Origin of the sequence: Psychrobacter sp. I-STPA10 (assembly GCF_021012795.1) — a bacterium.
Taxonomy (GTDB): Bacteria; Pseudomonadota; Gammaproteobacteria; order Pseudomonadales; family Moraxellaceae; genus Psychrobacter.
The window spans coordinates 1-57,671 of record NZ_VFYU01000012.1; the positions used below are offsets into that span (position 1 = coordinate 1).

The 57,671-nt window shown below is 36.8% G+C and carries 38 protein-coding genes, 2 tRNA genes and 1 pseudogene (1 of these 41 running past the window's edge); 16 read left to right on the forward strand and 25 right to left on the reverse strand.

The window, feature by feature from the left end:
- The first annotated feature begins 173 nt into the window (after positions 1–173).
- Positions 174–2,597, forward strand: coding sequence for a WG repeat-containing protein (locus tag FHK89_RS04980; protein WP_230657482.1), 2,424 nt, complete (start codon positions 174–176; stop codon positions 2,595–2,597).
- A 214-nt stretch (positions 2,598–2,811) separates the two neighbouring features.
- On the opposite strand, the gene FHK89_RS04985 is transcribed toward FHK89_RS04980, so the two are convergent.
- The 5 genes from FHK89_RS04985 to ispF all read right to left on the reverse strand — a co-directional run bounded on the left by FHK89_RS04985 (position 2,812) and on the right by ispF (position 8,493).
- On the reverse strand, positions 2,812–4,407 hold the full coding sequence (locus tag FHK89_RS04985) for a DEAD/DEAH box helicase (RefSeq protein WP_230657485.1): 1,596 nt from the start codon (positions 4,405–4,407) through the stop codon (positions 2,812–2,814).
- Positions 4,408–5,086: 679 nt separating this feature from the next.
- Positions 5,087–6,187 carry a fasciclin domain-containing protein gene (locus FHK89_RS04990; RefSeq protein WP_230657488.1) on the reverse strand — a complete coding sequence of 367 codons (1,101 nt, stop codon included), beginning with the start codon at positions 6,185–6,187 and terminating at the stop codon, positions 5,087–5,089.
- Between the two features lie 383 nt (positions 6,188–6,570).
- The gene (locus FHK89_RS04995) at positions 6,571–7,089 is read right to left on the reverse strand and encodes a hypothetical protein (protein ID WP_230657491.1); all 519 of its coding nucleotides are present in this window, start codon (positions 7,087–7,089) and stop codon (positions 6,571–6,573) included.
- A 228-nt stretch (positions 7,090–7,317) separates the two neighbouring features.
- Positions 7,318–7,665 (reverse strand): Grx4 family monothiol glutaredoxin, encoded by a 348-nt coding sequence (grxD, locus tag FHK89_RS05000; RefSeq protein ID WP_230657494.1) that lies wholly within the window; start codon positions 7,663–7,665, stop codon positions 7,318–7,320.
- A 309-nt stretch (positions 7,666–7,974) separates the two neighbouring features.
- Positions 7,975–8,493 (reverse strand): 2-C-methyl-D-erythritol 2,4-cyclodiphosphate synthase, encoded by a 519-nt coding sequence (ispF, locus tag FHK89_RS05005; protein WP_442966561.1) that lies wholly within the window; start codon positions 8,491–8,493, stop codon positions 7,975–7,977.
- A gap of 88 nt (positions 8,494–8,581) precedes the next feature.
- Here ispF and mnmA point away from each other — a divergent pair, with 88 nt between their 5' ends.
- Positions 8,582–9,787, forward strand: coding sequence for a tRNA 2-thiouridine(34) synthase MnmA (gene mnmA / locus FHK89_RS05010; protein WP_268992926.1), 1,206 nt, complete (start codon positions 8,582–8,584; stop codon positions 9,785–9,787).
- Positions 9,788–9,798: 11 nt separating this feature from the next.
- Here mnmA and FHK89_RS05015 read toward each other — a convergent pair whose 3' ends face one another.
- Positions 9,799–10,629 carry an ion transporter gene (locus FHK89_RS05015; protein WP_230657499.1) on the reverse strand — a complete coding sequence of 277 codons (831 nt, stop codon included), beginning with the start codon at positions 10,627–10,629 and terminating at the stop codon, positions 9,799–9,801.
- A 567-nt stretch (positions 10,630–11,196) separates the two neighbouring features.
- Here FHK89_RS05015 and FHK89_RS05020 point away from each other — a divergent pair.
- Positions 11,197–11,949 (forward strand): YebC/PmpR family DNA-binding transcriptional regulator, encoded by a 753-nt coding sequence (locus tag FHK89_RS05020; protein WP_230657501.1) that lies wholly within the window; start codon positions 11,197–11,199, stop codon positions 11,947–11,949.
- Positions 11,950–12,013: 64 nt separating this feature from the next.
- Here FHK89_RS05020 and FHK89_RS05025 read toward each other — a convergent pair whose 3' ends face one another.
- Positions 12,014–12,670: a hypothetical protein gene (locus FHK89_RS05025; RefSeq protein ID WP_230657503.1), complete on the reverse strand. Its 657-nt coding sequence runs from the start codon at positions 12,668–12,670 to the stop codon at positions 12,014–12,016.
- A gap of 65 nt (positions 12,671–12,735) precedes the next feature.
- Positions 12,736–13,644: a signal recognition particle-docking protein FtsY gene (gene ftsY, locus FHK89_RS05030; RefSeq protein ID WP_230657814.1), complete on the reverse strand. Its 909-nt coding sequence runs from the start codon at positions 13,642–13,644 to the stop codon at positions 12,736–12,738.
- Between the two features lie 598 nt (positions 13,645–14,242).
- On the opposite strand from ftsY, the gene FHK89_RS05035 reads away from it, so the two are divergent.
- From FHK89_RS05035 to FHK89_RS05065, 7 genes are all read left to right on the forward strand, one after another.
- Positions 14,243–14,318, forward strand: a tRNA-Val gene (locus tag FHK89_RS05035).
- Positions 14,319–14,362: 44 nt separating this feature from the next.
- Positions 14,363–14,439 (forward strand) — tRNA-Asp (locus FHK89_RS05040).
- A gap of 287 nt (positions 14,440–14,726) precedes the next feature.
- Positions 14,727–14,954, forward strand: coding sequence for a hypothetical protein (locus tag FHK89_RS05045; RefSeq protein WP_230657506.1), 228 nt, complete (start codon positions 14,727–14,729; stop codon positions 14,952–14,954).
- A gap of 5 nt (positions 14,955–14,959) precedes the next feature.
- Entirely contained in the window at positions 14,960–15,517 is a 558-nt protein-coding gene (locus tag FHK89_RS05050) for a hypothetical protein (RefSeq protein WP_230657510.1), read from the forward strand.
- A gap of 30 nt (positions 15,518–15,547) precedes the next feature.
- Positions 15,548–15,994 carry a hypothetical protein gene (locus FHK89_RS05055; protein ID WP_230657513.1) on the forward strand — a complete coding sequence of 149 codons (447 nt, stop codon included), beginning with the start codon at positions 15,548–15,550 and terminating at the stop codon, positions 15,992–15,994.
- A 76-nt stretch (positions 15,995–16,070) separates the two neighbouring features.
- The gene (locus FHK89_RS05060; protein WP_230657519.1) at positions 16,071–17,075 is read left to right on the forward strand and encodes an SMI1/KNR4 family protein; all 1,005 of its coding nucleotides are present in this window, start codon (positions 16,071–16,073) and stop codon (positions 17,073–17,075) included.
- Between the two features lie 107 nt (positions 17,076–17,182).
- Complete coding sequence (locus tag FHK89_RS05065; protein ID WP_230657523.1) at positions 17,183–17,425, forward strand: helix-turn-helix domain-containing protein; 243 nt, start codon at positions 17,183–17,185, stop codon at positions 17,423–17,425.
- A gap of 173 nt (positions 17,426–17,598) precedes the next feature.
- On the opposite strand, the gene FHK89_RS05070 is transcribed toward FHK89_RS05065, so the two are convergent.
- The 12 genes from FHK89_RS05070 to FHK89_RS05125 form a co-directional block, all read right to left on the reverse strand.
- The gene (locus FHK89_RS05070) at positions 17,599–18,333 is read right to left on the reverse strand and encodes a M48 family metallopeptidase (RefSeq protein WP_230657526.1); all 735 of its coding nucleotides are present in this window, start codon (positions 18,331–18,333) and stop codon (positions 17,599–17,601) included.
- Positions 18,330–21,497 carry a type I restriction endonuclease subunit R gene (locus tag FHK89_RS05075; RefSeq protein ID WP_230657529.1) on the reverse strand — a complete coding sequence of 1,056 codons (3,168 nt, stop codon included), beginning with the start codon at positions 21,495–21,497 and terminating at the stop codon, positions 18,330–18,332. The genes FHK89_RS05070 and FHK89_RS05075 overlap by 4 nt, the downstream gene beginning before the upstream one ends.
- Positions 21,490–23,310, reverse strand: a complete 1,821-nt coding sequence (locus tag FHK89_RS05080; RefSeq protein ID WP_230657531.1) for a GmrSD restriction endonuclease domain-containing protein — start codon at positions 23,308–23,310, stop codon at positions 21,490–21,492. The genes FHK89_RS05075 and FHK89_RS05080 overlap by 8 nt, the downstream gene beginning before the upstream one ends.
- A gap of 51 nt (positions 23,311–23,361) precedes the next feature.
- Positions 23,362–24,636 carry a restriction endonuclease subunit S gene (locus tag FHK89_RS05085; protein ID WP_230657535.1) on the reverse strand — a complete coding sequence of 425 codons (1,275 nt, stop codon included), beginning with the start codon at positions 24,634–24,636 and terminating at the stop codon, positions 23,362–23,364.
- A complete protein-coding gene (locus FHK89_RS05090) occupies positions 24,636–27,245 on the reverse strand; it encodes a type I restriction-modification system subunit M (protein WP_230657538.1) in 2,610 nt (869 codons plus the stop codon). Before FHK89_RS05090 ends, FHK89_RS05085 begins: the two co-directional genes overlap by 1 nt.
- 504 nt (positions 27,246–27,749) lie before the next feature.
- Complete coding sequence (locus FHK89_RS05095; RefSeq protein WP_230657541.1) at positions 27,750–29,561, reverse strand: ATP-binding protein; 1,812 nt, start codon at positions 29,559–29,561, stop codon at positions 27,750–27,752.
- An 11-nt stretch (positions 29,562–29,572) separates the two neighbouring features.
- The gene (locus FHK89_RS05100) at positions 29,573–34,819 is read right to left on the reverse strand and encodes an ATP-binding protein (RefSeq protein ID WP_230657544.1); all 5,247 of its coding nucleotides are present in this window, start codon (positions 34,817–34,819) and stop codon (positions 29,573–29,575) included.
- A 106-nt stretch (positions 34,820–34,925) separates the two neighbouring features.
- A complete protein-coding gene (locus FHK89_RS05105) occupies positions 34,926–36,512 on the reverse strand; it encodes a hypothetical protein (protein WP_230657547.1) in 1,587 nt (528 codons plus the stop codon).
- 2 nt (positions 36,513–36,514) lie between these two features.
- Positions 36,515–38,242 carry a hypothetical protein gene (locus tag FHK89_RS05110; RefSeq protein WP_230657550.1) on the reverse strand — a complete coding sequence of 576 codons (1,728 nt, stop codon included), beginning with the start codon at positions 38,240–38,242 and terminating at the stop codon, positions 36,515–36,517.
- 376 nt (positions 38,243–38,618) lie between these two features.
- Positions 38,619–39,557 (reverse strand): acetamidase/formamidase family protein, encoded by a 939-nt coding sequence (locus FHK89_RS05115; RefSeq protein WP_230657554.1) that lies wholly within the window; start codon positions 39,555–39,557, stop codon positions 38,619–38,621.
- Between the two features lies 1 nt (position 39,558).
- Positions 39,559–40,905, reverse strand: a complete 1,347-nt coding sequence (locus FHK89_RS05120) for an APC family permease (RefSeq protein WP_230657556.1) — start codon at positions 40,903–40,905, stop codon at positions 39,559–39,561.
- Positions 40,906–40,991: 86 nt separating this feature from the next.
- Positions 40,992–41,999, reverse strand: a complete 1,008-nt coding sequence (locus FHK89_RS05125; protein WP_230657559.1) for a WG repeat-containing protein — start codon at positions 41,997–41,999, stop codon at positions 40,992–40,994.
- 277 nt (positions 42,000–42,276) lie between these two features.
- Between FHK89_RS05125 and moaA the strand changes: the two genes are divergently transcribed.
- From moaA to FHK89_RS05150, 5 genes are read left to right on the forward strand one after another with little or no spacing between them, the layout of a single operon-like run.
- On the forward strand, positions 42,277–43,257 hold the full coding sequence (moaA, locus tag FHK89_RS05130) for a GTP 3',8-cyclase MoaA (protein WP_442966559.1): 981 nt from the start codon (positions 42,277–42,279) through the stop codon (positions 43,255–43,257).
- Positions 43,258–43,299: 42 nt separating this feature from the next.
- Positions 43,300–43,827, forward strand: a complete 528-nt coding sequence (moaB, locus tag FHK89_RS05135) for a molybdenum cofactor biosynthesis protein B (RefSeq protein ID WP_230657565.1) — start codon at positions 43,300–43,302, stop codon at positions 43,825–43,827.
- 59 nt (positions 43,828–43,886) lie between these two features.
- Positions 43,887–44,399: a cyclic pyranopterin monophosphate synthase MoaC gene (moaC, locus tag FHK89_RS05140; RefSeq protein WP_230657568.1), complete on the forward strand. Its 513-nt coding sequence runs from the start codon at positions 43,887–43,889 to the stop codon at positions 44,397–44,399.
- Positions 44,396–44,650 carry a molybdopterin converting factor subunit 1 gene (gene moaD / locus FHK89_RS05145; protein WP_230657571.1) on the forward strand — a complete coding sequence of 85 codons (255 nt, stop codon included), beginning with the start codon at positions 44,396–44,398 and terminating at the stop codon, positions 44,648–44,650. The genes moaC and moaD overlap by 4 nt, the downstream gene beginning before the upstream one ends.
- Positions 44,651–44,652: 2 nt before the next feature.
- On the forward strand, positions 44,653–45,165 hold the full coding sequence (locus FHK89_RS05150) for a molybdenum cofactor biosynthesis protein MoaE (protein ID WP_230657574.1): 513 nt from the start codon (positions 44,653–44,655) through the stop codon (positions 45,163–45,165).
- 161 nt (positions 45,166–45,326) lie between these two features.
- Here FHK89_RS05150 and FHK89_RS05155 read toward each other — a convergent pair whose 3' ends face one another.
- Positions 45,327–46,493 (reverse strand): LD-carboxypeptidase, encoded by a 1,167-nt coding sequence (locus tag FHK89_RS05155; RefSeq protein WP_230657577.1) that lies wholly within the window; start codon positions 46,491–46,493, stop codon positions 45,327–45,329.
- A gap of 295 nt (positions 46,494–46,788) precedes the next feature.
- Between FHK89_RS05155 and FHK89_RS05160 the strand changes: the two are divergent.
- Positions 46,789–46,983 (forward strand): annotated as a pseudogene (locus tag FHK89_RS05160) (IS3 family transposase); the annotation flags it as partial.
- Between the two features lie 87 nt (positions 46,984–47,070).
- Here FHK89_RS05160 and FHK89_RS05165 read toward each other — a convergent pair.
- The 4 genes from FHK89_RS05165 to FHK89_RS05180 form a co-directional block, all read right to left on the reverse strand.
- Positions 47,071–47,430 (reverse strand): hypothetical protein, encoded by a 360-nt coding sequence (locus tag FHK89_RS05165; RefSeq protein WP_230657580.1) that lies wholly within the window; start codon positions 47,428–47,430, stop codon positions 47,071–47,073.
- A 21-nt stretch (positions 47,431–47,451) separates the two neighbouring features.
- The gene (locus tag FHK89_RS05170) at positions 47,452–49,317 is read right to left on the reverse strand and encodes a hypothetical protein (protein ID WP_230657583.1); all 1,866 of its coding nucleotides are present in this window, start codon (positions 49,315–49,317) and stop codon (positions 47,452–47,454) included.
- Positions 49,318–49,404: 87 nt separating this feature from the next.
- Positions 49,405–53,682: a hypothetical protein gene (locus tag FHK89_RS05175; protein ID WP_230657585.1), complete on the reverse strand. Its 4,278-nt coding sequence runs from the start codon at positions 53,680–53,682 to the stop codon at positions 49,405–49,407.
- 11 nt (positions 53,683–53,693) lie between these two features.
- Positions 53,694–57,671 carry the 3' portion of a hypothetical protein gene (locus FHK89_RS05180; RefSeq protein ID WP_230657588.1) on the reverse strand. 489 nt of this gene lie beyond the right edge of the window, so 3,978 of the gene's 4,467 nt are visible here — the last part of the coding sequence; the start codon falls outside the window, past its right edge — the gene reads right to left on this strand; the stop codon is at positions 53,694–53,696.

The window sequence follows — 57,671 nt, forward strand, 5'->3', positions numbered from 1 at the left end:
GGCTAGGGAGGGCTGAAGCTATGGTAATTTATTAAAAATATCCACAGCATACTTTTTGAAACACCACCAAAAATAATAATTAAACTAAAATGTAAATATAAATAATTAGCAGATATACTATTCAAACAATAAATCTTACTCACCAACCTTACCATTCACATCAAAGATTGATTATGTTTATTACCATTCCACGCCCATCTTTTCGACATATCTTAACTCATTACCTGCTATCTTTGATTATCATCTTAACAGCAATAACCACTATTGCCCTTATACCTACAAGCAGTTATGCAAGCATTGATGATCATACACTGCAAACTATAACCATTAATGATATGAATGCATCTCACCCCAACCAACTTCAATTACAACCTGATCAAAGCTATTATCAATTAATAGATACCAATGGAAATATTCTACAAGATGAGTTATATAAAGTTTTAGCTTTCCCTGATGGACGTATCCTTGCCAAACGTGATGGATATTGGGGTGTGATTGATACAACTGGTAAGCTTATTTTTGATTTCAATTATGATGATATTACTCTATTTGCTAACGACACATACTTACTTGGCAAATATGAGGGTGCAATCTATCAAACTGCTGTGGTAAAAGACAATGATAATTGGATTTATCCAAATACTAAAAATTTTGCAGTTGATACCACCATTTCACATCTACACAGTGACCAAACCCACCATATTGGCTATTTTGTTATCAACAAAAATGATAAGACTGGATTAATCAGCGATCAAAAACAAATGTTACTTCCCCCTGTCTATGATGAGCTTACATTGCTGAATGTAGATGCAAATGAACGCTTATTTCTACGGGTTAAACAAGGAGACAAAATAGGACTAATAGATCAAAATCAGACGATTATAGTACCTTTTGCAAAACTACAGTCTATTGATAAATTTAATTTTAAAGATGATGAAACTATTTTCAAGATAGAAAAATACGCCCATTTCTTCAATGTGGATGGTTATCTTCCTGATGATATTTGTGATAAACATAATGAATTTTCTGAAACATTAATCAATGCAAATGGTCAGACTCTACTTGTCTCCAGCACACCAACTAAAAGTTTAAATGGTAATTTATTCCAATACTCAAAACTTAGTGATCAGAAAAATAACGAATATAATAAATTTGGCATTATAAATTCTAAGGCAGAAGTAGTATTGCCAGCCAAATATGAGCAAATTCAGAGTTTTTCGGGCTCAGCTCTGCTGGCTTTATCCAATCAAAAAATAGGCATTATTACTCTAACAGCATCTGGTGAATTAAGCATTGCAACATATTATGACAGCTTAAAGCCCCTACCTATTATTGACCCAACATTGACACAGCAGCTTGTGCACAATCAATCACAAAACCGTAATAATTTTCATCCCCTGCTAACCAGCACCCGTTACTTAGACACTCCTATTACCCACCAAATTGAATATCCTCATGATTATCAGCTATTTATTGCTCAGATTGAAGATAAATATGGGTTAGTTGATTCTCAAAATAATGTTTTGATACCTTTTATCTATGACTCTATCAGCCATACCGAAGGCGACTTATTATTGGTTGAACAGCAACAAAAATATGGTTTATTAACCCCCCAAAATAAGGCTATCACCGATATTGTTTATGATGATATTGCTGTGTTAAACCTGTACCAAAAAGGCAGTTATTATTTACTGACCAAAGGCAAACAACAAGGCATTATCAATGCAGAAGGTAAACAGCTTTTTCCACTTTCTGACTTACGCTTTATCAAACCACCAATGAATCATATATTTGATTTAGCCATCATCGAAAAGCAAGGCAAATATGGTTGGTTAAATGAAGAGATGACCGCCATTGCTGTTGCACCTATTTATGAAGACATTATCGAACCTATGGAGATTGAATCCATGGATGAGGGCTTATATAAAGTACAAAAAGATGGAGAGATAATGTTGATTACCGCATCTGGTAACATAACACATCGTCATTTAGAGCAGTATGCCGCAGTGGTAGGAATATATAAATCAGATAACCTACGCATATTTGATAAAAATGACAATCAAGGCATATTAGGGGCAGATAATACCATCATTATACCAATGCTTTATGAGGATATTTATCCCATCTACTATGAAAACACAGCAGATGACCTTTTAGACAATAATTCTAATAAAAGTATCAAACCAATTAAGTTTTATATGGTGACAAAGCAAGGTAAATATGGTCTTCTCAATGAAGCTGGACAAACGCTTATTGCGCCACTCTATGCCAAAATGAAGCCATATAATGATGCGACAAGATTTATTGTCGCTCAACCCACAGCAACCATATTATCAACACCACCCAACTCAGATCAGCCCACAGCAGGAATACAAAATATAGACACCACCCTAAAATACGGGGTAATAGATGCAACGGGTAAAGTTCTCTTAGATTTTGAATATGAAAAAATCTTTTATAATACCGTTCAGTCAAATAATCAGTTATATCTTTTTAAGCCTGATAATGATCGTATTGATGTAATCAACAAAGACCTAAAAATTATTGATTCTATAAGTCATAAAGAATTTGCAGAACAATTTAGTGATTACTTATAACAGTATGTATGTGATTTTTAACAATCAACCTATAAAACAACAAGCCAAGCAGATTTGATACAGATAGGTCATTTTAGAAAATAGTATGATGACTACTGGAGTATTACAACCACAAAAAAACCAGATAGCAACATTCACTATCTGGCACTATCTGGTTTTTTATAATTAACAACAAAAACTGGTTAAAACTTATTAACCATGCTGCCTACAATTGCTAGCCACGGCGTGGCGCACGGTTACCATCGTTTGAACGAGATGCTGCACTGCGACGCTGACCTGTCGGCTTACCTGAGTAACGCTTACCGCCACCATTATTGCCATTTGCTTCACCACCACTACGCTGTGAACGACCTTGCCCACCGCCATTACTACTACCAGCAGACTTACCACGGTAGCCGCCACGTTTCTCGCCTTGTTTTTCACCACTGCCTTCGCCAAAGCGTCCACGTCCACCACCATTGCCAGCAGATTTGCCACGGCTATCTGAGCGACCTTCAGAGCTACGACCACGATAACCGCCACCGCCGTTACTATTACTACGTCCTCTTCCGTTGGCATTACCACCACGACCTCGGTTGCCACCACGTCCACGCTTGCTACCACTACCCACTCTTAAATCTTTGGTATTTTTCTTTGGCTCCATACCTTCCACTTCAGCAACCATCATATGTCGTTTTAGATAGCGATTAATGGCATCTAATTGTGGACGATCATCAATGCTACATAGGTTAATGGCAATACCTGTACGACCAGCTCGACCACTACGACCAATGCGATGCACATAATCTTCTACTTGACGGGGCAAGTCATAGTTAAATACATGGGTAATACCACTGACATCAATACCACGTGCCGCCACATCGGTAGCAACCAAAATATTAATCTTACCCGCTTTGACATCATTAATAATGCGAGTACGTTTGTTTTGTGGCAAATCGCCATGTAAAAAGCGTGCTTTATGACCTGCTTCTACCAAACTTTTTGCCAGCGTTTCACAGCTACGTTTGGTCGCTGCAAACACAATGGCTTGATTGACTTCAGGATCACTTAATAAGTTATCAAGTAGTCTGTTTTTATGATTAAAATCATCACAATAATAAGCCGTTTCATCAATATGTGCAGATTCTACTTTAATCGCAATACGCTCAGGATTTTTGGTAAAGCTCTCTGCGATTTTGCCAACAGGACCATCCCAAGTTGCTGAAGACATAATCGTCTGACGACTATCAGGCGCGGCTTTCATGATTTTTTCAATATCATCAGCAAAACCCATATCCAGCATACGGTCAGCTTCATCAAGGATTAAAATATCCAGCTCTGATAAATCAATACGCTCTGATTTCATGTGGTCAATAAAACGACCGGGTGTAGCAATAATAATCTGCACCCCTTTTTTAAGCGCACGTATCTGTCCACCATAAGGTGCGCCGCCCACTAAAGGTACACTAAAAATATTGCGAGTTTTTGAGCTGTATTGGCGCACGCTATCGCTCACCTGATTGGCAAGCTCACGAGTTGGCGTTAAAATCACCGTATGAATGACTTTATTGCTAGACTTATCACGAATGATTTTATCTAATACAGGTAATACAAATGCTGCGGTTTTACCACTACCTGTTTGTGCTGATAATAATAAATCGCGCCCTGCCAATGCTGGTGGGATAGCTTGTGCTTGAATGGGGGTTGGTGAATCATAGCCACTGGCAGTAAGGGCATCTAGTAATTCAGTAGACAATTCAAGGTCAACAAAGCTTAAATCTTCATCAGCTTTAATAATAGGGGCATTGTTTGTGGTGGTGTTATCTGTCATGGGTTGTCCTTTGGAAAAATATAGACATATAAAATCATACGCTGCTGGCACGCAGTTTTGATATGTCAGTAGTTTTAAGAAATAATTAATGATTTAATTAAAGGCACAACACAGATAAGCGGCTGGCTATCACACATCCTATGTGAAGGGCGGAGCCGTATTTTGGTGGTTGTTACCGTGAGTCGCTGGCAGCAAAAAAGTCATTTTAGGCTGTCTCAGCTCAAAATCATCGGCAACAATTTGAATAGGTGTCTACTCCAGACGTCAATTGCAGGCGATGTTATCAATCAGCAAGGTGGCGGATTATAACACAAGTAACAAAAATAACCTAATTGTATTTCTTTTGGGGATACAACTACTTTATTACTTTCATGTAAAAATTGGCAAAATTTGCCTAATGAAGCGTCTATAAACTGGTTAATATCCCACCTTGATAAATAAGCTACCAGCGTTTATTGTCTTGACTCAGTCACTGTTTATTAAAATCAGTATCGCAATTTTTCCTATGAAGATAAATATTCAACAGATCCTAAAATACTTTTACTCACTCAGCGGCACAATGCTATCTTTTTATCAAAATCGCAACTATTTAACTAACACTTTGTATAAAAAAACTCCAAGTTTTCAAGGCTTGGAGTTCTCTGTAACATTATTGTCTCAGAATTACAATCTATTCAAACTAAAATTTATTAGTTATCTGAATTACACCATCTTTAGCAATAATATTTGGTGCAACGATTATATCTTGTATATCAGTTAATTGTCCCGAGAATTTAGCATCAGCTTGAATTACAGGCTGGATAAGTTTAGGTAAGCTTCCTAGTACTAATGGCAATGAATAAGCTTCTTTATTACAGCTACCATCTTTGTATAATGGTTTAGTAAGGAAAGTGCTATATTGTTCTTGAAGTGCTTTGCATTTTGCATTGGTAGCAGTATTATTAGGAATTAGATAAGTGTAACCATTATCGGATTTAGTTTCCGCAAAATCACTGAGTGATTTTTTATTAGCATCTGCTTCTATTCCAGCTTTACTGATGGCATCAAACTCACTTACTTGTGGTATCTTCGCTAATACTTCATCTGCTGTCATTGTTGGTGGAATCAATGCCTGATCAATCACATGCACATAACCATTTTTGATTTCTAGATCAAGTTTAGACATATCCACTTTTGCTTGAGTCTCAGAATCTGCTTTTGCCATATTCGCCAACTGAATCGCCTGACTTGGAACAATATAATCATTACCTGATTTAGTAACAAATAATGGTGCACCATTTAAGGTTTTCAAGTTGGTATCTAGTTTATTAACCACATCAGCAGAACCAAGTTTTTCTGTCAATACATGGTATTTTAATAGTGAGCCAAGTAGTTCTTTATTAGCCACTAGATCATATGCATCTACTTTGCCACTCTTATCCAGGTCTGTCAGTAGACCGAGTTTATCTAAAATAGCTACTGTTTTATTAATAGCTTCATCAGTAGGTGCCAGCACAGTGACTGAAGGCATGGCTTCAATCTCTTGTAGTAAGTCTTGCTTATCTGTACCTGCAACAACTTGTAAACCTTGTGAGAATAAGGTAAGTTGCTGGTCTTGTAATACCGCAGTCAATGCCTTAGCATCTTTATTAGGCTCTTCTTTATCTTTATCTTTGTCTTGATCAGTATGAGTATTATTGTCCTGAGTAACTGTATAGTGTTTGTCATCATCATCATGACAAGCTGTTAGTAGTAAAGTGGCTGAGATTGCTAATGCCAATGCTTTCAACTGAATTTTCATAGTTTTACTCCATTAAAATTAAAACTTGCGACGGTGTGATAGTCCATTCAAGCCATATAAAACCATCAATAGAATAATATCTAAACCACCATAAACATTATGGTATGGTGTTGGTTTATCTTCATCCTATAGATTTTAATTAGGTCTTAATGACTTAAAGAAACATTCAACTAAAAATGTAACGGCGTTAAAATTAACATACTTTTCTTATAAAAGCCAAGTAATTGATAATGAAAATTCATATCATTTATATTTAGTAAATAAAATTAGCATTTTTAAACAGTAAATTAAAAATAATTCTATTGAAATTTATTCTATTAGTAAGTTTTTTTAATTATCCTCTATTAAAATTTAAACTAATAATCGGATCATCACAAACACTTTTACTCACTCAGTGGCACAATTCTATCTTTTTGCCCACCTACTACACTGGCATTGATGTGGCTGCCATAACCTTCAGGGTTATCTTGCAAATAGGCTGTCATTGCTTGTAACACCTGTGTATCACCACTAGCAATAATGCGTTGCTTTATCACCTCTACTGGTGGTAGTGGTAAGTTTTTAAGCAATGCCAAACATTGCCTAGCGTCACCATGCTCGACCACCAAAGCTATCAGACGGCGGGCATCTATCGGCAAATCAGCAGTGCTTTGTGCCATCAGTACCAAATGATATGCAGCCGTGGCATCGTTATCTTCTCTGATGCGCTGCTCGATGGCTTTGTAAGTTGCTGCCGTTGCGCCACCTGCCACATTGACTAGATGAATACACCTTAAAGCGGAATTGGGCTGATTATTGGCAATCGTGAGAATCTCAGTAGATTGTTGTAATAAATACTGACGTTTTTTCTCTACATTCTCTGTTATAGACACAGGTTGTTGTCTGCTTTCTACATTATTCATAAACATTCACTTATATTAATTGACGATCATCTGTTGCAAATATTGCAAAAAGAAAGATTGGCGCACAATAAATGAGCACCTTTAAGAATAAGACCAATAAAAAAAATCACTAAAAAAACTAAGCAATAAAAAATCCAAGTAATGGCACATTACTTGGATTCGAAATTTGAATTCAAAAGATATAACAATATAAATAATGCCACACCATCACTCAAACAGCTATTGCTATTAAGGTGCAGGACTAAATTCTTCAACCAATGGTTTTAGCTCACCAGATTGGTACATTTGTAGAATAATATCTGAACCACCCATCAGCTCGCCATTAATCCAAAGCTGTGGAAACGTAGGCCAGTTGGCAATTTTTGGTAGGGTTGCACGAATCTCAGGATTTTCTAAGATATTGACAAAAGCAAATGGACGACCTATTTGGGTTAACACTTCGATTGCCTTAGCAGAAAAACCACATTGTGGAAATTGTGGGGTGCCTTTCATATATAGCAATACTTTGTTTTCTTCGATTTGCTGGCGGATAAGTTGCTCGATGTCATTGCTGGTGTTGTTGTCTTGCTCGCTCATAGTGACTCCTTAAAATTAATCTATCTATTTTTATAATCTATGGGGGAAGGCTTAAAAAAAACAACCCCCATCAACTAAATTATTTAGTCGCTCTTTGCCTAAATCTTAGAACCTGTATTCATAATCCAAAATCAGGGGAATTTTAAACTAAAATTGCGTAATACAAGGCAAATTTGGGGGCAAATAGTCACTCTATTTACCCCAAAATTTAACGCCGTAGTACGTCTATTTTAGGCAAAAAGCCACCACACCATTATGGGTTGTGAATACAGGTTCTTAGCACACGTTTGTTCTCTCATTAAATACCACTTAATGAGTATTTGTATCATTGCTCTTATCATCATGACGTAGCAATAGCACCACGGCCGTTGCCATGATGCCCTCTTTGCGACCTGTAAAACCTAATTTTTCACTGGTGGTCGCTTTAATGCTAATGTTGCTGACCTCTGTTTGTAAGTCTGCGGCAATATTCTCACACATGGCCAAACTATAAGGGGTAATTTTGGGACGCTCGCACATCACCGTAATATCTACATTACCAAGCTTATAGCCAGCCTGTGTAACCAGTGAATAAACGTGACGTAATAAGATACGTGAATCTATGCCTGCATTGGCATCATCGCTATCAGGAAAATGCTGACCAATATCCCCCATTGCCAATGCACCAAGCAGCGCATCACACAATGCATGTATCACCACATCACCATCTGAATGTGCCAATAAACTATGGGTGTGCTCAATTGGCACACCTGCCAAGACAACAAACTGCTGTGCCTCTCCATTATTATGAAAAGCATGCACATCTATACCTTGTCCAATCTTAATCATGCCAGCTTTTATCATTTTATCTCCATCAATGTTATAATAAGGGTAATGATTTACCCTAAATTCTACCACAGCCAATAGCCAATTATTTATGTCTAATTTACAAATCTGTAACCACCCTACCCTCTCTCTTGCCAATGTTACCAATCCTAGTCACAAACGTGTCATTGTCGGCATGTCTGGTGGTGTTGACTCTTCTGTATCTGCGGTTTTATTACAGCAGGCGGGCTTTGCAGTTGAAGGCTTGTTTATGAAAAACTGGGAAGAAGATGATGGTACAGAATACTGTACTGCAATGGAAGATTTAGCTGATGCGCAAGCGGTGTGTGACAAAATTGGCATTAAACTACATACCGCTAATTTTGCCATGGAATATTGGGATAGAGTATTTGAACATTTTTTGGCTGAATATAAAGCAGGTCGTACCCCAAACCCTGATATCTTATGCAATAAAGAAATCAAATTTAAAGCATTTTTGGATTATGCCATCACACTAGGAGCCGATTTTATCGCCACAGGGCATTATACTCGCCGCAGTGTCAGCTATAATAATGATGAAGGCAGGCAGGTTGCGCAGCTACTACGTGGGCTTGATAACAACAAAGACCAAAGCTACTTTTTACATGCGGTGGGCGGTGATAAAATTGCCAAAACTTTATTCCCTGTTGGTGAGCTAGAAAAGCCTGAAGTCCGTCGTATTGCTGAACAACATAAGCTAGCTACCGCCAAAAAGAAAGACTCTACTGGTATTTGCTTTATTGGTGAGCGTCGTTTTAAAGACTTTTTGCAACAATACCTGCCAGCCCAAAAAGGCGATATCTATACTGATGATGGCATAAAAATTGGCACGCATGATGGCTTGATGTACTACACACTTGGTCAGCGTGGTGGTATTGGCATTGGTGGGGTAAAAGATCGCCCCGAAGAACCTTGGTTTGTATTGGCAAAAGACCTTGAGAATAATCGCCTGATTGTCGGACAAGGGCACGAGCATCCAATGATGATGAGCCAGACACTAACCGCCGAACAGTGTGACTGGGTAGAAAACATTGCCCCCAATGCCATATTTAGCAATGAGGGACTAATCTGTACTGCCAAAACTCGCTATCGTCAACCTGATCAAACTTGTAAAGTCTTTGCCACTAATGACAGTGGCAGTGAAATTCAAGTTATCTTTGATGCACCGCAGCGCGCAGTGACACCAGGACAATCTGCTGTCTTTTATATTAATGAAGTATGTCTTGGTGGTGGGGTGATAGCAACGATGAACGATGGATCAATAATACCCAGTCACTAAAACAGCCTATTTTAAAGATGCAAATCATGCCCGCAGCGATCACAAAAACTGGCAGCAGCAGCATGTCCAAACTTACCACACTTAGGGCAAGTGATTGGGTGTAATTGTGGGCGCATATTCTTAGCAAGCTCAGCAGTAAAAATACCTGTGGGCACAGCAATGATAGAATAACCTGTGATCATCACCATACTTGCAATGGCTTGTCCAAGTGGGGTTTTAGGAGACATATCCCCATAACCAACCGTCGTTAATGTCACAATTGCCCAATAAATGGATAATGGGATACTGGTAAAACCGTTTTCTGGTCCTTCTACCACATACAGTACTGAGCCAAATATGGTCACCAACAGCAGCACAGATAAGAAAAACACAGTGATTTTTTGTTGACTGGTCTTAAGTGCTGCTGCCAAAAATCCTGCCTGCTGCATATATGCCTTGAGCTTAAGCACACGGAAGACTCGCAATGTCCGCAGTACTCGCACCACGATCAGATATTGCACCCCACCAAATAGCAGGCTTAAATAGCTGGGTAATACCGATAATAAATCAACAATACCAAAAAAACTAAACATATAACGCAAGCGATTGGGTGCTGAAAATAAGCGTAATATGTATTCAATAGTAAATAATATGGTGAAAAACCATTCCGCATAAAAAAACAGTGTACCAAACTGCAAGCGCATATACAGCACACTGTCTAACATTACCACTGCCACACTCAGTACAATTGCAATCAGAAGTACAATATCAAATAACTTACCTAAAGGCGTGTCTGTACCTTCAACAATAATATGAATACGATTGCGCAAATTATTGATGGCATCAGTGGTGGTTGATTTCATATAATGACCGAAACTCTGTAGATAAATTTAAGCACAAACAAGGCAAATACAATGAATAAACAAAATTATTATGGTATCTGACGCTGATTTCTACTGATAGGACTATAGCCAGTTTGTCTGTGTAAGTATAGTGTTTGCTAATGACACAGTAGTACAGACAACAAGGTTTGACTATAATAGGGACTTATCTTTTAACCATTTGCTACTGTCTCAATTTTAACCGTGTTACTTTTTTAATAACATTAATTTTAAATAAAATTTAAAAAATAGTTTTTAAAGGTTAAATAAACAAACTCATTATAGTCAATCTAATATAATTACACCATAAGGCAACCGAGTAAAGATAGTACACAAAGTACATTAAGCAAGGTTAACACCGTGGTGAATTTATAGTAGGCTGACTATATAAGCTTATGGTTGCTAACGGTCATTATACGATAAACTGACGCACACAACCATTTAACCTAACTTAAAAACTGCTAATCAATATGACATGATATATTGATGGATCACCCGCGTTAACCATTTTACTCAACTGTAATCAACTGACTTAATTAAGGAAATTATATGGCAGGTCATTCTAAATGGGCAAATATTAAGCACCGTAAAGCACGCCAAGATGCCGCCAAAGGCAAAATTTTTACCAAGATCATTCGTGAGATTGTCTCTGCTGCCAAACAAGGCGATCCTGAGCCAGATAAAAACCCTCGCCTACGTGCCGCAGTAGAAAAGGCATTATCGGTTAATATGACCAAAGATACCATCAAACGTGCCATCGAACGTGGTGCTGGTGGTGGTGATAATGACAATATGGAAGAGATTAGCTATGAAGGCTATGGTATTGGTGGTGTGGCAGTATTGGTTGAAACCATGACCGACAACGTGAATCGTACCGTCAGTGAAGTGCGTCATGCCTTTACCAAGCACGATGGCAACTTAGGCACATCTGGATCAGTCGCCTATCTATTTAATAAACGTGGTGAGATTAGTTTTGATGATGTGTCTTTAGAAGAAGAAGTCATGCTCACTGCACTCGACGCAGGCGCAATTGATATTGAAAATGATGGTGAGACTTTGATTGTCATTACCGAGCCTGAAAAATTTGGGGTGGTCAAAGATGCGCTTAATGCCGCAGGTTTGGTCTCTAATAATGCCGAAGTCACCATGTCACCATCAACAACCGCTGACATCACTGATATTGAGGATGCACAAAAAGTGATGAAAATGATTGAAATGTTAGAAGATTTGGACGATGTGCAAGAGGTTTATAGCAATGTGAACTTTTCTGATGAAGTCATGGCACAACTTGAAGCGGAATAATCTATTATAAAACTATCTGTTATAAAGTTATCTTCTATCAAACAATCTTTTTGAGCAAATCTAATCACTTATCAGAAGTAGATTTGCTCACATCAATCAGCTTATGACTGGGATAACGAGTAATATGCACCCGATTAAAACCACTGTGATGCGTCAATTTTAGTTGCTTGGATTTAGACGTTTGCACCGTAGTTTTGGGAACAGTTAATATACTTGTTGGCTGATATTTATCAGTATGTATCAACAACCAAAGCTCATCAAGAGTGCGCCGAATTTGATAATTGGGCACTTTATGAGCTTTTTTATCCATAACAGCATTGACATCTTTTTGGGTAATCGCTGAATGGGGCAGATACTGCAAACGCTGCTCAAAGATTGTCGCAGGCATATATAAAGTCGTAATGGGTAGCTGAAAATATTGCTGCTCATCTAAAGCTGCTTGATGCTTTGCCATAATCTGTAGACTCTGCCAATACCAACGTTTACTAATAAGCCCTTTATCACCCATCTGATCACGCAATCTTGGCAAGGTGGTCAACTCCACACCAACATAATAAAAACGCTGTTGCCAATAAAAAACCAAAGTAAAATCTGGCTCTTGTCCATCATCTTGTCCCGAGATAATATGCACAGGATCAAGACCCGTAATGGCAAGATAATGGCATAAATATACCCATTCTCGTTGGCGTTTACTTTGATTTTGGTGGCTGGTCACGCTCATACTTCCATATAATACCTATAATTAAGCTAAAAAATTAAGCTAAAATATCCATACCAAGCATTAGACTACTTTTCGTCGGTCTCAAATAATGCCGCTACAAACTGCTTAGGGCTAAAAGCCCGTAAGTCATCAATTGACTCCCCTACGCCAATATAACGTATGGGAATATTGGTTGTTTCAGCAATATTAAACACCACCCCACCTTTTGCAGTACCATCAAGCTTAGTCACCGTAATCCCTGTTAATGGCACCGCTTGATTGAATATCTCAACCTGACTGATGGCATTTTGTCCTGTACCTGCATCAAGTACAATCATACCCTCATGCGGTGCTTCTGGATCTGCTTTACGCATCACCCGCACTACTTTTTCAAGCTCTGCCATCAGATGGGTTTTATTTTGTAGTCGCCCTGCGGTATCAGCAATCAGTACATCAATATTTTTTGCTTTGGCAGATTGCATCGCATCAAAAATAACCGATGCGCTGTCTGAGCCATGACCTTGTGCAATAACTGGAATATTATTACGCTCACCCCATACTTGTAATTGCTCTGTCGCTGCTGCACGGAAGGTATCGCCAGCAGCCAACATCACTGACTTACCCTCAGCTTGCAGACGCTTAGCCAATTTGCCAATGGTAGTGGTTTTACCCACCCCATTGACTCCAACCATTAAGATAACAAATGGCTTTTTGCTGGTGTCTATCACTAATGGCGCAACTTTTGGCTCTAAAATCTCCACCAATTCTTTTTGCAGTGCTTTATATAGCGCATGAGAGTAGATCAAATCGCCTCTATCCGTCTGCTCGGTTAGACTTTTGATAATACGATTGGTTGCATTAACACCAATATCTGCCACCAACAACTGATCTTCCACCTCTTCTAGCAGTTCATCGTCAATTTCTTTACCACCAATTAAGATATTGACCATACCTTCTGCTAAGTTTTTACGAGACTTAGATAGACCAGATTTCATTCGATTAAACCAACTGCCTTTTTTACTCTGTTCTTCATGAGTATCAGAATCTGTTGTCGTCGCTACGTTAGATGTTGTTGCTACTTTAGTGTGTACACCTAATGCAGATGTCTGAGTGTTAGAAATATCATCTGTGGCAGCAGCTATATTATTGGCTGCTTTGTTTGTCTCTATATTAGTTGAGGATAATTGAGGCTGTTGAGCAATCGGGACTTGCTGTATGGGCATACTGGGCAGAGTAATATCATCATCATCTAAATCACCATCTAAATCAATGACAATACGATTGGGGTTATTGCTATTATTCATATATCTACTCTTCTAGCTAAACGATAATTATGTTAATGAAATATAATGGGGTTAGTTTAGCATATTGCACCTCATCAAGTAGACACTTAGCATTACCTCACGCTCATCGAAACCTCAAAGTTTTATAAACTTATAAAAAACATTTGACATGCAAATTCAAATCTATATAATACACACCCACAGCAAGACACCTTAATCAATTAATTGAATAAGGTTTTTAAGAAATTTGTCTTTAAGTAAATTTCTCTTGCAAAGCTAAAAAAGCAGTGCTTTTTTTATACGCTTCTTAGGGTGATTAGCTCAGTTGGTAGAGCGTCTGCCTTACACGCAGAATGTCGGCGGTTCGAATCCGTCATCACCCACCACTTCTTATATAGCGAGTGGATAAATAAGCTAGATAGCGACCTAAGCAGCGGTAGTTCAGTTGGTTAGAATACCGGCCTGTCACGCCGGGGGTCGCGGGTTCGAGTCCCGTCCGCTGCGCCATATTTTAAAACTAGATATTAAACTTATTGTTTAAACAAGTTTCGCCTCAAGTATCCCCTTACTTGAGGTTTTTTTATGTCTGTAGGTTTTTGGTTTACTAATAATTATATATAGGACTTACGCAATTTTATAGATTATCAGCCGTTGATAGTTATTGTTTTTTATAAAACTAACTGACTATATGTAGCTCCAGAGACTTCATAAACAAGGGAATTGTAGTGTGCGTTTTACGCACCGTTAGATAAAGGTGCATAGAATGCACCCTACGCACTAAAGATAGAGGTATTATGGATAATCGAAGCCATACAGAAAAAAAATTAATGGACTATATAAATGATAGCCTAAATAAAGATTCTAATTTTAATGTTGTAATCAATATCCAAAACTCAAGTAGTCAAAATCCTGGTGCGTGTTTTGGTTGTGGTGGTAAAGATGGTTATGGTGGTAGCATTGAAGATTTTGCAAAAAACAATCCAAACTTAAATATTAGTATTCAACATGGTGCTAAGGATTAACTTATATGAGCAATTTAATTAAAGATCTAAGTGTAATTCGCAATAAAGAAAATAAATTTATTGAACGTCCAGAACTAATTAAAGGATATAGTAATAATGAAATTTTAGAAATCGAACAAAGGTATAATATCACTATTAGTGGACAACTAAAAGAGTGGTTGGTAACGCTAGGTAAAAACTCAGGAGGATTATTATTAGGTGGTAATATGACAATTTATAGATCAACTGCTAAGCCAACTAGCGAATATTTTGGCAAAAAAATGCAAGAGGCTTGGCAAAATGAAAAGGATTGTGCAGAGTTTTTACGGCTTATTAATCATATTAATTTAGTTGAGAAACAATTTTTATTACTTGCTGATGATGACCAGGTATACTTTTATTTTATGCTCACAGCTGATAAAGATGATTTAGTGTATCTATATTATGATGAAGAACCTGAAACTATAAAAATTCTTGGCACTGTTTTTGATTTTCTAAAAAGTTATCGTAAATACGAAGTTTGTTGTGTTACTGGAGAAGATGATGAAACTTATTATAAGCTAACTACAGGTCGATTATTATAGAGCCTTAATTATCACAACAGGATAAAAGTAATGTCACAAGACCTAAGTGTACCATTACCTAGACCGTTACTTGACAAAAATGATTTAGAGAAGATTTTGTATGATGGCTTTCAAGATTTTGGAAAAGAAATTCCACAAATAGATTTAACATTAAATAAGGGTGCAGATATTAATGGATATGTATGTTTATATTATATGAATACACAATTATTTTGTAATTACTTAATTTCTAGATTCGACGTATCAGTTACAGAGCATGAAAGCTATGAATATTTATGTATGTTAACCTGTAGAGGTAATTGGCTGTTAACTTATATGACAGCTTATTGTTTTATTAAAAAGTTTAATTCGTTCGCTATTGATGATAATGGTGCTATCCCTGATGATAAAGGGTGTCATAAATATACACTTGCTGAAATTAAGAAAGTTATTTTTGATTGCAATTTAGATACTCTACCAAGTACTAATAATAACTAGGTGAAATTGATTTAGCTAAAGAGTTTTCAAACACAAAAGTTAATATTTATCATGGAAGTACTGGAGAAAACCGCTAATGAATTATAGTTATATAGAAGAAGTCGCCCAAGGCAAATGGTATCGACCTCATCTGGTAAAAGGCTATAGTGAAGATGAAATCAAACAGATAGAAGCACTTTATAGCATTTGTATTCAAGGAGAGTTTAAACAGTTTATGCGCTGTATGGGACGCTCTTCGGGTGGGCTATTAGCAGAAGATAGTATAATGCTATATAACTTTCAGCCTACAATACATATGATTCTTTATAAATCCTATAATGATGAGCTTTTATATTCTAGTGGTTATGACTTTTCCTATAAAAACTCTTTTTTCTTTGCTTGTCTTTCAGAGACCCATCTATATTTTTTAAAAACAACTTCTGATAATCCTGATAGAGTCTATCATCATGTAGAAGGTTCAAAAGATATATCAGATACAGGTCAAAATTTTACTGAATTTTTAAAAGGGGTGGTGATAAATTTTGGTGATGATACCCCACAAGACTTGCAATACCGTTATACTGGAGAGCTATTACCACAATCAACCCATATTGGTGCAGAATATGTGGACGATTATCTAAACAAACAACAGGCTTATATTAATGAATTAATCAAAATTCATCCTAACCGCCACTATGATATCACCCAAATCAAAGGTTATAGCTTAAGTGAAATATCAGCATTTGAACATGTTTATAAAATTCAGATTACTGGACAGCTTAAAGACTTTATGCACTATATGGGGCGGTCATCTGGTGGGTTACTAAGTGATGATTTTATTTTTTATAATAAAATGAGTTTAATAGAAAAAGTATATTATATTGACAGCGTTTTAGAAAATAGATGGAGAGACCCAGATAATTATAATCAAGAGGATAAATATTTTATATTTATGACTTATAAACGAGATAATCACTTCTTTTTAGCGACCAATCGTAAAGATGCAGATATGGTGCATCATTATAATAGCTATGACCTAATTTTCGCCAAAACAGGTAAAACCTTTTTAGAGTTTATCAAAGAAGTGATTAAATATAGTTAGATGCTAGGACTAGCTTATAAAGTGGTGCAATCTGTCAACAAATAAATTGCTTGACTATAAAAAAGCAATTAATATGTTGCTTATCTTCTATTATATCCAGCCATATCATGACTTCAATACATACTCAACTAAAACAACAACGCACCACACTCGGACTCAAACAAAGTGATATGCTGATGCGTGTGGGTATCTCACGCCAACAGTATCAGCAAATAGAGTCTAAAGGTAATCCTCGCCTCAATACCTTAGAGCTTATCGCTAAAGGGTTAAATTGCCAACTTATGCTGATTCCCAAAGATAAACTTTTGCAAGTACAAGCCATTTTGGCAAAATTTACATCCAGACTTTAGGGTTTAAGAAAAAAATAGACCCAAATAGGTAAGATGATAAAATCATAAGGCATAAAATTTATGCTTTTTGAGCATATTGAATGTATAAATTTTATGCTTAGTCAGTGACCAAAATATGGTTTTGACTTTATAAATGCCATTAAAAACCCCATTAATGGCAATGAAAGCTATAGTCAGCAAAAATTGTCTATTTTCCAACTTTCTTGTTTTAATGGCATTTGTTTAAGTAACTCTCGTCGAGCTCTCCAATCCGGCATATAGCTATCTAAAAGTGCTTTAAATCTATCGTTATGTTGGCGCTCTTTAAAATGAATTAATTCATGCACAATGATATACTCTAAGCAAGGTAAGGGCTTTTTTGCGAGCTCAAGATTTAATAAAATACGCTTTTCTTCAATATTACAACTCCCCCATTTGGTTTTCATTTTTTGAATATGCCATGAGCCGCAGTCAGTGCCAGTAATTTGTGCCCATTTTTGTAATATATCAGGTACTTTGGCTTTTAGTCGCGAGCGATAATATTCATCTAACAGCTGAACCTTGCTGTTGGTGGAAGCGCTAGGAGTAACGGATAAAACCAATCTACCTCGATGTAGCTTAACCGATTGAGCAGATTTTAAATCAGTTGCTAACTCATTGACCAATAGCCGATAACGCCTGCCCCAAAGATAATGCGACTCACCTGTGACCATTTCACGCGCACTTTGACGTCGCTGTTTAGCAAACTTCGCTTGCTGACGTCTTATCCAAGGTATGCGATGGATTACCGCCATACGAATGGTAGTTTGTGTCATGGCATTAGGAGCGGATACTCTCACTTGTCCATCTGGCGGCATGACACTAATATGTAAGTTTTTTATATCTTTGCGTAGCAGATGAATGTCTAATTCACCAATTTTCAAAATCACTTATATTCCTGTTGTGCCTTCACCAGATTAATCAAGGTATCCATATCAACATCAACTTGATACTGAGAAACAGTCTCATGCACAGCATTTTTGACCTTACGCTCTTTGATTAGATGTCCTTGCCAGTCAGCCTGTTTGTTGAGTCGAATCGCTGCGTCTATCTTATCGGCTAACTCTTCATTTTGATCTAAATTATCATATAACGCACGCTTGGCAGGTGTATTGATAGTTTCAGGATAGTGGTTGCCTTGTGCCGTACCAGTGGGATGGATGACTTTGGTAGCAAGATTGCGAATTTGTTGTAAATACTCTGCGTATTCGATGGCTTTTTTGCGGCGTTGCTCGATGATTTCATCAAGCAAGACAGACATATACTCATAGTATTTGGGGTTGATTGGATTTTCATCAACGATGGTTTTGCGCACATTATTTTCAATGGTTTCTGCGACGTTTTCTGGGTTACTAGCAATGTCTTTAGGTATGGCTTTAATAAATGCATCTGTGCCTTCGTTGACAATTAACTCGATAAGACCTAACTCTTCAAAGTCCATGACGGTTTCACTGGGTGAAGCATAGATATAAGTATCTAGCATCCGGCGCATGGTGGGCTCATAGATTTTCATATCAACGTGATCAGCACTGATAAACTTGATGCTGTGACGGACAGCCTCAAAATGCTTGACATCCTCTTTAATGCGGGCTATTTCATCATCTTTATATCCCGCCTCGGTCATTTCATTGGCGATATTACTGTAGGCTCTGATAAGCTTTGAGACGCTTTTATAAAAAGTGAGTCGTAGCTGTTCTTTTTCTAGCTTTATGTCTTCAGACATGCCCTGACTCGGACAAAAGTAATGGGCATAATCTTCTGTGTTTCTAGGATATTTCACCGGTTCACACAGTCCGCGTACCATCTCTAAGGCATCATCGAGGTTTTGTTTGCCATGAGTTAAACGATCCTTTAGTAAGCCTTTTACATCTTCGTCATCATAGTTTGCAAACGCCCCTTGCGTATAGTTGGTAATGGTTGTTTGTAATGATTGGAATAAGTCTTGATAATCGACGATATACCCATATTCTTTATCTTCACCATCAAGGCGGTTCACCCGACAAATCGCCTGAAACAAGTTGTGATCCGCCATTTTTTTATCAATATACAGATAGGTGGCAGAAGGCGCATCAAAGCCGGTTAATAGCTTATCTACCACTATCAATAGCCGCATTTGCCCGGGTTCTTCTTTAAAGCGTTTTTTTACTGCTTTTTCAAATTCTGGCGCTTTTAAGCTGGCTTCTTTTTCACTGATGTCATAGTAGTCGGCAATCATTTTGCGGTAGGTGCGATATTTAAATAGCTTTTCGGTCATGCCTTCGCCCGTTTCTTCACCCTTGATGCTATCAGCGGTGGGTAAGTAGCTGGTGACAATGGCTACTTTTGATTTGAGAAACGATTTTTCAAAAGCCTCATAAGACTTGCAAGCTTGATAAATACTGCTACATACAAGCATCGCATTACCATGTCCTTCCATAAGCCTTGGCTTGATTTGCATATCCAGTAAAATATCGTTGACGATGCACTCTATACGAGACTGGCTAGAGAGCACTCGCTGCATAGTGCCCCATTTTTGTTTGAGTTGGGTTTTTGCAATGTTACTTAGATTTTTGGTATGAGCATCAAACCAGGCATCTACTTTTTTGGATGAGGTGAGCTGTTGATCAATATCGCGCGCTTCGTAGCGTAAGTCTAATACCACTCCGTCAGATACGGCTTCATCAAATTTATAAGTATGGATAAAAGGGCCAAATACTTCGATGGATTTCTTTTTATCCTTTTTAAGCAGCGGTGTGCCAGTAAAGCCTATAAACATGGCATCTGGCAGTAATGCCTTCATCGCACTGTGTAATTTGCCCGATTGTGTACGGTGGCACTCATCCACAAAGACATAAATATCACCCTTGGGGCTAAAGTCTGAGGGTAGATTTGCTTGAATCTCTTTAATAAAGGCATCTGTGTCTTTGGAGGTGTCGTCATCATCGGTATGATTGCCAAACTTATGAATTAAAGAACACAATAGCCAAGGGTTTGATTGATTGAGATGTTTAATGAGATCCGCGCCACTTTTGGTACGATAGATCTCTTCATTGACACCAAAAAATACTTTTTCGATTTGCTCATCTAGCTCGGTACGGTCGGTAATAATGAGCACGCGGCTATTAGTGATGTTCTCTCGTATCCATTTGGCAAGCCAGACCATGGTTAAGCTTTTGCCAGAGCCTTGAGTGTGCCAAATGATGCCATCTTTATGTGCTTTCAGATTTTGCTTCGCCGCTTGCAAACCAAAAAATTGATTGTGACGACAGGTTTTTTTGACCCCAGCATCAAATACAATAAAGTTATGAATAATATCTAATAATCGGGGTTTATTACACAGATTATATACATCAAAATCCAGCTTTTTATCGGTAAAATTGGCATCTGCCAAAGTGAGATGAGTGGGGACGCTGATATCTGATTGAGGTGTATGATTGGGATTGGCTTCTTTCCATTCTAGGTAGTATTTTTCGGGTGTTTCGATGGTGCCATAGCGCAGTCCTTGACTGTCATTGCCTGCCATTACTAGCTGAATGGTACTAAAAAAGTTACGGATAAATTCTTTGCTTTGATTATCAAGGTTTTGGCGGATGCCTTCGGATACGTTAATGGTGGAGCGTTTTAATTCAATCACCCCAAGCGCAATGCCATTGACATAGATAACGATGTCCGGTCGTTTTTTATGCTCACCGGCGATGGATACTTCTTCTGCGATGGCAAAATCATTGGCTTCTGGGTTATCCCAATCAATGAGGTTAATGGTTTCATAATGCTCGCCAGCGCCTTCTTTTTCTTTTATGCCATAGCGCAGTAGTCCATATACCTCTTTGTTGGCATCGTACAGCTTAATGCCACTACCAAGTGCGGCGGCTTTTTGTAGGCTATGAATGGCACGGCGTCTTAAGGTGGGACTGACGTTACGGCTGGCAAGCCACTGCTCTAATATGTCGGTTTCAATATTACGGTTATTTGCTCTGTCTTTAAAGTCCCCAAGATAGCGATATCCGAGCGTATCAACAAAAAATTGTATGATACGATTTTGGGTGAGTCTTTCAATATCGTTGACGTTACTCATATTCCATTGTTTCCTCTGTCTCTATAGCTTTCCCCATTGCTTTAGTGATAAGACCAATTAATTGCTCTCGTCTGTTAATAATAAAGTCTTCAAAATTATCAGCACGCAATAACGATGGAGATAGGGAATGGGTAGCTAATAATAAATCCATTTCTTCATCACTTAAACTTACTTGTTTTTCATTTTGAATTTTTTGTAAATATATAGAAGGTGCATCACCGCCTATTTTACGGTTGGCTTTATAAGAGATGCTGGTCTTATTCAAGATACAATTATAGACTTTGCTATCTAAGTTACGTTCATCACACCATTTACGAGGGAATATATGATGAATATCGAGGGCAAGCTCTTGCTGTGCATCCAACTCTTGAATCGTTGCATTCCAGAACCAATCTTTCGCGCCTTCTCGTAATATTAAAATATTGATGGCTTTATAAGCTGCACTATTACGAGAGTATAGACTATAAAGTCGCTCGGGTTGGAAGAAGGCATCGATGACAGTACGAGGTATCTTGCTATCATCATCAAACCATTCTAGCAACTCCTCAAAATCATTGGCGATACGCGTTTCAACTGCTCCACCATACAGCTCACCTAGGACACCACACCAAAACCATCGGGCTAATTTTTCATAAATTTTTGGTTCTAGCCAGCGATTATCTAGTTTGGACATAACAGCGGCCAAAGGAATAATTTGGGTGCGATAAGGCAGTTCACTACGTGCATAAAAAAACTCTTTTCGCAAAAATTGTGCTGCTTGTTTAAATCCTTGTTCGATGTTATCAGCATATTGCAACCAAGCAGAAAGTGGTAGCTTTAGCATATCGGTACGTTTTGCACTTACTGGGCGAATTTGCTTACCAGATTTACCCGCTGCGATATCTTTTTTTCGTAAGTCATAGGTATATAAAATAGTCACTGCTTGCAGTACTTCTGTTGCTTCTGTGCCCTGTAACAGAGGGTTTGCTGTTATACGATCTTTACGCGAGTTTACATCACGAGTATCTGAGCCAAGCCAGTCGTCTCGTAAGTTATAACCTTCGGCTGCATAGCTGGCAGTAATTAATTCAAACACTGACAACTGTACGCCACCTGTATTTACTTTTTCAAAAACCAAACAAACTGCTTCTTTGGAAGATTCTTTTTTTAATTCAATGACAGGCAGTTGATAAGTAGTAAAAGGCTGCACAACTTTACTGATAAATTGAGTAAAAACTGATAAATCATTAGGATCTGTGTGATTTTTGCTTAACTCAATGAGCCATTCATTAGAGTTGAACAATTGATCACAAGGAAACATCATATACTCACATTCTTTTTCTACACTGGATAAATCTAGCTCAATATCACGACCAAAATTACTTTTAATTTGTTTATTTTCATCTACAGCAATGATAGCATCTTCAATATATTCTTCTGATTCAATGGCTTTGCGTATATCAAAATAGTAATGACGTTGTATGGCTTTGCCTTTATTTGTACGCGTTTGAACGGGCGTAGTTAGCCCTATGGCTTGTGTTAATGTGGTTAGGCGCTGTTGTCCATCTAGGATGAGTTTTTGGGGTTCAATATTGGGCTCTATTATTTTTTCCACCCCTTCAACAGGACGTGTTTGAAATTTCACTTCACCACCCGTTTCTAAAAGCATCACTGCACCAACTGGAAAAGAGCGTGCAATACTGACTAACAAGTCTTTGATATGATCATCATCCCATACCCAACCACGCTGGAAATCTGGTAATTGTACTTTGCCTGATTTTATATTTTTTAGTAGCTCGCCTAATAATATTTTGGTGGAGTCAAAGTTTGTCATTTTAAATAATTCCATAAGTATTGATATAACTGATAATAATAATCAGGTAATTTAGTTGGCGTCGCTAGTTTTTGGATTAATCAAACGCACCCGACCTGTAAGCAATTGCTGCATCATACCTTGTTTAATGTTATAAGTTTTATCAAGTCTATCTTGTAATGCCTGAATTTCTGCATCCATATCAGAGAGAATGGTGGCGATGGCGGTTTGTTCATTAGGATTACTAGGTAAACTAACCTTTAAGTAATGAAATTCACTTATCCAATGACGCTTGTGATCGCCAACCTCAAAATTAATACTAGAAAGTAATAAATATAGTAATTTTATTGGTATACAAGCCTGTTTAGGCTTTAGAATCTTTATTGCAGAAGATTTAACTTTAAATTTAAAATCTACAAACTGAGTAGCAGTTGTAAAGTCATCAAATATAATTACTGGGGTGTTGGTATAAATACCATCTATTTCTTCTGTATATCCTAAAATAAAAGATTTTCCAGCTGTTAAAATAGGTGTGGTACCACTTTCATGAAATATATTATCTTTAATAATATACTTTGTAGGTTGTTCATATGAGAGTAGATGACCTAACTCTACAGCATCCCAATCCTCAGGAATCAATCCTAGTTCAGTCTTTTTATAGCCTTTAGGGCTACCATCTTTACGAATAGCAAATTGTGGCAAGCGGGTTTTACCAGTGAGTAGCTGTTGCATGGTACCCATTTTAATGGCTTGTTTTTTAGCAATTAGTTTTTTAAGAGAAGTAATTAATTCATCAATATCTGATAGGGCAGTAGCGATGGCGGTTTGTTCGGATTCAGAGGGTTTAAGCACTATAAGCCTACGAAGCACTTGCATTCCTACAGATGAGCGAGTTGAGCCACTCATGATTTGTCTAAATTGACTATTTACATAATCAGACTTTAAGAAATGTACAAGGTATTCACGCTGAATATTGTTAGGCTTTATCAAACCTAGTGTGGGAGAAATGGTGATGTCTTTTTGTAATTTATTAAATTTAACTACTTTACCAATGGATGCTACGCGACCTAGACCTATTAATCCATCTTTAAAATCATAGCGTTGAGCATGTTCATGTAGAACATATTTACCAACTCTTCTAACTTCACCTTTTATAGTCTCCCCTTTTTCGTCTAGATCACCAATACCTAAAAATGGGATACCATTCTTTAATTCAGGTGGTGCTCTATGGCTTGGGTGTGGGTCGATAACATCTGCAACTGTTTCGAGTTTATACTGTTTCCAATCATCAGGAACATAACCAAAGTCAGTTAGAACAAAGTTTTGATTCTTTTTCTTTATTACCATTACGCCACTCCCATTGCTTTTAGGTGCGCTTGTACCTTTTGGCTTAATGCCTCCACCTCATCCACAATTTGTGGCAGCGGCTCAGCATAACGTTCATCAAGCAGCTTAATACGGTTGGCAAGCTGAGCGGTGATGCGCTCTATCTCAGCTTCAATACGGGCTTGTAGGGTGGCATGCCATTTATCACTGACCAATAACGTCTTAATATCCTCAATGCTCAAAGTATGGTAGACATTGACGGCAGTTTCATCGGATGCTCTAGCCTTTAAAATAGAGTCCTGATAAAGCATAACATCATCCAATGATTTAACCTTTAAAATAGCGTCCTGATTGCAATCAACATCCTTTGATTCCTCTTCCTCCGTCTCAGGCTTAGGCTTAGGCTTAGGCTTAGGGAGTAGAATAAAGTAGTGTTTCAATACTGCTTCGTCTAATGCTTCTTGTGCCTCTTTTAGCAATTTTTTAGCAGTTGCTTCTGCATCAAAGTATGTCAATAACTGCTTTAACGCGGCGATTTCTTCGCTATCATCGGTTTGTTTTAAACGCGCATTGACACTGCTTTTATTAAATGTTCCCTTATCATTGCTTGCCTCAGCCAGCAAGCCTTCTTCATCGCCATGCTCTTCTATATAATCCGCAATGGCGCTAGAAGCAGTATCTAATTCAGCTTGTAGCGCATCAATATGTGATTGCTCATCGCTATAAAAGTGGTTAATAATTAATGCAGGTGATATCAGCTCAGCCTTATACTTTGTTTTTTTGATAGTAATATCAGGTGTTTCTTTAAGCTTTTCACCTTTATCAACCACCAGCGTACGTATCTGTGCACCCACTTGCCAACCTTCTTGAGTAATGGCATAAATATCGTCTTGCATGGTCTCGGCCCAGTAGTCCATCAAAATTTGATAAATATCATATTTATCTAGCAAAGGTACATCAGCATAGCGCGCCAGCAAGTCTTCACTAATACGATGGATGATGGCTTTGGGTCGCTCATCTTGTTGAATACTGGTAAGGTCGATAGATTGCCACCAGTCGTTAAAGGGCTTGAGGCTTTGCTCGGCAAACGCTACAAACTCAGGGTGCGATAGAATGGTGGCTTTGACTTCACTGGCAGGTACTAAGCATTTTTTATAACCTTTGTGAGCATTGTCCATATCTGCAAACAGGCTGGCACGTAGGTTTGGTAGTACCTGCCAATAGTTTTGTAGTGCATCAATATCAGTAATAGGGATACCGCCATGTAAATGAGCGGTTAAATCATGCTGATCTTCATCAATACTGGTATCAATGTAACGCGGGATATTTAAGTTATGGTCATTTTCAATGATTTCATCTAGGCTCACCATGCGGCTATAACCATCAAGCGGCTGCTGGTGGTTAAACACATCGACGATTTTATGAATGTCTTGGCTACGTAGGCGGTTTTTATTGCCATCTTTCATAAAGCCACGACTGGCATCGATCATAAATAGCCCAGACTCGCCACGAGCTCGGCTAGCGGCCGTGTTTTTGTCAATGACAATAATACAAGCAGGAATACCCGTACCATAAAATAGGTTGGCAGGCAGTCCGATGATGCCTTTGATATAACCTTGCTTAATTAGGTTTCGGCGGATACTAGCTTCTGCATTGCCTCTAAACAGTACACCATGCGGTAAAATCACCGCAGCGACACCAGTGCTTTTTAGACTTTTGATGATATGTAGTAAGAAAGCATAATCACCATTTTTTTCAGGGGGCGTGCCCCACGTAAAGCGATCAAATATATCCGCTTCTGGTTTTAAGCCACTGGTCCAATTTTTATTGCTAAATGGCGGATTGGCAACAACAAAATCAAATGTCTTGAGTGTATTACCTTCTGCAAACTGTGGTGAAGCTAGAGTATTGCCACGACGAATGTCGCTACCTGTGGCACCGTGCAAAATCATATTCATTTTTGATAAGGCTGTGGTGGCAAAATCTATTTCTTGACCAAATATACTCAGACCACGCGGTGCTTCATCACTGACTTTGAGCAGTAGCGAGCCTGAGCCGCAAGTGGGATCATATACAGTCGCATCTTGCGGTGTGTTGTCATCGACGCCGATAATTTGCGCCAAAATCCGCGATACTTCAGATGGGGTGTAAAATTGACCTTTTGACTTGCCAGACTCGGTAGCAAAGTGACGCATTAAGTATTCATAAGCGTCACCAAGTAGATCATCACCATCAGCACGATTGCCTGATAAATCTAAACCCTCAAAAACTCCGATAAGTTTAGTTAAGCGGTCCGTCAGCTCTTTGCCTTTACCCAGCTTTTCTTCATCATTAAAGTCGGCAACGTCAATAACACCCATTAAATCATTTGCTTCTGCCAGTTTGGCAATGATTTTATCAAGCTCTTCACCAATGTTTTTATTCCCCTTTAGGGCGATCATGTCATCAAAGCTGCCACCATCAGGTACTACAATCTCACCATAAGAACTGTCTTTATATACATCAGAGACGTATTTCATAAATAGCATGGTTAATACGTAGTCTTTATATTGGCTGGCGTCCATACCGCCACGTAATTCATCACAACTTGCCCAAAGGGTTGAATAAATCTCGTTTTTTTTAAGTGCCATAGGGTGTCATCTTATATTTACAAGTGAATGTTATTTATAGGATATTGATTAAATAATAGCAGCATATCGGTTGAGATATACGCTGTTAGTAAATCAAAGCAGTGTTTAAATGTTGCGGTCTGGTTATAACCATTACCATTTGATAATTATGATGCAAGCGGTTAGATTTTGATAGTAATCGGCGACATTATTTGTCGCTTACTGTTGTGCAATCATGCTAACACGCTGATAAATAGGCAATAATAAGCTAAAACTACTGAGTAGGTAAATCAAAAGTTAAATTTTATGCACTGACAAAATATCAAGCCCTAAATAGCCTACAAAAGCAATTAATATTCAGCAAATAAAGTCTAAAGGTCATCCTCGCCTTAATACCTTAGAGCTTATCGCTGAAGGGTTAAATTGCCAACTTATGCTGATTTATAAAGACAAACTTTTGCCAGTACAAGCCATTTTGACAAAATTTACCTCCAGACTTTAAGATGTAAGAAAAGATAAACCAAGTTACTCCTCAATAGCTAAGTATTCAGATAAATAAATCCCCCAATTTTGACGAGTCATTTTAAATTTATCCTTTCTACTCTCTAAAGTAGTATCCGCTTCCATTTGACCCCAAGCGGCTAAACTAAGCTTCAATAACTCTTGTTCTGTGTCTGATGACTGTGCGATGAAGTTCTTGTAAAAATTATGCTCAGTATTAATCTCTATAATTGTAAACCCTTCACTAGAGGTCACATTAAAAAACTGTTCATGAGGCAAAAAAGTATCCACAAATTTAACGCGCAAATCATTATTCATGGCTTCATCGACAAGGCTAGGTATCTGCTCTGAAGCAATGGTGCCTTTTATCGCAAGTTCATTGAAACTCTCTTCTACCGTCTCTCTTGTAGGCTTTGGTGGTTGTTCATAACCAAGCTTTTCAGTACTTTTTTCTTGACGTTCAGTAGCTCTGATATTAATAGGATCAATTACCCTATTTTGTGAGCTGTCTGTTATACCTGTTCCCTGTAAATTTAAGTTTTTTACTTTTTCAAATGCACACGTAAAATAACTATTAATGAAATTAAGACATTTTATAAGCTGGGTATCCTCTGATGTGGTATTGTTATCTTTTAATAATTCAACAGCTTCATCTTTAGTATCTACACCTAGCCTTCTAAGAACATCTGCATCACTCATCTCAACAGGCTTTATTTTATTAGCAGATTGTTTATTATTAGTCACACCAAAAAACTCATCAAGAATGGGATCAAATTCGATTTCAACGCCGATCCAACGATCTCTACGTTTGTCATCAAATAACTTATAGTTTTCGATAAGATCTAATTCACGACCAGCACGCATGATTGATAGACCAATATTATTTTTTAAACTTTTACCTATCGTTGTAGAGCCAACGTATGAAGTGGTAGTTTTTCTTAATGAGGCTAATAGGTCTTCTGAAACTATGGATGAGCGAATCGTTACTGTGCCAATATTTCCATTATCTAATACAACTTCAATACTTTTTTCATCGACGAGTGTAAAGGCAGGTTTATCGATTAAGTCTACTGGGTAGTCTTTGATTTTCTTTAAAGTGGTATTTTTTATTAATTGCAACGGGTCATTGGCAATAAATGGAATATCATCAACTTTTTCATAATCCGCTCCAAATAAGGTACTTTCGGGCAAAATATATGACTTAAAAATAACCCGTACTGAACCTGTACTTATCATCCGACGATACATCCTACCAATAATATCTTCAGTATTCCTAAGTAAAGCTGTGGATGTTTTCCAATGAAGTCTGTCTAGATTATCCCAAACCACAGCAGTACCCGAAGCTGGTATAACACCTTCAAATACACTAGCAATCTCTTTTGGTAAGGCAGTTTGTATAGGGATAGGTATATATTCTTGCTTATGATGTTTGATTTGATCAATATCTAAAACGGTAAAGTAAGGCTGTTGACCATCTTGCCAGCTATATACGGTTGTATGTTTACATTGTGAAATACTTGAATTGGGCAAACCCATACCAAACTTACCCATTCCTTTAATATCTTTTCGATTTTCAGATGCCCCAAACTCCAAAGCAGCGTGTAGCAGCTCTGGTGACATACCTGAACCATTGTCTATAATCGCTATTTTATCTATTTGATTGCGTCCTGCCGTTTCTTTTTCAAAAACAGCTAAGTAAACATCCGTTGCTTCTGCTTGAATGCTATTATCAATGAGTTCTGCAAGTGCATAAGCTGTATTCTTATAGCCATTGTCTCTCATTGATTCAATAACAACCGAAGGGCTAATAAATAATTTTTCATTATCATGTATCATACTAATTTCCTTTAATTATTGTGGGTCAAACCACGTTGTTCTAATGCCGTAATATCCAGTTTTTTAACGACTTCTGTAAATTGCCCTCGATTATTTTCTATAGAGCCAATAAAAAAACATTGTCCCTTTTTTAAGCTATTAAGTTCGGTAATCCAATCATTTTTAGTAAGTCCATTTTGTACTTTTGCTAGTAAATCAGCAAAGCTGTCTACTTCGGTGGTAGCAGGTTTAAAAAATAATTTTGTAGAGGCTTGAAACAGTCTACTTTTTTGTTCTTTATCAAAGTTACTGATCGTTTGAGTTGCTAAAATCAAACTCACACCAAACTTACGTCCCTCTCTTAAAAGTTTATCAATTGTAGAGTTAGGCTTATGATCTAAATTTTGCATTTCATCAAGTACGATAGAAATGGGATGATGTTTACTGCCATTTTTTTGTACATACGCCCATAAATCCCAAAGGATAAACTCTGTGATAATTCGTTGTAAGTCTTTATCAATACGGGTAAGCTGAATGACTTGCACAGGATGCTTTTGCCGTGTGGCACTCTCATATAAGTTATCGGTTGAGTTAGAGTCAAAACAATGGCGTCTGACTAAGGTTCTAATTTTTGTTGCAACCGATACCGCTCGATTATCTGCATCGCTTTCAAGATCCTCAAGAAACTGCTGTAAACTATAATCTGGATGATTGTCTATCCCCTCTTCCAATACTTTATCAATAATCGCAACCTGCTGTTCACCAAATTGGTAAACAGAATTTAAAATGCCTCTGACTCTATTGGCAATATCTATCGGTCTATCTGATACATAATTATCTGGCGATATCTCTGAGCTATATTGCTTAAATGGGTTGATAGGTAGTGGCTTTTGAATCACAAAATATTCTTCAGGTTGACAAACTTGCTGATACACCGCTTCAGACTGATGCGTTAGAAAACCATCAGTATAATCGATAATAAAAGAAGATATACCAGCAGTAGCCAATTCGGCTAACAAACACTGAATAGCATACGTTTTCCCAGATCCAGATGCTCCAAAAATCAATAGATGACGATTGGCCAATCCTTTATGATGATATTCCCAATGTACTGCTATCTGCTCTTTACCCACGGTGCCAATCATAATTTTTTTATCTAAGTTAGCGATAGACTCTGTCTCAGTAGTAGGCTCTTCTTCAAGATGGGCTAATGTTGTTGGTTGTTGTGTCTGCTGAGGCAATATCGGCTGATCTGACTGGTTAACTAAAGGCTCAGGTATTATTGATGGTGACGTTAAATTGACACTGCTCTTTGGTGTCTCATTGGTTTGGACCTTTATTTGAGGATTATCTATTGTTGTTGATTCATTTTTATCAGTGGCTATAGTAGTTGGTGGGGTTATTATAGGCTCTGGTATATCAATAAGTTCTGCCTGATTCAATAAAATCTTCTCAAAGCTTTTTTCTGAAAATTGCCAAATTCGATAATGTTTTGCCTCTGACCCGAGTGTATTATATTCATCAGTATAAGCTTTATGAATGATCGTATTATCTACACTATTATCCTCCGTATGGCAAATAACAATGCTTGATGTCCAATGTATCTCAAAGTCCCCTTCACTTAGATGCTCAAGGGCAATAGTTAATATTTGTGCCTGATTTTGATTGACGCATGAACGAAGTACTAAAGCACGATGAAGCTGCCCCCACCAATACCGCTGATTATAACCTTGACTATGGTTACTACTCTTTGGGACAAAAATTTGACTTAAGTGACGCAGGCTCGTTTCAGTTTGTAATTCAGCCTTACTCATCAATTCAGAATAACCAACTTTTGCCTCCACAATATGAGCCATTAATATGGGTTTATGTTGCTCGTTTACAGTTAAAGATAGCTGTAGTAGATCCGCTCTATTTGCAATATCTTGTGATTTAAACCAATGCTGGCACGAATCTAGAGGAATCCACTGACTTAATAAGCTATTTTCTGGTGGTGTTATGGTTTTTATAACGAGTGCATATCCATATAAATTTCTAATTTCTTCATTATCACCTAAAACTGCCTTAATATTAGCCACTCCAGAAAGAGATTCATTCAGAGCTAAGATTTCATCGACTAATTGAGGCAATGTTTCTTTACCTAGATAGTGCATGATGCCCGATAAGTGATTAAGCACACTATTTTTTAGCTTTTGCGGCGCATGATGAGCTGTTGACAAGGTTACATTTAGTTCACCATAGTGACCATAACCTGAACTAAAACTGATTACTTTATGTTTATCATTATCACCTTTTTTTAATAAGTTATAATCAAAATACTCATCAATATTAACCACCCATTGCGATAGCTGATGCAAAGTCTCAATAATATTAATATCTTCTTGCCCATAATCCATCTTTGACACCACAAAATACTGCTCCTCATTACCACGGTTTGAGACTTCTAGATTTGCAGTTAAGTTGGCGTGCTTAGATTGAATATTAATTTGCCGTTGGCTTAGACGTAATTCACGTAAGTTATCTTGTTGCTCAATAATAAGTTTGGGGTAATAAATAATTGGAAAAATTAAGTTGTTATCATCAGATTGCAATTCTATCGCTGGTGCAGGATCCGTCTTTCCATGAGTCTTAGAGCTTAAAAAATTAAAATTAAAAGCAATGTCAAAACGACCAAGCTTAGTTTGCTTTTGTGTGTCTAATCCTGTATTAGGAGCAAGCTCCCCATCAATCTTTTTAGCATCAGCAATAAAATGGCTGATTTTTAATTGTAAAATCTTATCTTTTTTAGTAAAGCCATCGGTAAGATCCCCTTGCCACTGCTTAAGGGTATTTACCGCACTGAGTTTGGATAGACCCACAGTATATACACAGATATGTAAAGCGTAATGTGTACAGTTTTTATCCTTTATTAGTGAGTCTTGACAATATTTTGTCAGCCCAGTTAGCAGTGATGATAAGTTGGTCACATTGATTGCTAAGATACGTAAGCCATCTTTGGCATGGTCATAGACTTTTTGGTAATCATTAAGCGTGTTATATACAATGGTCTTTTCTGGTGCCACAGCATAAATCTCTTGGGTATCTTCTTCTTCATCTGTTTCTTGCAGTAAAGCTTGCACAGCCAAGTCAATATTTTCATCAAGTGGTTTGCCAATATAATGTAGCCAACCAAAAGCCTTTGTATGGGTGCTAATACCCTGCTTTTGCTTAAGAGCAAGCACTGGACTTTCAATTTCAGACTGAACAAAGATGTCATCAAGCCCATTTTTATGAAAGTTATAATTGGATTTGTTATAAGTGTCAGAAACAGCAAAGATAATAAAATCAATCTGTGCTGCAATTAATTCAAAAACGGCCGGATGATATCCATTTAGTAAGATACTCTCTACAGTATCTAAGCTACTATGCCCTGTATGCTCCGCCATAAAAAAGGCGTAATAAAACCTATTTTGGATATCTTTGATAATATACGCATCAGAGCTACTAATAAGATCAAAGGCAGCACTATAAGCGTCTAATAGATTATGGGCTTGTTTTCTAGCAACGTACAAGCCTTCATGAACCACACAAACTAATAAAGAGCGATAAGCGTCACTTAGCTGCTGCAATACAGACTTAATGTCTTGATTGTCCCCAAAATCATAGTTTGCAAAAATATCAGCAATTTCGATATCATTTAATCCAAGCCCAAGTAGTCGGCACGCTTCTTCCTGATTAGAAGCATGATAGATTGCTTGGTAAATTTGCTTTGGCATATATAAGATAGGTAATAAACACTTTGGAGAATCTAAAAGCTTTTGTAGTAAAGTTTTTGCAAGCTGCACATGTAGCCGTTCAGTTTGAAACTCAGATAACTTCCATTTAAAAGGGAAAGTCTCAGTGGTTTCACCAAATATTTTTACTTCAAATACCACATGTGGATTAGAGGTTGCAGAGCGGTAAGTGGTACTCTCATTGACTGGTAGAAATACCAAATCATAATCTGCAATAGCATCGTTTAAGTCATTAAAATAATCCTCAATACCTCCTAAAACTCCATGTAATACGGACCTTGCTAACACATCCTTTTGTTGATCATTGTTTTGCGCATCTTTATTACTAAAGTCATGCTGGAAGTGCTTAACACTAATACAAATTTCTGCCATGCTACTTAACAAAGATTCATTGCCATATTTATTAATTGCCTGGTTTAAACCTTTGCAAATGGCTTCAAAGCTAGCACAATTGTAAACAGGTATACTAGCACGAGACGTTGTCTCTTCTTTATCTTCCTTTAGCTTGAGCGCTTTTAATACAGGCAAAATATCAATGTCAATCAGCTTATCTTTAGAGGTATTATCAGCATTCAAAATAAAATTTTCGATATCTATCAGATAGTCATCAATGGTTATCAAATTATCTGACATATCCAAAATTTTAGTTTCAGGGTAATCTGTCAAATATTTTTTGATCTTATTTAGGTCTTTAGTTTTGCGATTACCCTGATTATATAGACGATGAGAGATAAACTGATGCGCACTTTTTAAATACTGTCGCCCTTTTGCACCCTTAAAGCTTTTGATATCATCATTAGTATCAATGCGTAAATAGGGTATGCCTAGGTCTGTTAAACTTGTAAACAAACTAATCAGTAACCCATCATAATCTTTGGTATATTTATTATCTGTTTTATAATTTACTAGCCATTTTTCAAGTAGCATTGCTTTTTGGCTAAGTGTTAATGGGACAAGATTTGCAATAATTGTTAAATAGTCATTGAGCTCATCAATTTGCTTTTCCCCTAAAATCAACCCCTCATCAGATGCAATTTTTGTTAACCAATCTTGATAGCTATTTCCTAGTGAGTGCCACACTTTATTGTCTTTACAAACAAAAAAATCTGCCAGACCACCTTTGTCGGTTGTATGGTCTAAACCCACCAATAGAATCAAAAGCTTTTGTACACCTTCATCGACAGCAGTTTTATTACGATACCAAGTCAGCTTATCTTCTTCATCTAACCACAAATGTTCTCTTAGTTGATTAACGGCGTGTTTTTCATCACTATTTAGATTCAAAGTATCCCAATGTTGCACCAAACCATGTGCCACTCGCATATATGACCTGCATTGACTGACCAGATTTGTCGCTGTCAACTGCTCAAAAATTGCCAGTACATGAGTAGGCATCAAACTTTGGGTTATGATTCTAATTTCATTGGTATCAATAAATGATTTATCAATAATACTTTGTAAATAGTCGCTATAGGCTGATATAAATAAATCGTTTGCAATGTTCATGTTTGACTCTTTTAAATTTTTTATAATTACATCATGCTATTAAGTCGCTATCTTATTAAGATAAGTAATATAGGATGAAGATACATTTATTGCGCGTATTACACATTTAGGGATTTTGAACAATTGAAATCGCATCTGATAACTCTATTAATAACCCAGACTGCTTTAATCCTTCCTCTACCCAGCTTACATCAACATTCATGACTGAGTCATCATCACGTTCAAGTTGCCAAGCAATGGCTTCTTGAAGTTGTTGACCTTCTATAGCAATACCAAAATGAGTATAAATTCTACTTAGAAAGTCATTTAGCTTTATTCTTGTGCCATTTTTTATTAATGTATACACAAATAAACGTATCAAACTAGGCGTCAACACAAATCGTTGCCCTGAACCTTTTTGAGGTATGACCAAACCAATATTCTTTGATTGACGTCTAAAAACATTGCAACTATGCTTATCAACCTTTGCATAATCCGATTGCTTTAAGCCATTTGCTTTACCGACAAAACGCATGACCCGATAAATAATTTCTTCTGATTTACTAAAAGAGGCTTCTGCAAGCTTTCTAATATCATTTTTAGTTGTTGCATTCGGATTACATACTATCCAACTATAGTTAGCATGATAATTAGTGGTTTTATGACTATTAGTATTAGCATTAATATCGATCTGAACAGAACGAGCCATGATAGAGCGTAATACTTGTAGTACACACAACTGTTGCAATAATTCAATTTTTTCAAGTTTACTAATTTTAGAATTGAGCAAACTGAGCATTTCATTTGCAAATAAAAATCCTTCGACAACATAGCTTTTTGGTATGCTTGCTAACTTTGCTGAACGTATATCGCTATCTTCACTACTAATATCATAACGACTTAAAGTAGTCTCTATAAACTCACAAACCTCTTCTAATTGTTGGGTTTCATCCTGTAATAACTTTTGTAATGAACTCTCAAGCTTCTGTTTTAAATTTGCTAAATTAAACTCTAGATGTTGATAAGAAGGGTTATGACAAATGCCTGCTAATGCTGATTGAATAAGACTGTCTTCGGTAAATAAAAAGGCAATTTGTAAAAATAATACTTCTCCGCCCCGAGCCATAAAGTTATGACGATCAACGTCAAACTTATCAGTACTTTTTTCCCAACTAGCATATTCTTCAGATGAGTGTGACCAAGTGACTTCTCGACCAAGAAAGCTTGGTGTAATCGGCATAAAACCGTAAGTACACCAAGTTCTATTATTAGCCACACCCACAAAGCCAGATAAGAGCGTCTGTAATGTCTGTACTAAATTGTGTTTTTCTGACTCTGATAATCCTCGTTGAGTGTGCATACCTAACTCATCTAAGGCATCTAAGAACGCTTTTTGGTGTATGGGATGACGGGTTTCTAATTTAGATTGACTAAAAAAACTAAAAAACTTTAATGGCAGGCGAGATTTTGGAAAATAATACTGAGTTTCTTCTGATAGACAAAATGAATGATCAGTAGCATTATTTTTTAGTGCTTCTGCATTTTGTTTTGTCTCACTTTTTTTTGAATGAAATAACAATAAAAATTCTGCAAGATATTCTATTGGCGTTTGGTCAGCTAAAAACCGTCTACCATAAACCTGAATAGCCACATTGGATTTTTCTTTTGTTATATAATTGGCTCTTGGAAACTGCACTGCATTAATGTCAGTCATAGCTAACCTTCTACTTTTAATATCATCTTGTCACTGTCATTTTTTTCGAAATAAATTTCTGATTTTTTCAAATCACCATTTGCTTGAATCCTCACTAAGGTGATTTCCTCATTATCGACATCTTGTTCACTTTCAATAAGACTGAGCTTAAATCTTTCTAGTTGGGTTTTATAAATTGGATTTAAAGATTCGCTAATATCACCACTGACAATATTTTCAATGTAATCAAGCAACGGTAAGCTTAAATCTAGACGTATATTTTTATTGGATTTTAAATATAAAAAAGGCAGTTTCTTTTGGTTATCATAATCAACACGCAATGCAGACTTAGGAATACTACATATCATCAGTTGGGCAATTTGGAAAATCGATGAATCAGAACGTTTTAGGGTAATATTAATATATTTAGGGTCTTCTGAGCCTGAATAAAATAAGTTCAATGCTTTGTCACACGCTCTTTTAAGATGCTTCTTTTCCGCATTAAAGCTTGAAGGATCTAATTGCCATTTATTAAATTTATGAATACTCGATGAGCCAAGAAATAAAGACTTAGCACTCTCAAATCCCTGAGTATTTATACCATAGATAAATAATATTCTACGCAATAAGGTTTTTTCTTTATGAAACTCGCTTAAGTTATCCTTATCTATATAGCTGTATATAATCCCTTTTAATGGCTCTGACACACAGGCAAAGTTTTCTTTATCGGCAATTAAATTTTCAATCTCTAAGCTAGTGTAACCGCCAGCATGAATTTTAGATATTAGACTCATCACCTTAGTATCTTTGGCTTCGTGCCAAATTTCATCACCAATATAACCAAAAAAAGTATCACTAAATAATAAAGGACGATCAGGCTGTGCTTTACCCAATAAACTATTATCCACCTCAGATAGGTTTTTACCTGCCGTTATAGAAGCACTAAGATGTGCTAACATTTGGCGTAATGTCATTCTCTTTTCGTAGTTAAGTAGATATAAATAAGTTAAACGAATGCTCTCTTCGACTTGCTCGTAATTATGTTTGATAGTAAGGTAGTTGAGGGTAATAGGATCATTAGGATAGGATTTAATTATTTTATCCCATTCAGAATGACCAATAATTTTCTTAAAAATCTTGATAGCGATATCAATATTGTCTAGTTTAGCAATATTAACAATATATAAATCTTTCCCATTAGCACTGGGCAATTTCAAGTTACTCAAATCATAATCTTGAGCAATATCCGTATCTAAATATCCCAAAATTTTTGATTCAATCTCATGTTCTTGAAAGTCAGCACTCCAGTTAGTATCTTTTAAAGCATCAGCAATTGAGGTCAGTAAAGGACCTGTATTACTCACAATAACCCAATTACCAGTTGATCCAAATGCTTTATCTAGCCATTGCTTCCTATCTTCTAAACTTAGCTCACTCATATCTTTGAGCACATGAAGATCATGTGTTTCAAGATATTCATATTTTTTAAATTGGTAATTTTGTGAATAGCGACCCTCACCTAACTCACGTAGTAACTCAAAGGCTATTGTAGACTTACCATCGCCTGCATGTCCTGTCAGGATAATAATAGTATTATTATTAGCACCAATCAGTGTCTGCAACGACGCCACTATAGGAAAGGGATGATATATATCTTTAAAATAGGCAGAATTAATTTGAGACTCAGCTAAGGTATTTGTACCTGATGCATTAATATTATGTAATGAGTTAATATAATTGATGAGTTGCATAATGGTCACTTTTTTTAAAAAATTATCTTAATATTAATCGGACTTACGCAGTTTTCTAGATTAATCAGCGACTGGTAATCATTACTTTTTATCAAAGCAGCTGGCTGTATATAGTTTCAAAGGCTCAACATAATTCCCAACCTCTTTATAAGTCAAATATCATATTTTTGTGTAAGTCGGGGTGAATATTCAACAGACCCTTGTAATTCTGATCCCCGTGAATGCGGGGATTAACCGAAACTGCTTGAGAAGCAGAAGTATGTGATGTGCTGATCCCCGTAAATGCGGGGATTAATCATTTGAGAAATTTAGAAGTATCGCATCAGGCAGATGAGTAAAAATCTCTAGCGCTCACAACATAATCATATTTACTTTACTAAATAGCTTTTAGACTACGAGACTTAAAAATGGCTTTGGGAATATAAAATGAGACCACCCAATTTGGTTGATCCACAATCTCACTGATTCTAAGTTGTCCCGCCACGCTACACAGCGCATAAGCCAACTGCTCATCCATATTTGCCTTTTTACTTAAGCGATCAATCATAAAGCGTACCGCATCTTTTGCTCCTGCCATCAAATCAGAACCAATACCTGTGGTCACAATATAGCCTTCATTCTGACTGTCACTGGCAACCACTGGCACATCAAACATCGGTGCAGGAATACTATCTCCTTTATGTAATCTAATGGTCGCTGTGGCTGCCATGCTTGTTTCAATGGCAGAGCCACATACTTCTCCATCACCCTGACAGGCATGAGTATCACCAATACTAAACAAACCTCCTGCCACTTGTACAGGTAAATAAAGTTTTGCCCCTGTCACTAGGTCACGAATATCCATGTTTCCGCCACAGATACGGGGTGGAAGAATAGAATGTGCCCCAGATTCTGCAGGTGCTAACCCAATCGTGCCAGCAAAGGGACGAAACGGAATAATAATATCGTCATCAAAGTACACTGACTCACTATCATACTCAGAAAACTTTAACCATGGCTCTTTAAAATCCTCAGCCAATAACCCAAACTCTGGTAATATACCTGTCCAGCCCCAACCACCTGGCTCAAAGTCTATAAATTCCACTTCAATGACATCACCTGGCTCGGCATCAGCAATAAATAAAGGACCACAGACAGGATTTAAAACATCGTGCGGCAGTCTGGTCAAAATTTCTGCTTGGTTATCACGAGTAATCAGACCACCACTGGCATCGAGAATATCAAATCGCCGAGTATCACCAGAGCTGATGGTTTCTAAAGGGGCGATGCTATTGTCAAAACAATGATGAACGTCGTGTATTGTCTTAAATGTCATATTAAATCTCCATATTAACTTGATGACCACGCTTCTGCGCTATGTAATAAATACCCAAACCTATCATAGCCCAAACCGCACCAATAAGAATAGTATAGGTTTCAAAACCACTCCAAATGTATCCCACAACTGCCAATCCAATCAATGGACTTAAGATATGCACAAAAATATTATAAGATTTCTTCTTATATACAAAATAATATATGGTGCTAAGGTTTAATATCATAAATGCGGTCAATGCCCCAATAGTCACAATCGAAGTCAATAACGCAAGATGATTCATAAAACCAACCCCAACCACAATAGAGACCATCGCCACAAGCAATGTACTGATATAGGGAGTTTTATAACGAGCATGTACCCGAGAAAGCGCATTGGGCAGCAGTCTATCACGCCCCATACTATAAAGAATACGTGCAGTGGCAATCTGTGCTACCAATGAATCTGCAACACCCCATGCAATGGCAGTGATAGCAGCGGTTAATACTGCCAACCAATCACCACCTGCAATGCGTGCCGTTTCATAAAAGGCGGTATCAAGGTTAGCAAATTCTTCTGGATTAGGTTGGATTAACGCTGCCACCCACGTTTGCACAATAAACAACCCACCAATAATAAACAATACCAAAAAAATTGCTTTACTCACTGCCCGACCGCCTCCTTTTGCTTCTTCTGCCAAGGTGGAGATACCATCAAAACCAAGAAAGCTTAATACCGCTACAGGTACAGCAGAGACAATCAGTGCCAATGAAAATTTATCAGCATCATAAACAGGAGCTATCGAAAATACCGCACCATTAACATGATTACTAATGGCAATGACACCAACAACCAAAAATATGGCAAGCACAATCAGTTCAACGACCAACATCCAACGATTAAACACCGCTGTAAAGCTAATACCTCGAATATTGATATAAGTATTAAAAATGACAAAGGCAATGATTAATAATAACGGGGAAAGTGCAGGGAAAATATCATGAATGGCAAGGGCACCGACCACATAAAGTAAGGCGGGAATAAGAATATAATCTAACAACATAATCCAGCCAGCAACAAAGCCAATAAAGCTATTCGTGCCTTTAGAAACATAGGAATATACAGAGCCTGCAATGGGAAACTCTTTTGCCATCTGTGAATAACTAATGGCCGTAAACAACATACCTATCAGCCCAATAAGATAAGCGGTGACAATCATACCACCACTGGCATCCATCACATGCCCAAAGATACCAAATGGGGCAATAGGAACGATAAAGATAAAGCCATAAATGACCAAATCTTTTAGCTCTAGCGTTCGTGAAAGCTCTTGCTGATAGCCAAAGCTTTCTAGGGTGTTGCCACTCATCAGTGACCTCCTTGTGTTTTCTTTTTATTAATGATTTTTATCATTTGTGTGGCAAAATTTTGCTACTACCCTTTTTCTACTGAGTGTTATTGATCATACTCAGGATAACGCTCTTTCTCTACCGCATCCCAATCAGCAAAGTCTTTTTGCTCAATCACTTGTCCTTGGCGATTTAGGACATAACGGGTAATACTACCATACTCCATATACTGATCTGCCCCTTTTTTATTTAGGTTATACACTTCTAGCTTGCCATCTTGATAGCGTCCACCATCGACTTCTATCATATCCCCCATTGGCTCAATATAAGCCATATCATATTTAGGTGTGACAATAAACTTGCCAGTTTGATCTATCACACCCCATTTGCCTGTTTCATAATCTCCAACTTTGACTGCGGCTCGTCCTTCCGAAAACTCCATCGCTTCATCCCATATTGGCTTGATGACAGTCTTGCCTGTTTTATCTACAAAGCCAAATTTCACCGTATCATCATATCCCCATGAGCCGACTCGATACAAAGCTAAGCCGTCAGAATAATCACCCAGCCAATCAAATTTGTATGGCACAACCAGTTTGCCTTGTTGGTTAATTACCCCATATTTGTCATCTTGACTGACCACGGCAACATCCTCATGAAAATCACTCGCAGACTCATATTGATAAGGAATGGTAAGCTTGCCAGTTTTATCCATATAGCCATATTTACCATCTTTATAAACGACAACCATTCCTTGATGAAAATCTCGATAATCAATAAAAACACCATCAAATATTGGTGCTTCATATTTAATGGGAATCACCAACTTACCTGATTCATTGATATACCCTTGCCAATAACTCAAGTCTTGATACCCATTAATAATCACTGGTTTGGTCAAGACTACCCGTGCCAACCCATCAGAAAAATCGCCACAAGAATAATATTTGGCAGGTACGATGACTTGACCTTTCTCATTTTTATAACCACATTGATACCCATCATTGCTATCTTCATCAAATACTTGTAGCTTTGCCAATGCAGACATTGGACTTAACAAACCAATAAAACTTACAGCGAATACTAATGATAATATCGTATTATTAGCTTTCATATTTGCTCCTAAAAAACCATCCATAATTTATATCCACTAGCCCAACCGAACACTCTCTCAAGAAATATAGACTAGTACAACGCACTTAATCTATAAAACTGCGTAAGTCCTAATCTATAGTTTTGACTAACAAAGGCAGTTTGTTGCTCGAGACTTACTAAGATAAGATGTTATACTATTTTTTATGATAGTGTTTAAAGTAATATATCACCTCTCAACTTATCATATCCAAAGCACCTCACTCATCTATATCAAATTATACAACGGTACTGGTACGATGACTTCCACTTTAACCGATGGCTTTTCTCGGCATTTGACTTATTTACGCTTATCAGTGACAGATTTTTGTAATTTTCGTTGTCAGTATTGCCTACCCAATGGTTATCAAGGTCGCCGTCCTGATGATGAGCTAACCCTAGCAGAAATAGCAACATTAATAACCGCTTTTGCCAAGCTTGGCACAAAAAAAATCCGCCTAACAGGGGGCGAGCCGTCTATTCGTAAAGACATTAGCGACATCATCGCTACCGCCAAACACACACAAGGCATCGACACCGTTGCCATCACCAGTAATGGCTACAAACTTGGCAAACATATCCAAAACTGGCAACAAGCAGGACTTGACCAGCTTAATCTAAGCATCGATAGCTTTACCCCAGATGTTTTTAAGAAAATCACAGGATTTGATATTTTGCCTCAGCTTTTACAAGATGTGGATAGGCTATTAACCAACACCGACATTCGCTTAAAAATGAATGCCATTTTAATGGCCCAAACTGCTTATGATACGCTGATTTCAGCACTCGACTATATCAAACAGCGTCCGATTAGCTTTCGCTTTATTGAATTTATGCAGACCAGTGATAATGCCGATTTGTTTTTTGCCCAACATGCCCAAACACCACTAATCAGTCAGCATCTCATTAAAAATGGCTGGCAAGCGATACAGCGTGGCATCACTGATGGTCCTGCTATTGAATATTGTCACCCTGATTACGCAGGTCGCATTGGTATTATCGCACCGTATGCCCCGCAGTTTTGCGATAGTTGCAACCGCCTACGGGTCAGTAGTCAAGGTAAAATTCATCTATGTTTGTTTGACAATGCCAGTTATGACATTCGCCCTTATTTGCAAAATGATGACGTTGAGGGACTAATTGATGCCTTACAAACACTGATGCCAATTAAGCCTGAACACCATCACCTACAACAGCAAGACAGTGGGCTGATGCACAATTTATCGCTGATTGGTGGCTAGACACTTCTAAAAATAGCAAAACTTATATAATAGGATAACCTTATGACAAAAAAACCAGCCGAATTTATTCCACTTAATATTGCTGTGCTTACCGTTTCTGATACCCGTAGTCTAGAGGAGGACAGCTCAGGTAATTATCTGGCAGAACAAATTACCCAAGCAGGACACCACCTTGCCGAGCGCAAGCTGATTACTGATGATATTTATCATATTCGAGCAGTGGTTAGCGACTGGATTGCCAATCCTGATATTCATGCCATCATCACCACTGGTGGTACAGGATTTTATATTCGTGACAGCATACCTGAGGCGGTAAGCGTGTTATTTGATAAACACATTGCAGGCTTTGGTGAAATGTTTCGCCTAATTTCCAAAGATGACATCGGTATGGCAACCATGCAATCACGAGCCATTGCTGGTATGGCAAATGCCACTGGTATTTTTTGTCTACCGGGGTCAACTGGAGCATGTCGCTGTGGTTGGGAGGGTATCTTAAAACAGCAATTAGACAACCGCACCCGTCCTTGTAACTTTGTCGCCCACTTTTTAGGCAACAATCCAACGCATTAACTCATATATTTCATTGGCAATACAAGCAATATAAACAGACAATATAACCAAGGAACAGCATGTCTACTCCTGAGCCAAACGTACCCCACGTACTGCACCAAACCTTATCGCATATTGATGACAAAGGCGATGTGCACATGGTAGACGTTAGCCAAAAAACAGCCAGCCAGCGTCAAGCCACTGCACAAGGTCGGGTGATTTTCCCGCAAGCCGTTTATCAACAAATCAAAGACAATGACGGCATGAGCAAAAAAGGCAGTATCATACAGACTGCTCATATTGCAGGAATTATGGCAGGCAAACGTACCCATGAATTGATTCCATTATGCCACCCCCTACCCCTTGACGGCATTAACCTCACCTTTGCCTATCAAGACGATAGCCATAGTATACAAGTGACTGCCACCGTCAAAGTTACCCATAAAACAGGGGTAGAAATGGAGGCATTGACCGCCGTATCTGTAGCATGTCTTACCTTGTATGACATGACCAAAGCCCTATCGCATGACATCATCATTAGCGACATTCAGTTACTACAAAAAACAGGCGGTAAGTCGGATTATCAATTATGAACACCCTAAAACCCATTACCCTACTATACTTTGCCAGTCTTGCTGAGCAAGCAGGTTGTGACAGCGAAACGCTAAATATCGATGCAAACACCAGTCTAACTGAGCTATATACCACCCTTAAAGCCAAACATAACTTTAAACAGTCACCATCACAGCTACGCATCGCCATTAATGATAACTTTTGTGATTGGCAAAGCGAGATTCAAGCAGGTGATAGTATTGCCTTTATTCCACCTGTAGCAGGGGGTTAATCATGGCTAATCAGTGCAAAGCTCTAAAACCACACCCACACCAACAAGCCCTACACATTGCTAGAAGCCATGATGAAGCGTATCAGACTGCCATTAATAATGGCTTTGCTTTATTAGATACAGATATTGACGAAGTACGCTTAAAAAAGGCATTAAATAATGACACATGTGGGGCATTAGCCACCTTTGAAGGTTGGGTACGCAATCACAATAATGCTCAGCCCGTCAGCCATCTCACCTATTATGGCTACGAGCAACTGGCACTAAATCAAGGCAAACTACTTATTAAAGAGGCAAAACAACGCTTTGATATTGAACACGCCATTGCCATTCATCGTATTGGTGAGCTTAACATTGGAGATATGGCGGTTTGGATTGGCGTGACTGCCAGTCATCGTTATCCTGCGTTTGATGCCTGTCGTTGGTTATTAGATGCCATCAAAGCAGACATTCCGATTTGGAAGCAAGAGTTTTACCCTAATCAAGAAAGCAAATGGTTAAGCAATAATGGTTAAGCAATAATGATTGAATTGACTATAATCAATTCAAAATCATACTATTACAAGGAATACGAGCAATGGTGTAACTGTTCCGATAAAAATAGGTACTGCAAGTGAATTTAACTTTGTGCCAGTTTTGGTGCTAGTTTTGTATTGAGCCGACTATATATCATATATCATTCCCACAATGCTTCTGTATTAATGGCACTGCTATCAAGGGTTGGGTAATTTGCAAAATCTAACCTAAATCCTGCATTATCCAATCGTGTCAAAGTACACCTTGCCCCTAGTGGAAAACTAAATTTATTAGCAACATGACCAAAAGGTAAATCCATAAATACAGGCAGATTGGTCACCTTTTGCAACTGCGCTACCACTTCTAGCAAATCATAACGTTTGTCATAGCCATCTGTACCCATAGAGCTAAATGCCCCGAGCACAATGGCTTGCTGCCGCTTAAATGCGCCTGATAAATACAAGGAATACAGCATACGCTCAATACGATAGGGCTGCTCACCCACATCTTCCAAAAATACAATACCACCATCAGGCTGAGGTAAATAAGGGCTGCCTACCAATGCAGATACCACACTAAGATTACCGCCCCATATTGTTCCTGTCATCACTGATGGATTATTAGTTGCTGTTGGCAGTAGTATTCTACTTGGTTGCACACGAATAGATAAATTAGGCACAGTTAATGCCTGCACAAAATATTGACAGCTTTGCCGATTTGCCTCACTCAAATGCTCTTTGCCAAATTCACCATATAGCATCGGAGCAGACAAACTACTCATCTCCCCTTGTGCCAATAACGCACACTGCACTGCCGTTACATCACTAAAGCCCGCCAATATCGTACCATGCTCGTGCATAACCCGACCCAAACTTGCCCAGTCAACCAATGGCAACACCCGCATTGCCCCATATCCCCCTCGTACACCAAGCAGCAGCTTGGGGGCAGCAATGCCACCTGTGGCGATATTTTGTAAATCACTCGCCCGTTGTCTATCTGTACCGGCAAAGCGTAAAAATTGCCTCTGTACTATCTCAGGATTGGCAATATCAAAACCTGCACACATCAGCCGTTGTAATGCCAACTGATTGCGCTGTAAATCTGCCCCGACATTTGAGCAAGCAAATAGACGGGTTGCAATACTGGCAGGGTAACAAGTTGTGTTATCTTGGTTGCTGGTGGTTACTTTGGATAGCCGAGACTCAGATTTAATCACTGGCGATACAGCGCTTGATGCTGCCCTACTTACCATACTCATACCACCAACACTACCTATTAGTGTGGCTGCCAAACCTTTTAATACTTGTCGTCTATGATAATTTGCCATTGCCTTTTACTCGATTCATCTGCTATTTATTTTGAATATAATTAACTGATAAATGATATTTGAAAAAAATACGATAATCTAGTGTTTAAAATTTAAACATAAAACAAACACTATTACTTCCACAATGTTTTTTGCATAAAAAATAAAAAGAGATTTTGTCATGAAACTTAAAGCCCTTATTATTGATATATGCTAAAGAAACCGTATAGTAAAACTTGGTAAACTAAGAAAAAAATAGGAGTTCGACAAAGAAAACACCACATTACACAACAGAATTTAAAGCCGAAGCTGAACCGCCCCTATAGAAAGCTTCTGGGGTGTGTTAATGAATGAGTTGGTATATCACCATCATTATCAAACAAGATTTGATGCAATGAATGATATTGTTAAATATATAGAGCTGGAGTACAACCAGACTAGGATTCAACAGGGTTTGAACATGAGGTCACCTAGACAGGTTTGGTTTGATTATTATCGTCAAGTTGCTTAACTAAAATCTCCCAAGTGGAGGTCTACGGTTTTGACAGCAGGGGTCAGATATATATTTTATGATGTAAATTACTTTCAAAACTAAACATTAAGGTGCTGATGAATTAATTAATGTCTTAGACTTTTTATGCACTCGTCCATATATAAAATCAATTTCATATTTTTGCGTATCAGTATACCATTCATAAATTTGTGAACTCACTAATGTTCCCTGCTCTTGATAATTTGTATCAGGTTCACCCATCGCAAGAACAACTAACTGCTCACTATCTCCAATACTAACCACCTCATATACAGAAGATAGTCTTGAGTCTTTATCAACTACAGTCACTGAATTTGAACTACCCTCTTTTTGTATCACAATATCATAACCAAGAAACTGCGTATCACATCCACTCATTAGTAAGAATAAGCTCACTCCAAATATTCTTAATATATATTTGTACATTCATTCCTCCTTGTAAACATATTAATTGTCATTATTATAAGTACTTTTCTTACCTATACTATATATATTTTTATTAATTATTTTTAGATATACTAAAATTGCAGCAGCACCAACTAATAAAGATACTCCGAAAGTAATGAAAGTCACAGGACTTAAAATTCTAAGGTCTGGATTATTATATGTATAAAAATTTGTTCCAAAAACACCAATAGCGGATAGCAAGCTGGTAGCTAATATACCTAAAGCAGTAAACCATTTATTTTGTTGCTCTTGTAGAGCCTGTTTATTTTGTTCCAAGCGATAGGTTAATAAATTATTAATTTGTAAGATATCATCAGCCAATTCATTAGCTAGGCTATCATTACCAAAAGAATGTCGCCAGCGATTATAGAAATCATTATGTTGTGCTAATTGACTGGCTTGTGAGTAACGAAAATGTAAACGAAAACTTAACATTTCTCGACGTAGTTTTTCCAAGTTTATCACCGTATCTTCATTAGCAGATATAAGACTCACATTTGGACAAATATCACTAGTTAATTTAATCAAATAGTTAAACTCAAGATAACTTAATAACACCATAGGCAAGTAAGCATGACGAATAGTATCCTTGATAAACTGTTTGTTATGCTCTATAGCCATTTTTTGTTGATTATTATCTACCATATACATGGTATTAATAACTACTGCACCACCTTCAATACTATTACAGTGAGCAATATTAACAAATGGTAAATAAACCTTCTCTTCAATATTTTGCTTAGTAGGTAAATAATGGAAAGTATGCCGATGTGCTAAGGAGAAAGCCACCATACTAATTTTCTTTTTAATTATTTCAATATCACCATTTTGTAGGCTTATACCCATATTATCAAAACGCAGAGCTGAATAGGTAAAAAATCGCCTTGGCTTTTCTCGTGCTATTACAGAAGGATTGTTTGATTGAGTAGTTGTAGAACACTCAGTACTTGCTACTTCTTGTTGACTGTTATTGGCTATAGATTGTCCAAGCAAATGATAAAATATATCAATTATTTGGCATTTATTTTGGGTTTGTTGAATGGGATCACGATTCTTTTTAATTAAAAAACTAACATTATCTGAGTGTGCATCAGCATGTGCCATTACATGCACAAATTCTAAAATAGCTGGTGTTTGGTATTGTTTTAAAAAATGTTTATCAATACTTAGCTCTACAGTAAGTAGACCCTCACCAAAACTAAACAAATATAATCGTGGTTTTTGATTGTGTGAGCCATTTGTTGCTCGACAAAAGCTAAAGGGGATATATGGTGTTTGCTCTTGGGACATACCCAGACGTGAAACAGCAGAACGGCTTAAATCTATTGCCATTCCCTTATCAAAACGTCCCAGACCGCCATCCAATAATTGCCAAGCCTCATCATTTAGTTCATAGCAATAAGATAATTCATGAGATTGTGCACTTAGCAGCTGGCGAATGTGTGGATATAAATCTTCAGAGATTGCAGGTTGACACACCTGCCATAATGGTTGTGTTTTTAATTTCGCAATTTTTTGCTGTCTTTTTATCTGTCTTTGTCGTTTTTTGACTTCTGGGTTATTGTTATCTGTATTCTCATCATTTGAATTATCCTCTTGCTCTTGTTCTTGCTCTATAGAGTCTGTTTCACTTATTATGGTGGGTAAGATGGTATTTTCTAAATCTTGTAAGTCAAAGGCTTCTAAAAAGACTGGTAACTCCTGACTCAATAAGTTAGCAACTGTTTGTTGTTGCAGGTAACTATCTACGAAGTCATGAATATTACCAGTAAAAGTAAAAGGATATACTAGATGCAAGGAAAACTCAGCAACTTGAGTAGCTTCTGTAAGCACTTGTTGTCGACTCTGCTCTACTGTTTCATTCATAAGTTTATCTCTTTTATTTACTTAATAGATTTTAAAATATAGAAACATCACGATAATTGTTAATATAAGCTTTAATATAAATTTTCACTAAACAATATTATAAAAAATTATTGCTATAAAAATAATGAAAAGTATTTTTTGCGTAATAGAAAATCCTATAAAAAAAACTTTATAATAGTCAGAAAAAGCATTCGAGAACTCTCTGTTCATCAATAAATAATTTCCTCTATGCAAAAATCCGTGTATTAATTGAGTTCTCCATTTTGATGAATAATATCTATTATTGCCTTCAAATTTCCTTTTAAAATCTAAGGAAATTTCTATAGACTTATCACAATCATCTATTGCTTTTTTTGTTTTTCTTATTTGCCTATATAGTATTGCTCTATTTAGATAGGCTTGTATCAGCGTATTATGCCATTCTGGCAAGAAATTCTTTTCATGTATATTTTTCTTTAAATCTATAAGAATATCTATACTTTTATTGCAGTCACTTAAAGCTTTATCATTATATCCTTGCCATATATAAAAAAGCCCTCTATTCATTAAAGATAATGATAAAATATAATCCCACTCTGGTTTATAATTTATTTCTTTATATTTATTTTTTAACTTATAAAAAATTCTTATTGCTAAGTTTAAGTCAATAACTGCCTTTTTTAAACTATTATCCTTTTCAAAAGAAATGTGTGATTTTTTTCTATTAAATAAAAATAGAAGTTTTGCTAAAGAGCTGGTATTTCCTGCAAATAGCTTTGATCTGTTTATATAACAATACCCTAAACTAGCTTTAAAGTCTGGAGTAAAATCAATATTATTTTGAAAACATAAATGCTCCAAACTTGTTTTTATACTTATAGACTCATTCAAGTCACTTATAGCTTTATCTCTCTCTGAAATATCTTCTAATAATAACCCCCTGTTGCTTAAATTAGTTGATAATTTTATTTTATACTGAATATCACCACTTCTCTCACATAATTCATAATATATATTTATTCCTTTGTTCATATAAAATAATGATTTTTTATAGTTGTTAAATCCACCAATGTATAAGCAACCCATATTACATAAAATCATTGCTAAAATATCTTCTTGCGATTCTATAAAATAATTATTGTCAAAGAAATATTTTTTATATTTAATACATAAATAATTATTTGATAATAAAAATTTTCTTAGCAAGAAGTTTTTATGTTTAATTTTTAGTTCTATGCATAGCTTAAGTGAAAACTGATAGTCAAATAAAGCAAGATTACTCTCGCCCATACTCTGATATAGAAGACCTCTACTATTAAAAATATTAGCTAGATCATTTTTCCACTTGTCTGGATATTGATTGTCATGTTTTTGTAATTCTAAATTTATATCAATAGCTCTATTATAATTTTCTAAAGATTTTTCAACTTGATTTTGATCTTTATATAAATTACCTAGATTCATATATATAAGAGCCAAGTCATGTTGACATACTGCTGTGTAACAACCTTCCTTAGATAAGTCTTTCTGTAACTCTAATGCTAACTCAATGGCTTGACTATAATCTGTTAATGCTTTATTGAATTTATTTTGCTCATGATATAAAAGACCTCTATTCATTAGCATCATTGCTAAACTATTTTTCCACTCATACTGCCACTCATTGTCTTGTAAGCTTTGATTACCCTCACTCTGTAGACAATATAAATATAGATTAATCCATTCTAGAGCAGATTGATAATAATAGTTTGTATAATCATCACTATGTTTACTACCATATAAATTCAATAACTGATCATCATTGATTATCTGCTGATAACAGCCAATAATTTCATCTTCTGTTATATATCCTTTATAATTACTCTGTTGTACATAATCACGCACCCTTTGAGCATGACTTAACAAATAACGTAACTGATATAGATTTTCATTGATATCCGTTGCTAATAAATCCCATTGCTCTTGCCATGTCCGATAAAATGGAATACTTAATCGCTCATGCCATCTTTCTACCTCTCCGCCCCAATACTCATCGATAAACTCTCCTAATTCTTTTAGTCCTAAACGATAATGTGCTTGTTCTCCACTACGTTCTACTTTAAATAAACTCTTCAGACTATATAGGGTAAATATCAGTTGACTTGACCAGATACCTGCTGGTTCTTCTAATAATCCTGCAATAGTAGCTAAGTCTAGCCCTCTCCAGTAAAGATTACCTACTTGCTCACTACTACCTGTTATGGTGGTGTCTTCTGTATCTCTAATAGTCATGGCACTGTTTTGAATATCAGCATCTGTCACCGCTGCTTGTTCACAGGCTGTGAGTAAGGTGAGTAAGTCTTGGATACGTTGAAATTGTTTACTTTCTTTACCTAATAGTATTTCTAGGTTTTGTAAGTAGTGTCCGTATAGTGCTTGCCCTTTTGGTAGTTGTTGCAGTTGTGATGGGGTTAGTTGTTGTTCTTGGATTAGGTTTATGAGTAGGCTAAAGTATAAGAATCTTTTTTCTGATTTTTCTAATAGGGTCGTAAATAAACTTGCTTTTTCTTCCTTATTAAATTTTTGTAGTTGTGTTTGTAGTTTGGCATTTAAGTATTGCCATAATAGCTTTTGGTATTCTTTATGTTCTAGGTCTATTTGTATGCTATAACTACTGCTTAGTTGGTTGTCTAGTTGTGGTTGCATCCATGTAGGGCATTCTATTATTGGTCGTGAGGTCAGTAATAGGTAGATACCTTCATTGAGCACAGCTAGGTCTTGGCTTTGCGGTAGTATGTCTAGAATACTGGTTTGGGTATGTTGGTTGTTGGGGTCAGGCTTTCCGATTTCATCTAAGCCATCAATGGCGATGAGTAGTCGATGGGTATGTCTTTGTGGACTAATATTCCACCATTGGTTTAGCCAGTTGATTAGGGCTAGGTGTCCTTGTTTTAGGTCTATTTGTGGTAAGGCTTGTGTACCACTGGTCAGATTGAAGGCTGTTTTTAGTTGTCCATTAATGCTTTCTATAAGGTGGTGAGCAAAGTAGCGAAATTCCCGCCGTATGTGAAATTTGATAGCGATTAGTGAGTCTATTGCTGGATTGTTATCCATCTGACTGCCAATACTGTGTACAAAGATACTTTTACCTATGTGGGCAGGGGCTTGTAACCACATGAGCCCTTGATCTTGGTCGTCAATGAAGTTGGTGAGTGCTTGATATAGGTATTGAGGATATAGATAATCTGCTTCTAAGGATTTTGATTCTAGTAAGTCTACGATGCTTTGATTAAGAGCGTGTTGCTGTAGGTTATTGTCTTCATCGGCTATGTGCTCTAGGTTAATTTGTTCTAGTATGTTGCTTAGTGGTTGTGCTTCGTGTTTAGCAAGTCGTATCCGATGTCCTGATAGGTAGTCTAGGTGATAAAATCCTTGTTTGCCATAGCTGTCATAAATAAAGATGTCTTGTAAGTGGCATTTACGACAGGTATGGATGTGGATATAGGGGCTTAGGAGAATGTCTATATTATGCTTTGTGTCATTAAAGTTAAGGTATAGGTTCTGTTTACTAATATGATGTGCAGTAATGCTTTGCGGAGTTAGCTTATCATGACGTTGTCTAATACTTTCACTGCCAATTAATGGACTGATTATGTTGTCAAGATTGTCTGGGTCTTGGGTGTATAATGTAGTATGTTTCCATGGATTGTTATCTATGAGTATGCGATGCAGTTGTTCAAGCCTTTGTGCAAAGTCTTCCCATAGTTCTTGTGTCTGTAATCTTAATGCACCATGTCCTATTTCGTCATTACGCCAACTGACCATGTCATTCAGTAGCCTATAGGCAGCACTTTGTCTTGGATTATAAAGCCATGTAGCAAGTTGTTGTCCCAGTCCATAGTTTGCTGTTTGACTATCTAAAATGGCTCTGGCATTGTTACGCATCATCCCCATCCAATGACCTAAGCTTAATGCTGCAAATAGCTTTTGATTCATTTCTTGTGGGTCAAAGTTGGGATCGGTATGCTGAAGCCATTGGTGCATGCTGATGGTGGTAAATTTAATGACAACTTCTATGATATCTTTGAGTTGCAAAATGGCAGTGATAAAGGTGCCTTCATCTAAAATGGTTTGCAATCGATGGTATTCATGAGCAATAGGGGCTGGCCAATTATTCAGGATTTCTTTTTGCCATAGTTCACTGTTTGCTAAGCTTTTACAAAAGTCTTTTTCATTTATTATTTTATCTTCATTTGCGCTTAATATTTTATTCTCAGAGGCAGTTTGTATGGAAGCATTCCATTGATGTTTACAGTCTTCACATTTGTATTCTTGCCTTTTGTTTGACCAAGTTGTGTCATCGCTTTGACAATTAGGGCAAATCCTATCAATAGATTGGTTTGACATTTTATTTCCTTTTAAGTATTTATTAAGGATTTAAGTTTATCAAGCCATTGTATTTCATCAGTAGTTAATTGCTCTGTTGCATAGGTAGATTCAATATTAGCAATAAGTATTTTGGTAGATTGGTTAAGCTTATCTGTTATTTGTTCATCATGTAAATTTAGCATTTCATGTAGGCGATGTTGCAGTTCCAGTAAACGTGATAGATACTCTTGTTTACTTTGTTTAATAACTAGTTCCACTAAGATCTGCCTAGCTTGTTCTAAATCCTGTTGCATAGCCGGAATATTTTCAAGTTCTTTATGAACTAAACTACGTAACATCAAAACCTCTATTAAATCATTTTTCCATCTAAAAGAATAGATACTTTTACCAGACAGTAAGTTATATAAGTCTTTATATAAATTTATCGCTTGGCTATAATAATCAAGTGCCTTTTTATAATTTTTTTCTTCAATTTTAATATAATTTCCACGTTTTACTAATAAATCTATTATATTATTTTTCCAGTTATCAAGAGAGTCAATATCTTCTTCTAAAGTTCTTTCTAACTTTTCATATAACACTAAGTATTTTTCTATATCATTATAATAATTTATATTTTCTGACTTTTTAAGACTTAGTAATAATACTTGATTTACTAGTAAATTATTGAATGTATGATTCCAATCTAATGAGTAATTATCATCACTAATTTTATTATATAAATCTTTAGACAATTCAATAGATTCATTATAATTTTCTAAAGTTCTTTTATCATTTCCCATCAAATAAAATAATGATCCTCTATTCATAATACAGTTTGCTAAGGAGTTTTGCCATTTTGGTAAGTAATTAATTGTATTATGCAACTTATCATATAAATTCTTTGAAAGAGCAATGGCACGATTATAGTCTTCTAATGCATATGTATATTTCCCCATAATTGTATATAACTTTCCACGATTTTTTAGTATATCAATAAAATCACTTTGCCACTTGGGTGAATAATTACCCAAGGGATTAAGTTCAAAATACAACTCTTCACGCAATCTTACTGAGATATTGAAGTCATTAAGAGCTGAAACGTAATCACATTTCTTTTCTAGAAGACTACCTCGATTATTTAAAACTCGTGCCAAATTATTTTTCCATTTTCTTTGATATTTTTTGCTATATTTTAATCTTTCATATAAATCCTTACGTAAAACTACTGCAAAATTATAATCTTCTAATGCTAGATCAAACTTTCTATAATTTCTAAATAGATTACCTCTATTATTTAAAACACTTGCTAAATCATCTTGATATTTATCAGAATCTCTATTTAAAAATTCTTTATTTTTATATATATTTTTCCTTAAAAAAATAGCTTTATTATAGTCAGATAATGCCATTTGATAATTTCTTTGACTTTTAAACAAGTTTCCACGATTATTCAATACCATCGCTAAAGAGTTCTGGGAAAAATATAAATCACTACTTTTTCTATTGAATACTTGGCATAGATGCTCTTGTAGTGAAACTGCATAATTATAATCATTAATAGCAGATATTAAATCTCCAATAGATCTTAATAAATTACCACGTCTAACTAAAGTTCCTACTAAATTATCTTTCCACACTGAAGTTATAGATTCTTCTTTTTCTGATTTTTTTTGCAAATTTTTAAGTAATAAAATAGATTTATTATAATTAACTAAAGCTAAATTACTATCTCCAAGTGTTCTTATTAACTGTCCTCGTCTCATTAATGCCTCTGCAATGCTATTTATTTTTTTATTATCACTTATATCATTTTCACTCTGTAGACAATATAAATATAGATTAATCCATTCTAAAGCAGATAGATAATAAGAAGCTTTGTTATCTAATTCATACTTCTTATAATAAGTCTTCAATAAATCCTCATCATTTATAATTAATAGAAAATATTCGTCAATATAATTACCTTTGAAATCTTGTTTATCATTTAATTGTTTGAATGTTAATTCACGCACCCTTTGAGCATGACTTAACAAATAACGTAACTGATATAGATTTTCATTGATATCCGTTGCTAATAAATCCCATTGCTCTTGCCATGTCCGATAAAATGGAATACTTAATCGCTCATGCCATCTTTCTACCTCTCCGCCCCAATACTCATCGATAAACTCTCCTAATTCTTTTAGTCCTAAACGATAATGTGCTTGTTCTCCACTACGTTCTACTTTAAATAAACTCTTCAGACTATATAGGGTAAATATCAGTTGACTTGACCAGATACCTGCTGGTTCTTCTAATAATCCTGCAATAGTAGCTAAGTCTAGCCCTCTCCAGTAAAGATTACCTACTTGCTCACTACTACCTGTTATGGTGGTGTCTTCTGTATCTCTAATAGTCATGGCACTGTTTTGAATATCAGCATCTGTCACCGCTGCTTGTTCACAGGCTGTGAGTAAGGTGAGTAAGTCTTGGATACGTTGAAATTGTTTACTTTCTTTACCTAATAGTATTTCTAGGTTTTGTAAGTAGTGTCCGTATAGTGCTTGCCCTTTTGGTAGTTGTTGCAGTTGTGATGGGGTTAGTTGTTGTTCTTGGATTAGGTTTATGAGTAGGCTAAAGTATAAGAATCTTTTTTCTGATTTTTCTAATAGGGTCGTAAATAAACTTGCTTTTTCTTCCTTATTAAATTTTTGTAGTTGTGTTTGTAGTTTGGCATTTAAGTATTGCCATAATAGCTTTTGGTATTCTTTATGTTCTAGGTCTATTTGTATGCTATAACTACTGCTTAGTTGGTTGTCTAGTTGTGGTTGCATCCATGTAGGGCATTCTATTATTGGTCGTGAGGTCAGTAATAGGTAGATACCTTCATTGAGCACAGCTAGGTCTTGGCTTTGCGGTAGTATGTCTAGAATACTGGTTTGGGTATGTTGGTTGTTGGGGTCAGGCTTTCCGATTTCATCTAAGCCATCAATGGCGATGAGTAGTCGATGGGTATGTCTTTGTGGACTAATATTCCACCATTGGTTTAGCCAGTTGATTAGGGCTAGGTGTCCTTGTTTTAGGTCTATTTGTGGTAAGGCTTGTGTACCACTGGTCAGATTGAAGGCTGTTTTTAGTTGTCCATTAATGCTTTCTATAAGGTGGTGAGCAAAGTAGCGAAATTCCCGCCGTATGTGAAATTTGATAGCGATTAGTGAGTCTATTGCTGGATTGTTATCCATCTGACTGCCAATACTGTGTACAAAGATACTTTTACCTATGTGGGCAGGGGCTTGTAACCACATGAGCCCTTGATCTTGGTCGTCAATGAAGTTGGTGAGTGCTTGATATAGGTATTGAGGATATAGATAATCTGCTTCTAAGGATTTTGATTCTAGTAAGTCTACGATGCTTTGATTAAGAGCGTGTTGCTGTAGGTTATTGTCTTCATCGGCTATGTGCTCTAGGTTAATTTGTTCTAGTATGTTGCTTAGTGGTTGTGCTTCGTGTTTAGCAAGTCGTATCCGATGTCCTGATAGGTAGTCTAGGTGATAAAATCCTTGTTTGCCATAGCTGTCATAAATAAAGATGTCTTGTAAGTGGCATTTACGACAGGTATGGATGTGGATATAGGGGCTTAGGAGAATGTCTATATTATGCTTTGTGTCATTAAAGTTAAGGTATAGGTTCTGTTTACTAATATGATGTGCAGTAATGCTTTGCGGAGTTAGCTTATCATGACGTTGTCTAATACTTTCACTGCCAATTAATGGACTGATTATGTTGTCAAGATTGTCTGGGTCTTGGGTGTATAATGTAGTATGTTTCCATGGATTGTTATCTATGAGTATGCGATGCAGTTGTTCAAGCCTTTGTGCAAAGTCTTCCCATAGTTCTTGTGTCTGTAATCTTAATGCACCATGTCCTATTTCGTCATTACGCCAACTGACCATGTCATTCAGTAGCCTATAGGCAGCACTTTGTCTTGGATTATAAAGCCATGTAGCAAGTTGTTGTCCCAGTCCATAGTTTGCTGTTTGACTATC

Excerpts from the sequence above, each read along its gene's own strand:
- moaD (WP_230657571.1), top strand. The coding sequence starts at position 44,396 with ATGAACACCCTAAAACCCATTACCCTACTATACTTTGCCAGTCTTGCT.
- FHK89_RS05055 (WP_230657513.1), top strand. The coding sequence starts at position 15,548 with ATGTCACAAGACCTAAGTGTACCATTACCTAGACCGTTACTTGACAAA.
- FHK89_RS05020 (WP_230657501.1), top strand. The coding sequence starts at position 11,197 with ATGGCAGGTCATTCTAAATGGGCAAATATTAAGCACCGTAAAGCACGC.
- FHK89_RS05155 (WP_230657577.1), bottom strand. The coding sequence starts at position 46,493 with ATGGCAAATTATCATAGACGACAAGTATTAAAAGGTTTGGCAGCCACA.
- FHK89_RS05080 (WP_230657531.1), bottom strand. The coding sequence starts at position 23,310 with ATGACAAACTTTGACTCCACCAAAATATTATTAGGCGAGCTACTAAAA.
- FHK89_RS05045 (WP_230657506.1), top strand. The coding sequence starts at position 14,727 with ATGGATAATCGAAGCCATACAGAAAAAAAATTAATGGACTATATAAAT.
- FHK89_RS05065 (WP_230657523.1), top strand. The coding sequence starts at position 17,183 with ATGACTTCAATACATACTCAACTAAAACAACAACGCACCACACTCGGA.
- FHK89_RS05100 (WP_230657544.1), bottom strand. The coding sequence starts at position 34,819 with ATGAACATTGCAAACGATTTATTTATATCAGCCTATAGCGACTATTTA.
- FHK89_RS05025 (WP_230657503.1), bottom strand. The coding sequence starts at position 12,670 with ATGAGCGTGACCAGCCACCAAAATCAAAGTAAACGCCAACGAGAATGG.
- FHK89_RS05125 (WP_230657559.1), bottom strand. The coding sequence starts at position 41,999 with ATGAAAGCTAATAATACGATATTATCATTAGTATTCGCTGTAAGTTTT.
- moaB (WP_230657565.1), top strand. The coding sequence starts at position 43,300 with ATGACAAAAAAACCAGCCGAATTTATTCCACTTAATATTGCTGTGCTT.
- ftsY (WP_230657814.1), bottom strand. The coding sequence starts at position 13,644 with ATGAAATCTGGTCTATCTAAGTCTCGTAAAAACTTAGCAGAAGGTATG.
- mnmA (WP_268992926.1), top strand. The coding sequence starts at position 8,582 with ATGTCTAATTTACAAATCTGTAACCACCCTACCCTCTCTCTTGCCAAT.
- FHK89_RS05060 (WP_230657519.1), top strand. The coding sequence starts at position 16,071 with ATGAATTATAGTTATATAGAAGAAGTCGCCCAAGGCAAATGGTATCGA.
- ispF (WP_442966561.1), bottom strand. The coding sequence starts at position 8,493 with ATGATTAAGATTGGACAAGGTATAGATGTGCATGCTTTTCATAATAAT.
- FHK89_RS04985 (WP_230657485.1), bottom strand. The coding sequence starts at position 4,407 with ATGACAGATAACACCACCACAAACAATGCCCCTATTATTAAAGCTGAT.
- FHK89_RS05050 (WP_230657510.1), top strand. The coding sequence starts at position 14,960 with ATGAGCAATTTAATTAAAGATCTAAGTGTAATTCGCAATAAAGAAAAT.
- FHK89_RS04995 (WP_230657491.1), bottom strand. The coding sequence starts at position 7,089 with ATGAATAATGTAGAAAGCAGACAACAACCTGTGTCTATAACAGAGAAT.
- FHK89_RS05085 (WP_230657535.1), bottom strand. The coding sequence starts at position 24,636 with ATGGTAATAAAGAAAAAGAATCAAAACTTTGTTCTAACTGACTTTGGT.
- FHK89_RS05015 (WP_230657499.1), bottom strand. The coding sequence starts at position 10,629 with ATGAAATCAACCACCACTGATGCCATCAATAATTTGCGCAATCGTATT.
- grxD (WP_230657494.1), bottom strand. The coding sequence starts at position 7,665 with ATGAGCGAGCAAGACAACAACACCAGCAATGACATCGAGCAACTTATC.
- FHK89_RS05110 (WP_230657550.1), bottom strand. The coding sequence starts at position 38,242 with ATGCAACTCATCAATTATATTAACTCATTACATAATATTAATGCATCA.
- FHK89_RS05150 (WP_230657574.1), top strand. The coding sequence starts at position 44,653 with ATGGCTAATCAGTGCAAAGCTCTAAAACCACACCCACACCAACAAGCC.
- FHK89_RS04980 (WP_230657482.1), top strand. The coding sequence starts at position 174 with ATGTTTATTACCATTCCACGCCCATCTTTTCGACATATCTTAACTCAT.
- FHK89_RS05115 (WP_230657554.1), bottom strand. The coding sequence starts at position 39,557 with ATGACATTTAAGACAATACACGACGTTCATCATTGTTTTGACAATAGC.
- FHK89_RS05090 (WP_230657538.1), bottom strand. The coding sequence starts at position 27,245 with ATGGCACTTAAAAAAAACGAGATTTATTCAACCCTTTGGGCAAGTTGT.
- FHK89_RS05170 (WP_230657583.1), bottom strand. The coding sequence starts at position 49,317 with ATGAATGAAACAGTAGAGCAGAGTCGACAACAAGTGCTTACAGAAGCT.
- FHK89_RS05105 (WP_230657547.1), bottom strand. The coding sequence starts at position 36,512 with ATGACTGACATTAATGCAGTGCAGTTTCCAAGAGCCAATTATATAACA.
- FHK89_RS05165 (WP_230657580.1), bottom strand. The coding sequence starts at position 47,430 with ATGTACAAATATATATTAAGAATATTTGGAGTGAGCTTATTCTTACTA.
- moaA (WP_442966559.1), top strand. The coding sequence starts at position 42,277 with ATGACTTCCACTTTAACCGATGGCTTTTCTCGGCATTTGACTTATTTA.
- FHK89_RS04990 (WP_230657488.1), bottom strand. The coding sequence starts at position 6,187 with ATGAAAATTCAGTTGAAAGCATTGGCATTAGCAATCTCAGCCACTTTA.
- FHK89_RS05175 (WP_230657585.1), bottom strand. The coding sequence starts at position 53,682 with ATGTCAAACCAATCTATTGATAGGATTTGCCCTAATTGTCAAAGCGAT.
- FHK89_RS05095 (WP_230657541.1), bottom strand. The coding sequence starts at position 29,561 with ATGATACATGATAATGAAAAATTATTTATTAGCCCTTCGGTTGTTATT.
- FHK89_RS05120 (WP_230657556.1), bottom strand. The coding sequence starts at position 40,905 with ATGAGTGGCAACACCCTAGAAAGCTTTGGCTATCAGCAAGAGCTTTCA.
- FHK89_RS05075 (WP_230657529.1), bottom strand. The coding sequence starts at position 21,497 with ATGAGTAACGTCAACGATATTGAAAGACTCACCCAAAATCGTATCATA.
- moaC (WP_230657568.1), top strand. The coding sequence starts at position 43,887 with ATGTCTACTCCTGAGCCAAACGTACCCCACGTACTGCACCAAACCTTA.